This is a genomic window from Cryobacterium sp. TMT2-15-1, from assembly GCF_004402345.1.
In the GTDB taxonomy this organism is placed as follows: Bacteria; Actinomycetota; Actinomycetes; order Actinomycetales; family Microbacteriaceae; genus Cryobacterium; species Cryobacterium sandaracinum.
Genome location: NZ_SOGD01000010.1, coordinates 1 through 56334, shown reverse-complemented (window position 1 = coordinate 56334; position 56334 = coordinate 1). Strand labels below are relative to the sequence as shown.

Sequence of the window (56334 nt, the reverse complement as noted above, 5' to 3'; positions counted from 1 at the left end):
GCGGTCGTGCACGCCCGGCGCGGTCTGCCCGTCCAGCCTAATCCCCTCGGGCCTGGCTGCGGGCATCCGCGCGGAGCGCTAGCGTTATTTCCATGCAGTTCTATGGAGCGGTACCCAGCCACGACCTCACGTATTCCGACGTCTTCCTTGTGCCGAGCCAATCGGATGTGAGCAGCCGCCTCGATGTCTCCCTCGCCCCGGGCGACGGCAGCGGCGCCACCATCCCCATCGTCTCGGCGAACATGAACTCGGTCACCGGGCCGCGCCTGGCGGCCGCGCTCGCTCGCCGCGGCGCGCTCGGCGTGCTGCCGCAGGACATGCACCTGCAGGATCTCGACGCCGCGATCCGCTGGGTCAAGGCCCAATCCACCCGCTTCGACACCCCCTTCAACTTCGCCCCGGCGGACACCGTGGCGCTCGCCCTGCGGCAGGTGCCGGCTGTGGCCGGCCAGGGATTGGTCATCAACGACCACAACGGCGAGTACCTGGGTGCCATCGACGCGTCCCGGCTGGCGACGGCGCTGCCTGACGCGCTCCTCGGAGATCTCCTGCACGGCACGATGACCTCCCTCGACGCCGACGATATCGAAGGCCCGCGCCGCGCGTTCGACGTGATGACCGCGGCCGAGCTCGACTTCGCCACCGTGCAGCACCACGGTCGGGTGATCGGCACCCTCAGCCGCAAGAGCGCGCTTCGCTCCACCCTGTATCAGCCCGCGCTGGACGCGCAGGGCCGACTGCGCGTGGCCGCGGCGGTCGGCATCAACGGCGACATCGCGGCCAAGGCCCGGGCGCTCGTCGCCGCGGGGGTGGACGTCCTCGTGATCGACACCGCGCACGGGCACCAGGGCGGCATGACGCGGGCGATCAGGATCGTCGCCGACCTGGGCCTCGGCATCCCCATCGTGGCCGGCAACGTCGTGACCGCGGATGCCGTGGGTGACCTCGTCGGCGCCGGCGCCACCATCGTGAAGGTCGGCGTCGGCCCCGGCGCCATGTGCACCACGCGCATGATGACGGCGGTCGGCCGCCCCCAGTTCTCGGCCGTGCTCGAGACCGCGGCCGCCGCCCGGGAACTCGGAGCGCACGTCTGGGCCGACGGCGGGGTGCGCTACCCGCGCGACGTGGCGCTCGCGCTCGCCGCCGGCGCGGCATCCGTCATGATCGGATCCTGGTTCGCCGGCACGATCGAGGCACCCGGCCTGCTCGACCGGGACGCCGCCGGCGGTATTTACAAGGAGAGCTGGGGGATGGCCTCCACCAGGGCTGTGCGACAGCGGTTCGACCGCCTCGACGCCTACGAGCTGGCCCGCAAGACTCTTTTTGCCGAGGGGATCTCCAGCTCGAAGATCTACCTGGACCCGCTGCGACCGTCCGTCGAGGACCTGCTGGACATGATCACCTCCGGCGTGCGTAGCTCGTTCACCTATGCGGGCGCGACCTCGGTCGCGGAGTTCCACACCCGTTCGCTGGTCGGGATCCAGTCGGCGGCCGGCTACGAGGAGGGCAAGGCCCTGCCCGTCTCCTGGTAGAGGTGGGGGCCCGACACCCGGGACCGACTCGTGGCCTCGGTGCCGGGCGGTAGACTGGGCGGAATAATGGACGACCCCCCTCCTGCGCATGCACCCGGTTTCTCGCCCGGAAATTCTTCCCGTCACCCGAACGGCGTCTCGGTCATGATCTTCGGTGCCGCCGTTGTCGAGGTCCGCCATGTATGAGTGGATCATGCTCGCCGCGGGCCTTTTCCTCACCGTCGGAACCGGCCTGTTCGTCGCCAGCGAGTTCGCCCTGGTCAATCTGGACCGGTCGGAGCTCGAGGCCCGCCGCGATCGAGGAGAGACCCGACTCGGCCTGACCATCGCCGCACTCAGGATCACCTCGACGCACCTCTCCAGCGCCCAACTGGGCATCACCCTCACCACCCTGCTCACCGGTTACACCATGGAGCCGGCTCTGACCATGCTGCTGTCGCCGTCGCTGATCGGCCTGGGGCTGTCCCCGGCGGTGGTGCCGGTCGTCGCGGTCACGACCGCGGTCATCGTCGCCACACTCGCCTCGATGATCATCGGCGAGCTGGTGCCGAAGAATTTCGCCCTCGCCCTGCCCGTGCAGACCGCGAAGCTGGTCATCCCGTTCCAGACACTGTTCACGACGGTGTTCAAACCAGCCGTCGTCGTGCTCAACGGCAGCGCCAACGGTGTGCTGCGGTCGATCGGGATCGAGCCGAAGGAAGAGCTGTCCGGGGCGCGCACCGCGGAGGAGCTGTCCTCCCTCGTGCGGCGCTCGGCCAGTGCCGGGCTGCTGGAGAAAGACACCGCCACGCTCCTGCACCGTACGCTGCTCTTCTCCGGGCATACCGCCTCGGACGTGATGACGCCCCGCCCGCGGGTGGCCAGCATCGAGCGCACCGCCTCCGCCCAGGCCGTCATCGAGCTCACCCGCCAAACCGGGTATTCCCGCTTTCCCGTCGTCGACGAGGGCGTCGACGACATCGTCGGGATCGTGCACGTGAAGCAGGCCGTGGCCGTTCCCCGACGCCGCCGGGCGGATGTCCCGGTGTCGGCCCTGCAGTCCGAGGCCATCCGGGTGCCCGAGACCATGAAACTCGACGGACTGCTGGTCGAGCTGCGCGGCCGCGGTTACCAGATGGCCATCGTCGTCGACGAATACGGCGGCACGGCCGGAGTGGCCACGCTCGAGGACCTGGTCGAGGAACTCGTCGGAGAGGTTGCCGACGAGCACGACCGCACCCGCGCCGGCGTGGTGTTGTCTACCGACTCTCTGACATTCCCCGGCATGCTCCGTCCGGACGAGCTGCTCGACCGAACCGGCATCGTGATCTCGGAGGACGGCCCCTACGAAACCGTGGGCGGGTTCGTGATGAGCGAATTGGGTCGCCTGCCCGTCGTCGGCGACGTCGTGCAGCTGGCCGGCGGCGTGCTGTCGGTGGAACGCCTCGACGGTCGCCGGATTGACCGGCTGCGCTTCACACCCTTCGTCGAGCCCGTCGAGCCCGAGGAGGGCGGCGAGCCCGTCGAGCCCGAGGAGGGCGGCAAGCCTGCCCGGGGCGACCGCGGTACCAGGACCGACACGAAATCCGAAAAAAAATCGGACAAAAAGGGTGACCGTAAGAAGAACGGCACGGAGCGCAGGGTGAGTGACCATGAGTGACTGGGCAGGGCTGGTCTGGCTGGTCGTGCTGCTCGCGGCCAACGCCTTCTTCGTTGCCGCGGAATTCGCGGTTATCTCCGCGCGCCGGTCCCAGATCGAACCTCTCGCCGAGGCAGGCAAGAAGCGCGCAATCACAGCGCTGTGGGCGATGGAACACGCCACCCTCATGTTGGCGACCACCCAGCTGGGCATCACGGTCTGCTCGCTGCTCATCCTGAACGTCTCGGAGCCGGCGATCCACCACCTGCTCGAGATCCCGCTGGGCCTGACCCCGCTACCGGTGGAGGCCATCGGAGTGATCGCCTTCGTGATCACGCTGCTGCTGGTCTCCTACCTGCACGTCGTGTTCGGTGAGATGGTGCCGAAGAACCTGTCGTTCTCCATCCCCGACCGGGCCGTGCTCGTGCTCGCCCCGCCGCTCGTCTTCTTCGGCCGCCTGGTCAAGCCCGTGATCGTGACGCTCAACGCCACCGCCAACCTGGTGGTGCGGATGTTCGGGGTCCAGCCCAAGGAGGAGGCCACCAGCACTTACACGTTGGACGAGGTGGCGACCATCGTCTCCCAGTCGACCCGGGAGGGCGTGCTGCGGGACGGCACCGGGGCACTCAGCGCCACGTTCGAGTTCACCACCCGCAAGGTGCGGGACGTCGCGGTGAACCTCGACGGCCTGATCAGCCTGCCCGAGGCGGCCACCCCCGCAGACGTGGAGAAGGCCGTCACCAGACACGGTTTCTCGCGCTATGTGCTGGTGAACGAGTCCGGTGAACCGACCGGGTACGTTCACCTGAAGGACGTCATCGACCTCGACGGCGACACGGCCACCTCGGTCGGGCAGGGCAGCTACGCGGAGCCGATCCCGGGCAAGCGCATCCGTTTGCTGGCGTCGATCTTCGAGGACACCGACCTCGAAGATGCCCTGGCCACCATGCGGCGTTCCGGCGCGCACCTGGCGCGCTCGTTCACCGCGACCGGTGAGACCGTGGGGGTGCTGTTCCTGGAGGACATCATCGAAGAGCTGGTCGGCGAAGTGCAGGACGCGACCCGCCGCCTGTAGCCGCTCTCAGGTGTAGCCGTTCTCAGGAGGCCGGCCACCGGGCGCGCAGGTACTGCGGCGGCCAGTAGTCCACGTCGGCGCCGAGCTCGTGGGCGGCCCGCAGCGGGAAGTGCGGGTCGCGCAGGAGTTCGCGGCCCAGCAGGACCGCGTCGGCCCGGCCGGATGCCACGATCTGCTCGGCCTGGTGCGCGGTGGTGATCAGCCCGACGGCACTGACCCGCACATCCGCCGCCGTTTTCACGTGCTCGGCGAGCGGCACCTGGTAACCGGGACCCAGCGGGATGCGCACCCCGGTCACGTTGCCGCCGGAGGAGATGTCGAAGAAGTCGGCGCCGGCGGCCGCGGCCCAGCCGGCGACCTCGGCCGTCTCGTCTTCGGTCCAGCCGCCCGGGGTGTAATCGGTGGCGGAGAACCGCACGAACAGGGCGCGCTCCTCGCCGATGACCGCGCGCACGGCGGCCACGACCTGAAGCAGCAGGCGGGCCCGGTTCGGCAGCCCGCCGCCGAAACCGTCGGAGCGCCGGTTGCTCAGCGGGGACAGGAACTGGTGCAGCAGGTAGCCGTGCGCCGCGTGCAGCTCCACGACGTCGAATCCGGCCTCCACCGCGCGGAGCGCGGCGGACGCGAACCCGTCAACGATTCCCTGGATGCCCGCGGCATCCAGGGCCACGGGCGGTGCGTAGCCGGGGAACGGCACGGCCGAGGCCGACACGGTCGGCCAGCCGCCGTCATCCGTCGCCATGGTGCCGTGCCGGTCTTCGCCCCAGGCCGGCCAGACGGAAGCCTTACGCCCCGCGTGGGAAAGCTGGATGCCGGCCTTCGCGCCCTGCGCATGAAGGAAGGCCACGATCGGTGCCCAGGCGGCGGTCTGTTGCGCGTTCCAGAGGCCGGTGTCGGCGTCGGAGATGCGGCCCTCCGGGCTGATCGCGGTTGCCTCGGCCAGGACCAGCCCGGCGCCGCCCGCGGCCAGCGCGCCCAGGTGAACGAGGTGCCAGTCCCGAGGGACGCCGTCTTTCTCCCGCACCGCGTACTGGCACATCGGCGCCGCCCAGAGGCGGTTGCGCAGGGTGAGGCCGCGTACGGTGAACGGTTCGAACAGGGCGGCAACAGCCACGGATTTCCCCCAAGGGTCGAGTGGGCGGGCGGAGGGGCCGGCCCGACGCTCTCAAAACAACCTATCGTGAGTGCATGAGCGAACTACGGGGATGGCTGGAATGGGACGGCGCACGGGCGCGCGAGCGGATCGCGGTTCCCCGGGCGGACGACGACAAGTACCGCCGCGGCGTGCTGGGCGTGCGCACGGGCTCCGACGAGTACCCCGGGGCCGCGGTGCTCGGAGTCGAGGCGGCCCTCCGCACCGGGGTCGGGATGGTGCGCTACCTCGGCCCGAGACGGGCGTCCGACCTGGTGCTGCAGCGCCGCCCCGAGGCCGTCACCGCCCCCGGGCAGGTGCAGGCCTGGCTGCTCGGCTCGGGTCAGGACGCCGCCGCGCGCGACCGGGTCACCGAGGCCGCGCTGCTCGGCGCCCTGGCCGAGGGGCTGCCCGCGGTGTGCGACGCCGGGGCCCTCGACCTGGTCGGCCGGGCGACCGGGCCCGTCGTGATCACCCCGCACTACCGCGAACTCGCCCGGCTGCTGACCCGACTGCTCTCCCCCCAGGGCGAGTCGGTGGCCGGTTCCGAGGTGGCGGCTGCGCCGGGGGAGTGGGCCGCGCGCGCCGCGTCCGGCCTCGGCGTCACGGTGCTGCTCAAGGGGAGCGTCACCTGGATCGCGGCGCCCGACGGCGCCCGGCTGACGGTGTCGAAGGCGCCCTCCTGGCTGGCGACGGCCGGATCCGGGGACGTGCTCGGCGGCATCCTTGGCGCCCTCCTGGCCACGCATTCACGGGCGATCCAGACGGATGTCGCCGCGCCGGCCCATCTCGCGGCGACGGCCGCCCTGGTGCACGCCCGGGCAGCGGCCCGGGCGTCCAACGGAGGGCCGATCACCGCGCTCGACATCGCCGGCGCGGTGCCGGCCACGATCGCGGATCTGCTCGGCTCGCGCTGACCCTCGCGCTGACTGTCCCGGTGCGGCGGCGGAGCCGTGGGCGTGCGAAGGTGGAGCGTGCCCCAATCCGTCGCAGAACACCGGGCCGCCGGAGCCGGCGTGCCGACATCGCGAACGCTGCTCTGGGCCGGCTTCGCACTGGTGCACGGCGTGCTCTGGTGGCTCTGTTTCGCGTCCCCGGGCTGGCCACTGGGCGATGTGGAGGTCGTCTACCTCGGCTGGGCGACCGACGCGGCATCCGGTGCCGACATCGTGGGCATCACCACCGGCTTCGTCTACCCGCTGCTGGCCCTCCTGCCCATCCTGGCGCCGCTCGCGTTCGGACCCGACCTCTACGCCACCGGCTGGCTCGGGCTGGTGACCCTGCTGAACGCGGGGGCCTTCGCGCTGCTGCTCGGGCGGGGCCGCAACCGGCGTGCCCTGGCGGCGGCGGCCTGGTGGCTGGGTTTCCTGCTGCTGCTCGGGCCCGTCGCCCTCGCCCGGATCGATGCGGTCACCGTGCCGCTGGCGATCGCCGCACTGCTGTTCGTCGGCGCCCGGCCGGTCTGGGGCACAGTGCTGCTGACTCTGGTCACCTGGGTGAAGATCTGGCCGGTGGCCCTGGTGATCGCGCTATTCGTCGTCTCGAAGGACCGCTGGCGGGTGCTCGTCGCCGCGGCCGGGACGAGCCTGGGCATCGTGCTGGTGGCGCTCGGGCTCGGCAGCGGGGCGAACGTGCTCAGCTTCGTCGGCGAGCAGACGAACCGCGGCATCCAGATCGAGTCCCCGGTCGCCGGCCTCTGGATGTGGCCGGCCGCGCTGGGCCTGCCGGGCAGTTACCTCTACTACGACCGGCAGATCCTCACCTTCCAGATCATCGGCACCGGCACGAACGTCGCCATCGTGGCGATTACCCCCCTGCTCGCCCTCTGCGGGCTGGCCGTGGTGCTCCTGGCCTGCCAGCGGATGCGTGCAGGCGCCGAACCGGCCGGCCTGTTCCCGCCGCTGGTGCTGGCCCTGGTGCTGACCCTGATCGTCGTCAACAAGGTCGGCTCGCCGCAGTTCACGACCTGGCTGGCCGCGCCCATCATCCTCGGGCTGCTGGTGCGGGGGCGTGCCTGGTGGCTCCCGGCCGTGCTCGGGCTTGTCATCGCGGCCCTGACCCAACTCGTCTACCCACACTTCTACGACCTCCTGCTCGTGGCAGACTCGACCCTGGTGCTGGTGCTGACCGTGCGCAACGCGCTGGAGGTTGTGCTGCTCGGCTGGGCCGTGTGGCAGATCCTGTTCCCACCCACCCCCGATCAGAAGGAGTAACCCCATGCTGGTTGCATTCTCCGTCGCCCCGTCCGGCTCCCACGATGACGAAGGGTCGGTGCACGACGCGGTCGCCGCGGCCGTGCGCATCGTGCGCGCGTCGGGGCTGCCCAACCACACCGATTCGATGTTCACCACCATTGAGGGCGACTGGGACGAGGTCTTCGCGGTGGTCAAGGCCGCCACTGAAGCCGTCGGCGCCTGGGGGCCGCGGGTGTCCCTGGTGCTCAAGGCCGACATCCGGGGCCGCCGCACCGGGGAGCTGACCGGGAAGGTCGAGCGCCTCGAGGTGGCGCTGGCCGAGACCGCAGCAGCGGCGGCCTCCACACCGGCCGCGTAGCCAGGAGAATCCCCTCTGGATGCAGCGCGCTCCGGGAGTCAGAGCCGACCATACCGCGGGGCGCCGTTCGACCCCGGCGGAACGCCGTGCCGGGCGTCTAACCAATGCGACGGAGATTCTGGGTCAAACCCGTGTTTTTTCGCTTGAACGCGCTGTTGAGAGCGATATCTTCGTCGACTTTGTTCGGGCCGCCGGCCTCGGCGCGGTGTTGCCGGTAGGGCCTCGCCATCGCGGGTGACCTCGGCTACGTCGCCCCGGTCTGGAAAGGCGTGGTGCTCGCGGAGGCACCTAGGCGATCCGCGTGGTCGGCGCGAGGCAGCCGGGCCCTTCGGCAGCCGGGCCCTTCGGCAGCGCCGAAGTCAGTCGCCCTGGAGCAGGATGCCGTCGTGGATGGCGCGCTTGCGCAGGGCGACCTTGGTTCCCACGTCGAAGCCCGCGAGGCGGTACTTCTCCCGGATGCGCTTGAGGTAGCTCTTGGCGGTCTCCTCGGAGATGCCGAGCTGGTGCGCGACGGCCTTGACCGGCTCGCCCGCGCCGTAGAGTGCCATCACCCGGCGCTCCTGCGCGCTGAGGCGGGGAGAACCGCCGTTCGCGCCGTTGTTGAGGGCCTCGTCCAGTTCGGCCGAGATGAAAGAGTCGCCGTCATAGGCTGAGCGGATCGCCTCGACGATCATCGTCGCCTCTTCGCTCTTCACCAGGTAGCCGAGCGCACCGGCAGCCAGCGCCTCGCGCACGAGCCCGGCCTCGGAGTAGGTGCTCATCAACACCGTCTTCACGCCGGCCGTCTTGAGCGTCGAGATCTTCAGTGAAACCGGGATGTTGTCCTTGAGGTCGAGGTCGAGGAGCACGACGTCGACGGGAAATTCGGGGTGGGTGAGCAGCTCGGGCCAGGTGGTGACGGCGGCGACCATGTTGATGTCGTCTGCGGCCCCCCGGATCCACTCGGTGAGGGCTCCCAACAGCATGCGGTGGTCGTCGACGAGGGCCAACCGGATGGGGTTGTCCTTGTTCGGCGCCTCAGTGCTCAACGTGGTTATGTTCGTCACTTCTGTCTCCTTGTGCTTCTGGCCCCGAATGAGAAGCTCAACAGCGTAGTTCCACGGACCCTAAGCATCCGCGGGATTGTCGATACTGCATTCGATTTCCAGATGCAGACTTCCGTCCCGGCTGGAATCGACGTGAGGGCCGACTATTCGGATAGCTTGCCACGTCTCGGGGTCCACTCGACGCCGTGGCACACCCGTCGTGGTCAATTCGATCGGAAATCGTAACTTCTGACGAGCGGAGACGCCGTGCGTGGGTCGAATCGGGCCGAGAGAGAGCGAAACGGATGCCTCGTCGCGGGTTGTGTCGCTGATCAGCAGCCAGATCGTGCGCAGAAGGGCATCGCGCTGGTCGGGGTCGAGCAGGCCGGCCAACCCCGCCGGGTCGTGCAGGCCGACGGACGGTCCCAGGAACTCGGACTCGGTGATCGCGTGGTGCAGCCAGGTCTCCCGGCGGCCCCGGATCAGGTGCAGCCGCAGTTGCGTGGCGAGGTCTGCCGCCGTCGTCGACTTCTCGGAACTCAGCGGCAGCGCCGTGCGACCCTTCGCGACGTCGTCGAGCAGAGTCTCCGCGTCGAGGTCGATGCGGGCGAGTTCCTCGGAGGCGAACATCCCCACCGCGAACTGCGGCTGGGAGATGGTGCTCTGCACCAGCACCAGGTCGAGTTCGCGCTGGGCCATCCGGCGGAAACCCCGAACCGTGGCGACGCCGAGCAGCGGAGGCAGGATGGCGAGGCTGATCGCAAGGAGGTCGGAGGCGAAGGTGAGCGCGTCGGCGCGCTCCTCGGTGAGCGCCCCGAGGAAGAGCAGCAGGCCGAGCGCCGTCGCGGCCGAGACGAGGTCGCGCCCGCGGCGCACGGTGGCCAGGGAGATGAGCAGGGTGCCGACGGCGGCGGCGGCGGTCGGGTAGACGCCGGAGTCGGTTTCGCCCCACGACCCGATTAGGTCGAGCACCACCACGGCGGCGCCGGCGGCGATGGCCGTGGCGAACAACCAGTCCGGCATCCGAGCCGAAAGGCGCTGCACCGTGATCAGTGCCAGGACCGTGGTCGCCATCAGGAGACCCCACGCGATGAGGCTGGGCGTCGGGTCGGGATATTCGGACCACTGAACGACGAACTGCCCGAACAGGAACAGGGTGATGAAGCCGCCACTGAACGTCAGGCCGATGCCGAGGTGACGGCCACCCAGGCCGCTCTGGTTGGCGCGCGTGGTCTGCTCGGTGCGTTCGGGGCGCCGGAAACTGCGCCGGTGTGCCCGGCGCTCCTGGCGGTCCTGGGTGCTCGGCTGGGCGGACCCGCCCGCCGCAGCGCGGCGCGCGTCACGGCGGCGGGCGCCGACGATGCCGGGCACGGTCACTTGGGCACCTCGAGCACGACCGTGGTGCCGGAGCCGGGGGAGGAGAAGAGGCGGGCGTTGCCGCCCACGTCGCGCAGGCGTGCCACGACCGATTCGGCGAAACCGAGGCGTTCGGCGCTGACGCCGCTGAGGTCGAAGCCGACCCCTGCGTCGGTGACCATGGCGCGCACGGTTGTGTCGTCATCAGTGATCGTCACGTCGGCGCGGGCGACGCCGGCGTGACGTCGCACGTTCTCGAGGCACTCGCCGAGGGCGAGGAGGAAGGAGTCGAGCACGTCGCTGGGCAGAAGAACCTGTCCGCTGCCGTGCCAGTCCACATCGAGGCCCATCCGCCCGAACCGCTGCTTGACCGATTCGAGGGTGCTTCCGAGCATTGACTCGGTGGCCGGCTCGAGCGTGTACACCCCGGAGCGGCGCGGGGTGGGGAGGCCGCCGAGCCGCAGCTGCCGCAGCAGCCGGGCGTCGTCGCCGGCCTGCTGGCGCAGTGCGGCCGGGCTGACGCCGACGCCGGAGTGCGCGAGGAGGGTGAGGGTGGCCAGCACGGTGTCGTGCAACAGCCGGGCATCCTGCCGGCGCTGGGCTTCGAGCTCGCTGGCATGGCGCTCGGCGAGGTGGGCCCGGCCGATGAAGGCGATGCGCGCCATGACGCGCGGCACGCTCTGGGCCAGCCACCAGGCCACCAGGGCGATGGCAAGCCAGGCGCTGAGGGTGAGCAGGAGGGGCAAGGTGGCGTCGGACGAGGCGCGGGTGGCGGCGAGCACGCTGGCTACGGTCGCACCGAATGCCAGGAACAGCACCAGCAGGCGGGCGGCGCTGACCACGAGCACGAGGGCGACGCAGCTCAGGGCTCCGGCGGCGATGCCGCCGATGATGGCCTGCTCGACGAGGTTCAGGCCGGTGGCACGCTGGCCCGACCAGCCCACGAGCAGGATCACGGCGATGCCGGAGACCAGGATCAAGGCGACCCAGCGCATCCGGCCGGACCGGCCGAGCAGGTACTGGCCGGCCACCAGCAGCAGCAGCAGTGGCAGGCTCCGGGCCAGGGTACTCACGGTCAAGCCGCCCGGGACGAGCATCGCGAGAAGCGCGGCGGCCGAGCCGGCCAATCCGCACAGGCGAGCCGCTCTGCGGAGCAGACGGTCACGTTCCTTGTAGATTCGTCGCATAGCGGCGCTCTCACCCCATTTGCCCTCTATACAGAACCCTACCGGCCTGGTGTCCGTTCCCTCGCGCGCTCCGTGGCATCCGTCGCCGTCCGCGCGGCCGAAGGCATTCCCGACGGGAGTGACCGGCGACTCAGGGCGTGCTCGACGCCGCTCCGCCGGCAGGGGCGGCGGGTGCGATCGGTGCTGGTGCGACCGCGGTCTCCGGGGTGTCGGCGCCGCCCTGGTCGAGGCGGAACGGTGGGTACTCGTCGCGGAACAGGGCGGTGTAGACGGCCACCCGGAAGATCCAGCGGTCGATGCCGAGGATCAGATCGAACAGGCTGCGCCGGTACCGACCGGTGAAGAGGAGAATGACCGCGGCGATCAGCACCAGCACCCCGATCAGGGACGGGACCGCGTTCGAGACCGAGTCGCCCTCGTCGTTGCGCCAGATCGTCGCACTTCCGGTGAGGGCCGCCACGACCAGCAGGTGCGGAATCGCCAAGAGCCACCATTTGACCAGGACGAGCCCGTGCGAGAGACGCTTAGGATAATCGACCTGCAGATCGGCGGGATAGTCGGCCGACGACGCCAGGCTGAACGGGGGGTACCGGTCAGTGCCGAGCGCCGAGTAGGCGTAGAAGGACACCCGCCAGCTCCAGCGCAGCACCCCGACGTTGAACTGGAAGAGGGCCGTCGGGTATCGACCGGTGAAGAGGATGGCGAACCCGGAGACGATGGTGGTGACGACGAACCCGAACCAGAGGAATAGCAGCACCACCACGTGCGGGAAGATCAGGATCCACTTCACCAACCACAACCAGCGGGACAGCCCCTCGTCGAGGGTTCCGGTCAACCGGGCGGGGAACGCCCGCTCACCGGTATGGGCAGCGGCCGCGGTGGTCCCGGGTGGGCCTGCTCCGACGAAAGTTGCTGCTCCGGGCGGTGTGTCGGGTGTGGCGCCGGGCACGGTTGAGGGCGTTGTGCCACGGCCCAGACCGATTGCTCCGAACACGGTCAGCACCAGGCCGATGAGAAGGATGAGCAGGCCGACCAGAAGCAGCCCCACCGCCAGCGGGGCGAGGAACCCGAGGCGAATGCCGGCTTGCAGGGCGACCGAGACGCCGGGACTGGCATCCTCGTTCATTACGACGACCGCCCAGCTGCCGCTTGTCAGGTCCCAGTCGATCTCCTGAGTGCCGGGACCCTCGGCGGAGGACACCCAGAAGTCCTGGGCGCCGGGGGCCTCCGGAGCGCGGCTGCCCGGAGTGTCGTGGTACACCGCCTGGAAGGGATTGATGTTCAGGTCGCGCAGCTCTGTGGCATTCACCCCGACCAGGTAGCGGTCGACGTCGGCCTGAGGCGCGACGCCGATGAAGACGTCCGCTGTGGAGGTGGAGACCGCGCGGAGCCGGAGACTGCCGATGTTCGCCGGGACGTCCTGGAGCTCGATCGAGCCGATCCGGGGGGAGGTGAGCGCGAACGACTGTACCGAGAACGAGCGGGCGGGGCTGGTGAGGTAGCCGTCCTCGCCCTGCGCGCTGACCACGGCGGTCGTCGCCCCGGCCAGGGCCAGTGAGAAGCCGAGCAGGGAGAGGACCGCGCCAAAGATCAACATGATAACGGAACCGGGTTTCATGGCGCGTGTCCTCTCATCGGGTACGTCTCGATTCAGGGTACGTCGCATTCACGGGCACGACTCGGTTCACGAGGGGTGTCGCGTTCCGTGGCCTTCCGGTCGACGTCGTCTTGATCCGGGACCGTGTCACGCACGATGCGAGGAAGCGGGACGGGTCAGAACGCGCAGAAGTTGCGCGCCGATCGCCTCGTTCTCGATCAAAAAACCGTCGTGGCCGAAGCCGGAGTGGAGCGTGACGGCATCCGTGCCGTCGATGTTGCCCTGCAGGTGGGCGGCGATGACCTGTTGGCCCTCGAGGGGGAAGAGGCGGTCACTGTCGATGCCGACGACGACGCTGAGCGCATCGATGCGGGAGAGGGCGGATGCGACACCGCCGCGGCCGCGGCCGATGTCGTGCGAGTTCATGGCCTCGACCAGCACGATGTAGCTGTTCGCGTCGAACCGCCGGGTGAACTTGTTGCCGTGGAAATCGAGGTAGGACTCGACGGCGAACCGGCCGCCCGCGCCGAGCGGACTGATCTCGCTTTGCCAGCCGCGCTCGAAGCGCAGGTTGAGCTCCTCGGAGCTGCGGTAGTTCAGCAGCGCCATCCGCCGGGCCAGGGCGAGGCCGCGGGTCGGGCCGTCGCCATCCGCGGCGTCGTAGTAGTCGCCGGAGCGGAAGAGCGGGTCGCTGCGGATGGCTTCGATCTGCACCGAATTCAACGCGATCTGGTCGGCGGTCGTCACCGGCGGTGCCGCGAGGATTGCCAGGCGGGCGACCCGGGACGGATGCTCGATGGCCCACTCGAGCGCGTGCATCCCGCCCATCGAGCCGCCGACGACGGCGGCCCAACGGTCGATGCCGAGACGGTCGGAGAAGGCGACCTGCGCTGCTACCTGATCGCGAATGGTGAGGTAGGGAAAGCGGGTGCCCCATTCGGAGCCGTCCGGGGCGAGGGAGGCCGGACCGGTGCTGCCCTGGCAGCCACCGATCATGTTCGGGGCAACCACGAACCAGCGGTCGGTGTCGATGGCCAGGCCGGGGCCGACGACCTTGCTCCACCAGCCCGCGGTCGGGTGGCCGTGGCCGGCCGGGCCGATCAGGTGGCTGTCGCCGGTGAGGGCGTGCAGCACGAGCACGGCGTTGTCGCCGCTCGGGGACAGTTCGCCCCACGTCTCGTAGGCGATCCGCACGGCGCCGAGGCTGCTGCCCGCCTCAAAGTGCAGCGCACCGACGTCGAGGAAACGACGGTTCCCCACGGGGTCGCCGTCGCGCCACGCACCCGTCGCCGGGGGTTTGCCGAGCAGGGACCGCGCCTGGGCTTCGGTCACAAAGCTCGACGGGACGGTGTCTGCCGAATATTGCCAGTCCATAGGCTCCCTATTCTGCCGGGTGAACAGCCTTTCCGGCTCATTGTCACCGCACCGCCTGGTCAGCGCGCCGCACGCCCGGCCGTCGACGCGGAGTCCACTCTGTTCGCACTCGGCGGAACCGAATCAGCCCGCCACCCGAACGCATTCGACGGAGATTTGGCCGATTCTGCCCTGAAACGGGCCGAAACCGGGTGTGGAAGGCAAAATCTCCGTCGAATTGGTTACCCACCCGCTCGGGGTGGTCACCCATCCGGACTGGCAGCGGCTGGACGTGTCAGGCGTTGGCGCGGGATGCCTGCACAACCGCGCGGGCGGCCGCCAGGCCGGTCTCGAGGTCGGCCTTCAGATCGGCGATGTTCTCGATGCCCACGGAGAGGCGCACCAGGCCCGGCGTCACACCGGCCGTGAGCTGCTGCTCCGGGGTGAGCTGCGCGTGCGTGGTCGAGGCCGGGTGGATGACGAGTGACCGCACGTCGCCGATGTTGGCCAGGTGGCTGAACAGGGAAAGGTTGTCGACGAGAGCGCGGCCGGCATCCACTCCGCCCTTCAACTCGAAGGACAGCACGGCGCCGACACCGCGGGGCGCGTAGGTACTCGCGGCGGCGTACCAGGGGCTCGACGGCAGACCGGCGTAGTTGACCGAGGCGATGTCGGGGTGGTTCTCGAGCCACTCCGCGATGTCCTGGGCGTTCTGCACGTGGCGTTCGATGCGCAGGCTGAGAGTCTCGATGCCCTGGATGAGCTGCCAGGCGCTCGCCGGGGCGATCGCGGATCCGAGGTCGCGCAGCAGCTGCACGCGCGCCTTGATGATGTAGGCGATGCCGTCGCCGACCGCGCCCGTGTAACTGACCCCGTGGTAGGACGGGTCCGGCTCGGTGAGGCCGGGAAACTTCTCCACGTTCTTGGACCATGCGAACGTTCCGCCGTCGACGATGACGCCGCCGATGACGGCACCGTGGCCGCCGAGGAACTTGGTCGCCGAGTGGACGACGATGTCCGCGCCGTGCTCGAACGGGCGGATCAGGTAGGGGGTGGCGATGGTGCTGTCGACGATGAGCGGCACCCCGCCGGCGTGCGCCACATCGGCCACGAGACGGATGTCGAGCACATTGATCTTGGGGTTGCCGATGGTCTCGGCGAAGAAGAGCTTGGTGTTGGGGCGCAGCGCCCGGCGCCACTCTTCGGGGTCGTCCTGGTTCTCGACGAAGGTCGTCTCGATGCCCAGCTTGGCCAGCGTGTACTTGAACAGGTTGTAAGTTCCGCCGTAGATCGAACTCGACGAGACGATGTGGTCGCCGGCCTGGGCGATGTTCAGCACCGCGAACGTGGAGGCGGCCTGGCCCGAGGCCAGGAGCAGGGCTGCGGTGCCCCCTTCGAGGGCGGCGACGCGCTCTTCGACGACGGCCTGGGTCGGGTTCATGATCCGGGTGTAGATGTTGCCGAATTCGGCCAATGCGAACAGGTTCTGCGCGTGCTGGGCGTTGTCGAACACGTAGGACGTGGTCTGGTAGATCGGGGTGGCCCTGGCATTGGTGGTCGGGTCGGGCTGGGCACCGGAGTGCACCTGCTTGGTTTCGAACTTCCAGTCTGCAGCGTTGTCGCTCATGAGGTGATCTCCCGGGTGATCCTCGACGAGCGTGGACCTTCCAGCGCTCTGCCAGCGATTCTAGGCAGGGGGTTGTCGAGCTGGCAACGGACACCGCAACACAGCGTCACGAAGCGGTCAGCGCGGCGTTCCGGCGGCAGGGTCTGCGGGCGGCGCGTCTGCGGGAGGCTCGGCGGGCGGCTCCACGGGAGGCTCGGCGGCGAGCGTCCCGGCAGGCGCGTCGAGGTGCGGAAGCACGATCGTGCCGGTGTCGGTGCGCGCCTTCTTGCGGAACAGCCAGCGGGCGCGCGGCTCGATCAGCGGGCGGAACACCCGGCGCACGATCCGCTGCGAGAGGGCGATGGAGATCAGCACGCTGAACCCGATCATCGCGGGCAGCACCCAGCCCGGCTGGGGTCCGCCGAGCACCCCGCGCTCGCGCAGGGGGAACAGCACGAAACTGTGCAGCAGGTAGATGTACATCGTGGCCGCGCCGTAGGGTGTGAACCAGAGCCGTCGCCGGGGCACGAGCACCAGGAATGCCACGATAAGGGCGAACGCGAGCAGCAGCAGACCCAGACGGATGCCGCCGGCCCAGAGCTGGTCGTAGCCGAACGCCGGGTAGGACTCGTCGTAGAGCAGGAACTGGCGCACCTGCGCCTCACGAAGGGCGTCGATGTTCGCCACGATCACGCCCAGCAGTGCCGTGAACAGGGTGACCGCGCCGATCCGCCAGCGCCACACCGCGGCGGCGTGCAGCCCCAGCCAGCGGTCGGTGACCTTCCACTGGCGTAACTGCCAGCCGAAGACGAAGAACGGCAGCAACCCGAGCGTGCGCGACAGCGCGAAGGTGCTGTCGATCGACGCGAAGTACCCGGCGCCGACGGAGATGATCACACTGATCAGCAGCGGATGGCGCAGCAGCACGAGGAAGGGCAGGGCGAGGCGCCAGGCCAGGAGGGCGATCAGGAACCACAGGGTCCAGGAGGGGGACGAGTAGTCCAGGCGGAATTCGCCGCCGAGTAGCCAGTGCACGACTGTCCAGATCGTCTCGAAGATCACGTAGGGGAGCACGATGTCGGTGACCAGGCGATGCAGCTGGCGGGTGCCGAGCGGGCCCGACCGGGCGAAGTACCCGCTGACGGCGACGAACAGCGGAACGTGGAAGGCGTAGACGAACAGATAGAACTCGTAGGCGACATCCGACTCGGCGATGAGTTTCAGGATGGCGTGCCCGAGCACAACCAGGGCGATCGCGATCCAGCGCGCATTGTCCCAGAGCGGCACGCGTCGTTTCTGCACGTGCAGTATTCCGGTGGCGCGTGGGCTCATCATGCTGCTTCTCCGACCAGAATGGAGCCATGGGTACAAAAAGAGTCGTTGTGACCGGTGCGAGTTCGGGGATCGGTGCCGCCACCGTGCGCCTGTTCCGCCAGCGGGGCTGGGATGTGGTGGGGGTGGCTCGTCGCGCCGACCGCCTCGCGACGCTGCAGGCGGAGACCGGGGCGCAGGTCTTCACGGCCGACCTCACCCGGCAGGCCGACGTGGACGCGCTGCGCGACTATCTTGCGGCGTCCGGGCCGGTGCACGCACTGGTCAACAACGCGGGCGGCGCGGTGGGGCTGGACACCGTCGAGGACTCGAAGGTCGAGGACTGGGCCTGGATGTTCGAGATCAACGTGCTCGCGGTCAAGCGGGTCACGAGCGCCGTGCTGCCCTTGCTGCGGGCCGGGATCCGGGCGGAGGGCGGCGGCGCCGACATCGTCACGGTCACGTCCATTGCGGGTCATGTCGCCTACCTCGGAGGTGGAGGGTATAACGCGGCGAAGTTCGCTGCGCACGCCCTGATGGAAGTCTTGCGCCTGGAATTGAATGGCGAGCCGATCCGGGTGATCGAGGTTGCCCCCGGGATGGTGCAGACCGAGGAATTCGGGCTGGTGCGCTTCAACGGTGATGCGGAGAAGGCCGCCGCGGCCTACGCCGGGGTGCCGAATCCGCTCACCGCCGAAGATATTGCCGAGACGATCGTGTCGAGCGTCGAACGCCCGGCCCACGTCAACCTGGACCTGATCGTGATCAAGCCGGTCGCGCAGGCGGCCCCCACACGAGTCGCGCGGGGGCCGCTGGCACCCAAAGACTGACGCACTCAAGCGTTCTGCCTAGGGGTGGACCAAGATCTTCACAGCGGTGTCGTTGTGGTTGATCAGGGTGTCGAAGCCCTCGCTGATGAGGCCGTCGAGCGCGATCCGGCCGGTGATGAACGGCTTGAGGTCGATCTTGCCGCTCGTCACCAGTGAGATGGTCTCCTCGTGGTCGCGCGCGTAGGCGATGGTGCCGCGCAGGTCGATCTCCTTGAGCACGATCTTCTGCATGTCCACCGTGGCCGGGTGTCCCCAGATGGAGACGTTGACCAGCACGCCGGCGGGGCGCAGCGCGTCGAGCAGCGTGTCGAGCACGATGTTGACGCCGGCGCACTCGAACGCGACATCCGCGCCGACGCCGCCGGTGAGCTCGAGCACGCGGGCCTTGACGTTCTCGGTGGTCGGGTCGACGACGTAGTCGGCGGCGCCGCTCGAGAGGGACTTCTCCTTGCGGGCAGTGCTGAGCTCGCTCATGATCGTGGTCACGCCGATCCCCTTGAGGATGGCCGCCGTCAGCAGGCCGATGGGCCCGGCGCCGCCGATGAGAGCGACGTCGCCGGCCTTCGCGCCGCTGCGGACCACGGCGTGGTGCGCGACCGACNTGCGCGACCGACAGTGGCTCGATCAGCGCGGCCTCGTCGAGGGGGAGGTCTCCGATCGGGTGCACCCAGCGCTGGTCGACGACGATTTTCTCGCTCAGGCCGCCGCCGCCGCCGGCGAGTCCGATGAAGCCCATCTTCTCGCAGAGGTGGTAGTTGCCGGCCTCGCAGGGCGGGCACTCGTTGCAGACGAAGTACGGTTCCACGACGACGTTGTCGCCGACCGTGAGGCCCTCCACGCCGTCGCCGACCTCCTCGATGGTGCCGGAGAACTCGTGCCCCATCGTGACCGGGAGGGATTCATGCGAAAGCGGATGCGGGTGGCCGGGCGCCGAGATGAAGATCGGGCCGTCGAGATACTCGTGCAGGTCGGTGCCGCAGATGCCGCACCAGGCGACTGCGATCTTCACTGTGCCGCTGCGGGTCTCCGGCTCTTTGATGTTTTCAATGCGGACATCTTTCTGGCCGTGGAAACGTGCAGCTTTCATTGAGAATCTTCTCCAGTCGTGCGTCAAAGGCTCGGCACAGGCGGATGGTCTGGCCCTCTAGCCCGCGGATGACACTACTCCCCCCGGCTGGGGTGCAGCCGGGGGGAGTAGTGGTCATGCGGGTCGTACGGTTTCGATCAGTGCTCGGAGGCCTTCTCGGCGCCGAAGCCGGTCATGGACCGCACGGACATTTCCGCGGCCAGCAGCGGGTCTTCCTTGCGGGTGCTGGTGACCGAGCCGAGCCAGCCCAGGAAGAACCCGATCGGGATGGAGATGATGCCGGGGTTGCTCAGAGGGAACCAGGCGAAGTCGACGTTTGCACCGAACATCGACGTCTCCGTGCCGGAGAAGACCGGCGAGAAGATGATCAGACCGACGGTGACCGCAAGGCCGCCGTACATGCTCCACACGGCGCCGCGGGTGGTGAAGCCGCGCCAGAAGAGCGAGTACAGGATGGTCGGCAGGTTGGCGCTCGCCGCGACGGCGAAGGCCAGGGCCACCAGGAAGGCGATGTTCTGCCCCTGCACGCCGATGCCGCCGGCGATCGAGAGGATGCCGATGATGACGACGGTACGACGTGCGACCTTGACCTCGGCGTCGGGGTCACCCTTGCCCTTCTTGATCACGCTCATGTAGATGTCGTGAGCGAAGGAGGTCGCGGCGGTGATCGTGATCCCGGCCACCACGGCCAGGATCGTGGCAAACGCAATGGCCGAGATGAAGCCGAGCAGCAGCGGTCCGCCGAGCGCGAGGGACAGCAGCGGCGCGGCCGAGTTCACTCCGCCGGGAGCGGCGAGGATGACATCTGCTCCGACGAGCGCGGCGGCACCGAAGCCGAGCACCAGCGTGAACAGATAGAACGCACCGATCAGCCAGATCGCCCAGACGACCGAGCGACGGGCTTCCTTGGCGCTGGGCACCGTGTAGAAGCGCATCAACACGTGCGGCAGGCCCGCGGTGCCGAGCACCAGGGCGATGGCGAGCGAGACGAAGTCGAGCGGGTTCTCGCCGTATTTCAGGCCGGGCACCAGGATGGCGTCGGCCGGCACACTCGTCGAGGCGGCGATGGCCGAGTCGAGAAGCGCCGAGAAGTTGAAGCCGTTGATGGCCAGCACCCAGACGGTCATCGCGAATGCGCCGATGATGAGCAGGAACGCCTTGATGATCTGCACCCAGGTGGTGCCCTTCATGCCACCGATGAGCACGTACATGATCATCAGGCCGCCGACCACGGTGACCACGACGGACTGCCCGACCTTGTCGTCGATGCCCAGGAGCAGCGACACGAGGCCGCCGGCTCCGGCCATCTGGGCGAGGAGGTAGAAGAAGCAGACGGCAAGGGTGGTCGTCGCCGCGGCCACGCGCACGGGACCCTGACGCAGGCGGAAGGAGAGCACATCCGCCATGGTGTACTTGCCGGTGTTGCGCATGAGCTCGGCCACCAGCAGCAGGGCGACGAGCCAGGCCACGAGGAAACCGATCGAGTACAGGAAGCCGTCGTAACCGCTGACCGCGATCGCCCCGACGATGCCGAGGAACGACGCCGCGGAGAGGTAGTCGCCGGCGATGGCGAACCCGTTCTGCGGGCCGGTGAAGGACCGGCCGCCGGTGTAGTAGTCGGCCGCGGTCTTGTTGTTGCGCCCGGCGCGGATGACGACGATCAGGGTGACCGCCACGAAGGCGAGGAAGATCGAGATGTTCAGCACGGGGTTGTTTTCCGCGGGTTCGACGGCTTGGGCCAGGCGGCCCGGCAGGGACTGCAGAATGCTGGTTGCGATCATTTCTTGTCCATCTCCTCAAGCTCGGCACGCAGCTCGGCCCCGAGGGGGTCGAGACGGCGGTTCGAGTACGACACGTACCACATGGTGATGGCGAAGGTGGTGACGAACTGGCCGAGGCCGAGCACCAGTCCGAGGTTGAACTTGCCGAAGACCGGGATTGCCATCACGTCGGGCAGGTAGGCCGCGACGAGCACGAAGGCGAAGTACCAGATGAAGAAGAAGGCGGCCAGCGGCAGCACGAACCCGCGGCGCTGCTTCTTCAGCTGGATGAACTTCGGCGTCTTCTCATACGCGATGTAGTCGATGGTGGACGGTTTTACTCCGTCCGGGAGTTTGTCTTTCAGTGATTCCGCCATGCGGGCTCCTTTGCTCCGGTGAAGGGATGTGACTGTGTGGGATGGTGCTGGGGTGATCTGTGGGGGTCGACTGGTGCTTCAGGCGTTCGGGCCGACTCCATGCACGGCCTGCTTGAGGGCGTCGAGAACCGTGGGATCCTCGATCGTCGGCGGCACGGTGTAGGCCTCGCCATCGACGATCTGCCGGATGGTCTTGCGCAGGATCTTCCCCGACCGGGTCTTCGGCAGCCTGTCCAGGATGGTCACGTCTCGGAACGCGGCCACCGGCCCGACGTGCTCCCGCACCAGCGCGATGAGCTCTGCGCCGAGAGTGTCGTGGTCGATCGTGGCCCCGGCCTTGAGCGTGACGAAGCCGGCCGCGCGCTGCCCCTTGAGAGGGTCGCGCACGCCGAGCACCGCGCACTCGGCGACCGCGGGGTGCAGGGTGAGCACCTCCTCGAGCGAGCCGGTGGACAGTCGGTGCCCGGCGACGTTGATCACGTCGTCGGTGCGGCCCATCACATAGAGGTAGCCGTCCTCGTCGAAGTGGCCGGAATCTCCGGTGGCGTAGAAGCCGGGGAAAGCCGACAGGTAGGAGCTTTCGAAGCGGTCTTCGCTGCCCCAGATCCCGAGCAGGGTGCCGGGCGGCAGCGGGAGGCGGATGGCGATGTTGCCGTCCTTGCCGGCCTTCGTGACCGGCTTGCCCTGGGAATCGAGGATGGCGATGTCGTAGCCGGGCACCGGGAACGTGGCCGAGCCCGGTCTCGTCGGGATGTCGGCGATGCCCCGCGGGTTCGCGCAGATCGCCCAGCCGGTCTCGGTCTGCCACCAGTGATCGACCACCGGGCAGTGCAGCCCGTCATTGGCCCAGTGGTATGTCTCCGGGTCGAGGCGTTCGCCGGCCAGGAACAGCCCGTGCAGGCTGCGGATGTCATGCCCCGCCAGTTCGACCAGGTCAGGGTCGACGCGGCGGATGGCACGGATGGCCGTGGGCGCCGTGAACAGGACTGACACCTGGTAGTCCTCCACCACGCGCCAGAACGCCCCGGCATCCGGGGTGCCGACCGGTTTGCCCTCATAGATGACCGTGGTGGCGCCGACCAGCAGCGGGGCATAGACGATGTAGGAGTGGCCGACCACCCAGCCGACGTCAGAGGCCGCCCAGAAGACGTCGCCGGGCTTGACGTTGTAGATATTGGCCATCGACCAGGCCAGCGCCACGGCGTGGCCGCCGTTGTCGCGGACGATCCCCTTCGGATTGCCGGTCGTCCCTGAGGTGTACAGGATGTAGAGCGGGTCGTCGGAGCGAAGGCTGATCGGCGCGGCCGGGGAGGCCTCGTTCTCCTCGTGGGCCCAGTCCAGCCAGGCCACGTCGCTGGTGCCGGCGTAGTCGGCGGCGCAGCCGGGGACCATCTCCCGGTCGCGCACGATGACGGTGTGCACCGAGCCCTTGCTGCGAGCGAGGGCGCGTTCGACCAGAGGCAGGTATTCGACTGCCCGGCCCGGTTCGAGGCCGCCGGAGGCGGTCACGATCACGGACGGTCGCGCATCGTCGATCCGCACGGCGAGCTCGCTGGCGGCGAAGCCGCCGAAGACGACGGAGTGGATGGCGCCGATGCGGGCACACGCCAGCATGGCGACGATGGCTTCCGGGATCATCGGCAGGTAGACGATCACCCGGTCGCCCCGGCCGACGCCGCTGGCGCGGAGCACGCCGGCAAAGCGCTCGACGCGTCCCAGAAGTTCGCGATAGCTCAGGCGCACCCGGGTTCCGGACATCGCCGAGTCGTAGATGACGGCCGTCTGTTCGCCGCGTCCGGCAAGCACGTGGCGGTCGAGCGCGTTGTAGCTGGTGTTGAGTTCGCCGTCCGGGAACCAGCGCCAGGCGCCGGGGAAGCGTTCCTCCAGCGCTACCGTCGGCGGCACGGTCCAGTCGATTGCCCGGGCTGCCTGCAGCCAGAACGCCGAACGCGTGTTGTCATCGATGCTTCTCTGCCACAGGTCGTGATACCCCGCCGATGCTTCCCCTGACATTCGAACCTCTCCGTTGAAGTTCCTATGTATACATTGAATTCGTGAAGTCTGGCACAAATCCCGCAATAAGGGAATAACATGTGATTTGTGTATACAGAAACCCCAACGACGGGGACCACGGCTCCGGTTCGCGCAAGTGAACGCGCCTACCGGCAGCTGCGCGGCGAGATTCTCGACGGCATCCTGGCGCCCGGCACGGGGCTGCTCGAGGTGGAGCAGGCCGCCCGGATCGGGGTGTCGCGCACCCCTCTGCGCGCGGCGATCGCCCGGCTGATCGCCGACGGTCTGGTGGCCGGCCGCACCGGCCGTGGGTTCATGGTCACCGAGATGAGCGTGGACAGAATCGGGGAACTCTACGAGGTGCGACGGGCGTTGGAGGAACACGCCGCCCGGATCGCCGCCGAGCGCCGCGACCCGGCGGTCTTCGAGGTTCTCCGCACGCAGTTCCTTGCGGCCCCGGAGCTGCTCCGGCACGGCAAGGCGGGACTACGCCGCTACTACGAGCTGATCGACGAGTTCGACCTGGCCCTTGACGTGGCCGTGGCGAACCCCTTCCTCGTGGGTGCGCTCGCCGGGGTGCGCACGCACCTCGCCCGCATCCGTCGCCTGGCCCGGGACAACCCGGACCGGCTCCGAAGCGCCGCCGCCGAGCACCTGCTCATCGTGGACGCCGTTCTGGCGGGTGACTCGTCGCTGGCCGCCCACGCCACGCACGTGCACCTCCACCAGAGCCTCACCAGCGTTCTCGCGACCCTCCGGGGATCGTCGGCCGTTCCGGCCGACCCATCGCCTCCACCGCGCTGACCGCACTATTCGAACCGATCGAACCAATCGAAGGGATCCACCGTGCAGCTCCACCACGTTCGTGTTCACCGCAGCGACGAGAACCTTGCCCGCACCGACCAGCTGGCCTGGAAGATCGCCCTGTGCGCCGCCGACCCGGTCGCGGTGAGCGACGAGGTGACCGAGATGATCGTCAACCGGGTGATCGACAACGCCGCCGTCGCCGCGGCGTCGCTGACCCGGCGCCCGGTGGTGTCGGCCCGCTCGCAGGCGCTCGCGCATCCGCGTTCATTCAACGGCGTCGGGGCGACCGTGTTCGGTGAGCAGCGCTCCCGCCGGGTGTCACCGGAGTGGGCGGCCTGGGCCAACGGGGTCGCCGTGCGTGAGCTCGACTACCACGACACGTTCCTCGCGGCCGAGTACTCACACCCCGGCGACAACATCCCGCCGGTCGTCGCGGTCGCCCAGCACCTCGCCACCGCCCGCGGATTGACCGGTCGCGACCTCGTGCGCGGCATCGCCACGGGCTACGAGATCCAGATCGACCTGGTCAAGGGCATCAGCCTGCACGCGCACAAGATCGACCACGTGGCCCACCTCGGCCCGTCGGCGGCCGCCGGCATCGGCACCCTGCTCGGGCTCGACCCCGAGACCATCTTCCAGGCGGTGGGGCAGGCGCTGCACACCACGACGGCCACCCGGCAGTCCAGGAAGGGCGAGATCTCCAGCTGGAAGGCACACGCCCCGGCCTTCGCCGGCAAGATGGCGGTGGAGGCGGTCGACCGCGCGATGCGCGGCGAAACCAGCCCCACCCCGATCTACGAGGGGGAAGACGGCGTGATCGCCTGGCTGCTCGACGGCCCGGATGCCGCCTATGAGGTGTCGCTGCCGTCGAATGGTGAAGCCAAGCGCGCCATCCTGGACAGCTACACGAAGGAGCACTCGGCGGAGTACCAGGCGCAGGCGTGGATCGACCTGGCCCGGAAGCTGCACCGGGAGCACCCGACCCTGTCCGATCCGGCCAACGTCGTATCCGTCGTCATCCACACCAGCCACCACACCCACTACGTGATCGGCTCGGGCGCGAACGACCCGCAGAAGTACGACCCCACGGCCAGCCGGGAGACCCTCGACCACTCCATCCCGTACATCTTCACGGTCGCCCTGCAGGACGGCAGCTGGCACCACGTCGACTCCTACCGGCCCGAACGCGCCGGCCGGGCCGACACGATCGCCCTCTGGAACAAGGTGACCACGACGGAGGACAGCGAGTGGACCCGCCGGTACCACTCGCTCGACCCGGCCGAGAAGGCCTTCGGCGGTCGAGTCGAGATCGAGCTCACCGACGGCAGCCGGGTCGTCGACGAGATCGCCGTCGCCGACGCCCATCCGCTCGGCGCGAAGCCGTTCGGGCGGGACGAATACGTGCACAAGTTCCGCACCCTCGCGGCGGACGTGGTCGAGGAGGGCGAGATCGTGCGCTTCCTCGCCGCGGCCGAACGCCTGCCGCGGCTTGGCGCCGGGGAGCTCGGCCAGCTCACCATCGTGGCCCGTAACGGGTTGCTCGCCTCACTTCCCACCCCGAACGGAATCTTCTGATGTTGTACTCGACCGTCACCCCTGCCGCCAAGCGGGCCGCGTTCCGCGAGGACCTGGCGAGCGGCCGGCTGTTGCGCTTCCCCGGTGCGTTCAACCCGCTCTCGGCCCGACTGATCGCGGCAAAGGGCTTCGAAGGGGTGTACATCTCCGGCGCGGTGCTCTCGGCCGACCTGGGTCTGCCCGACATCGGCCTGACCACTCTCACCGAGGTGGCCGGCCGGAGCCAGCAGATCGCCCGGATGAGCGACCTGCCCACGATCGTGGACGCCGACACCGGCTTCGGCGAGCCGATGAACGTGGCACGCACGATCCAGACGCTCGAGGATGCCGGCCTGGCCGGCATGCACATCGAGGACCAGGTCAATCCGAAACGCTGCGGTCACCTCGACGGAAAGCAGGTCGTCGACGACGACACGGCGGCCAAGCGCATCCGGGCGGCCGTCGACGCCCGGCGCGACCCGAACTTCCTGATCATGGCGCGCACGGACATCCGTGCCGTCGACGGCCTGGCTGCCGCGGTCGACCGGGCGAAAAAGCTCGTCGACGCCGGGGCCGACGCGATCTTTCCGGAGGCGATGGCATCGCTGGCCGAGTTCGCGGCCATCCGCGCCGCCGTGGACGTGCCGGTGCTGGCGAACATGACCGAGTTCGGCAAGGGCGAGCTCTACACGGTCAAGCAGCTGGCGGATGTCGGCATGAACATCGTCATCTTCCCGGTGTCCCTGCTGCGCCTCGCGATGGGGGCGGCCGAACGCGGCCTCGACACCATCGAGGCGCAGGGCTCCCTGACCGGCCTGCTGCCGGAGATGCAGCACCGGGCGAGGCTCTACGAGCTGCTCGACTACGAGTCGTACAGTCACTTCGATTCCGGCGTCTTCAACTTCACCCTCAACCCGGATGTTGCCTCGTAGCAGCCCGGCCCCGCACGCAGATCCAGTCTCAACGCAAGGGAGCGACATGAGTCAGAACGAACCGATCATTTACAAGGGCCTCGCCGGCGTCGTGGTCGACCATACGCAGGTGTCCAAGGTCAACCCCGAATCGAACTCGCTGCTGTACCGGGGCTACCCGGTGCAGGAACTCGCGGCACAGAGGAGCTTCGAGGAGGTGGCCTACCTGCTCTGGCACGGCGAGTTGCCGACCGACGTCGAGCTGGGCGAATTCGAGGAGCAGGAACGCTCCCTCCGGCACCTGACTCCTGCGGTGAAGCGCGTCATCGACGAGCTGCCGACGACGGCGCACCCGATGGACGTCGTGCGCACGGCGGTCAGCCTGATCGGCGCGAACGACCCCGATGCGGCCGACGCGTCGCCGGCGGCCAACCGTGCCAAGGGCCTGCGGCTCTGGGCCCAGATGCCGGCGATCGTGGCCTACGACCAGCGCCGCCGCCACGGCCTCGAGCTGATCGAACCGCGCGGCGATCTCGGCTACTCGGCCAACTTCCTGTTCATGACGTTCGGCGAGGTGCCCGAACTCGTGGTCGTGAACGCGTTCGATGTGTCCATGATCATGTATGCGGAGCACTCCTTCAACGCGTCGACGTTCACCGCCCGCGTGATCACCTCGACCCTGTCCGACCTGCACTCCGCGGTCACCGGAGCGATCGGCGCTCTCAAGGGCGCGCTGCACGGCGGGGCGAACGAGGCCGTGATGCACATTTTCGACGAAATCGGGCTCGGTTTGGGCGCCGGGGAGCGCGCCGAGACGTGGCTGAACGAGACCCTCGCCGCAAAGCGGAAGGTGATGGGCTTCGGCCACCGGGTGTACAAGCACGGGGACTCGCGGGTGCCGACCATGCGCACCGCGCTGGTCACCCTGGTCGAGCATTATGACCGGCCGGACCTGCTGGAGCTCTACGAATCCCTCGAGGCGGGGATGACGACGCGCACCGGCATCCTGCCCAACCTGGACTACCCGTCGGGACCGGCGTACAACCTGATGGGATTCGACACCCTCACTTTCACGCCGATCTTCGTCGCGGCGCGACTGACCGGTTGGACCGCGCACATCATCGAGCAGACCGCATCGAATGCCCTGATCCGTCCGCTCTCGCTGTATAACGGCCACGAGGAGCGACACCTGGCCTGAGCTCACCGTCACCGCGCCGTGACCTACCATTGGGAAATGGGATTCGACGCGGACGACGCTGCACGTGATGTGACCGGAATTGAGCGGGAAGTGCTGGGCTGGGACGTGTTCGCGGACGCGTCCCGCCAGCTGTCGAAGGCGGTGCTGTCGAGTGGTTTCCAGCCGGATGTCGTGATCGCCATCGCCCGCGGCGGGCTGCTGCTCGCCGGCGCGATGTCGTATGCGCTGGGCACCAAGAACTGCGGCAGCATCAACGTGCAGTTCTACACCGGCGTCGACGAGCGCCTGCCCGTGCCGGTCCTGTCGGGACCGATGCTCGACGCGCCTTCGCTGACCGGCCTGCGGGTGCTGCTCGTCGACGACGTCTCCGACTCCGGGCACACCCTCGCGATGGTCGTCGCGCTGCTGCGGGAAACCGCCTGCGAGGTGCGCACCGCCACCCTGTACACGAAGCCTCGCACCGTGCTGGTGCCCGATTTCACCTGGTGTGAAACGGACCGCTGGATCGTGTTCCCCTGGTCCTCCCTGCCGCCCGTGGCGGAGAGCCTCACCGGTGCGAGCCTGCCGGGCGGCGCACAGCTCGATGACGCTCTGCCTGTCGCGAGCCTGCTCGCCGCCAGCCTGCCCCTCGTGGCCCGGGGCGCCCTGCTGTGAGCGTGCACCTGGTCGGCGGCGGTTGGAACCCCCGGACAGACGCGGCCGTCTTCGGACCCTTCCTGGCCGAGGCCACGGCGCGCGGAGTCGCTGCAGGCCGCGCGGAGCCAGGCATCGCGATCCTCGTCGTGCGTGCCGAAGACGCCGCCGACCACGCCGCGAACCTGGTCGCCGCCGTCTCTGCGGCCGGCGAGTTCGAGCCGAAGGTCACCGTCGTCGCCCCGGGCGACGTCTTCGCCCTGACCGCGGTGTCCGAGGCCGACGGAATCCTGGTCGGCGGCGGAGTCACCCCCGCCTACCTGGCCGCCGTGGCCCCGATATTCGGTGAGATCCGCCGTCAGGTGGCCGCCGGCATCCCCTATCTCGGATTCTCTGCCGGCGCGATGATCGCGGCCGAGCGTGCGCTGATCGGCGGCTGGCGCATGGGCGGCGTCGAGGTCAGCGGCGAACACGCCGCCGAGGGGCTCGACGAGATCACCGTCGAACCAGGCATCGGGCTGCTCGACGTCACCGTGGAGGTGCACGCCGCCCAGTGGGGCACGCTGTCCCGGCTGGTCGCGGCTACCGAGGCCGGCCTGATCGACGGCGGCCTGGCCGTCGACGAGAACACCGCGCTGGTCGTCGGCGAGGGCGCGCTCAGCGTCGTCGGAGCCGGCAGTGTCTGGCGGGTCAGCGAGGCCGACGGCGGGGTGCTCGTGAGCACCTTCGGGGCCTGAGCCGAGCATCATGCCCGTCACCCTCGCCGCGCTGACCGAGAGCCGGGCCATCGATCTTGGCTGGGCCCAGGCGCTGGCGCCGGTGGCGTCGGAGATCGACCGGATGGGCGAGCACCTGCGCGCCGAGACTCTGGCCGGCCGTATCTGGCTACCGGCCCCGGAGAACGTCTTCCGCGCCTTCGCCGAGCCGTTCGACGCCGTGCGGGTGCTCATCGTCGGGCAGGACCCATACCCGACCCGGGGACATCCGATCGGGCTCGCCTTCGCGACCGAGGCACACGTGCGGCCGCTGCCGCGCAGCCTGGCGAACATCTGCCGGGAGCTACACGACGACGTGGGCGTCACCGCCGCCACCGGAGACCTCTCGCCGTGGTCGCGGCGGGGGGTGCTGCTGCTCAACCGCGTACTCACCGTGCAGGCCGGCCTGGCCGGGTCGCATCGGCGCCGCGGCTGGGAAAGCGTGACCGAGCAGGCCATCCGTGCCCTCGTCGCCCGGGACCGGCCGCTCGTGGCGATCCTGTGGGGGAAGGATGCCGGCACGCTGCGGCCGCTCCTCGGGGACACGCCGGTGATCGAGTCTGCTCATCCGAGCCCGCTGTCGGCCAGGCGCGGATTTTTCGGGTCGAAGCCGTTCAGCCGGGCCAACGAGTACCTCGGCCGCGCCGGGGCGGCCCCGGTTGACTGGTCCCTCGGGTAATCTGGAGCTCTCTGGAGGAGTTAGCTGTGCTTGAAGAGGAATACCAGCCGCGTCGGCAATTGCCCCGGCACCTTCGACCGACGCCCGCGGAAGAGGCGCCGTTCGGATTCACCATGCGTGAGGCCCAAATCACCGATCTGCCGTATATCCGGGAGGTCTACAACTACTACGTCGCCAACAGCACGGTCACCTTCGACGTCGACCCGATGACCCTGGCCGAGTGGCGCAGCAAGTTCTACTATCTGGGCAAGCTCGGGATGCCGTTCATCGTGGCTGTCTCCCCGGCCGGCCAGCTGCTCGGTTACGCCCTGGTCGGCCCGTGGAAGCAGAAACGCGCCTACCGGTTCACGGTCGAGAACTCGATCTACCTCGGAGCGGCCTCCACCGGCAAGGGACTGGGCCGGATGCTGCTCGGCGAACTCATCGAGCGCTCCCAGGCCGCCGGGCTCAAGGAAATCATCGCGGTCGTCGCCGACCAGGGCGCCGACGCATCGATCAAGCTGCACCGCGACTTCGGATTCGCGGAGATCGGTCGGATGGGCAAGGTCGGCTTCAAGTTCGACCGTTGGCTCGGCACCGTGCTCCTGCAGAAGAGCCTCAAATAGGCGAAGCGGCGAGACTGCGGCCGGCGGACGCCTAAAATCGAGGGATGACCGATGCCCTGCCCACCCTGCCCGAGCGCCACACCGTGTTGCGCTCGTTCGCAGGACACCTCGAGGCCGGCCCCGACGCCGTGTTCAACCGGCTCGTGACGGCGATGGCCTCGGGGGCGGCCGGCGGGGGCAACGTGCACACCGACCGGGACCGACGCCGACTCGTGCTGCGGCGCGGCTGGTGGTACCGCGGCGAGTACCAGGTGCTGCCCGAGGAGCAGGCCGGGTCGCTCGTGCAGTACGAGATCATCAACGTCGCGCAGCTGCTGCCATGGGCCGGGTCGTGGGCGGCGGCATCCGTTCTCCGCGCCGCGCCGCGGGCGTTCCAGGCGTTGCTGACCGGGCTGTCCCACTCCTGAGCGTCTCGCCGCTGCCCGGCATCCCGGCTGGCTAGGCTCGGGGGATGGCTGCTCCGCATGAACTGACCGCTCTCGAACAATGGCAGGCGCTGCAGCGCGGTGAGATCAGCCCCACGGAGCTGACCGAGCACTACCTGGGCCGGATCGAGGCGCAGGACTCCGGCCTCGGCGCGTTCGTGAGCGTGACAACGGATGCCGCGCGGGAGCGGGCCCGCTTCGTCGAGCAGCTGATGCCGCGCAGCATGCCGCTCTGGGGTCTGCCCTTCGCCGACAAGGACCTGCAGAGCCGCGCCGGCGTGCCAACCCGGTTCGGATCGCGGCTGATGCAGGATTACGTGCCCGCCGAGTCCGACGATCTCGTGCTCGCCCTGGACGCGGCCGGCGGCGTGAGCCTCGGCAAGACCAGCACGCCCGAGTTCGGGCTGCCGTCGTACACCGAGACACTGGCCGGGCCGCCCGCGCGCAACCCGTGGGACCGCTCCCGGGGCGCGGGCGGCTCCAGCGGCGGGGCGGCGGTGGCCGTCGCCGCCCGGCTGCTTCCCTTCGCTCCGGGCTCCGACGGCGGCGGCTCGGTGCGGATTCCCGCGGCAGCCTGCGGTCTCGTCGGCGTGAAACCGTCGCGCGGCCGGGTGCCCTCGTCGTCCGGGATCAACGCGCTCGGCGGTCTCAGCGTGGCCGGACCGCTGGCACGGACGGTGGCGGATGCCGCCCTGCTGCTGGACGCCATGATCGCGCCGCGAGGCGGGCATCCGCAGCACCTGTACTCGCTCCGGCCCCCCGGCGACGATGCACCTCTGCTGGCCGCCGCCGTGCGCGCCGAGGGTCGGTTCCAGCTCGGAGTGATGACAACCTCCGCCTGGGATGACGCCTACCCGATTGAGATCGCTCCCGAGGCGTTGGCGGCCCTGATGGTGGCCGTCGACGGGTTCGCAAATATGGGCCATGGCCTGGAGGAGACGGCGCTCGAACCCGACGACAGCTATGTGCCGGCGTTCCGAACGATCTGGCAGGCCGGCGCTGCGGGCATCCCCGCCGACACCCCGGAGCAGGAGCAGCTGCTCGAGCCGCTCACCCGCTGGCTGATGCACCGCGGCCGGGAGCTGTCCGCCCGGGATCTGGCTCAGGCGCTCGCGGCCCTGTCGGCTTACGAGCGGTCGTTCATCCGCCAGTTGTCCCGATTCGACGCGGTGCTGACCCCGGCGCTCGCGCTCACGCCGCGCCCGCTGGGCTGGTACGACGCGGTCGACGGGGAGCGCAACTTCGCCCAGCAGGTGCAGTACACCCCGTTCACGTCCATGGTCAACGTGAGCGGACTGCCCGCGATCGTGCTGCCCGTTGCCGAAACCGAGGCTGGACTGCCGATGGGAGTGCAGCTGATCGGCCGGCCGGGTGGGGAGGCCACGCTGCTGGCGCTCGGTGCCCAGCTCGAACGGAGGCTGCGGTGGCAGCACCGCACGCCGCCCGAGGCCGGCGGCCTCGGACTCCCGTGCGCCCGCTGAGTGATTCCGAGCGCGCGGCGTCGAATTCGTTCGGGGTTCGACACGGATTCTCGCCCGCGGTGCGCTAGACCAGCGGGGCCTTCGCGGCCGGACGGGACGGCCACCAGAACCTGTCGCCGGTGAGGAACACCAGCGCCGGCACCACGAGGGTGCGCACCACGAGCGTGTCGAGCAGCACGCCGATGCAGACGATGACGCCGATCTGGGTCAGAGCCACGACCGGCAGCACGCCCAGCACGGCGAAGACCGCCGCGATCAGGATGCCGGCGCTCGTGATGACTGCGCCCGTCGACGACAGGGCGCGCACCATGCCCTCCTTCGTGCCGAACCGGATGCTCTCTTCCCGGGCTCGGGTGGTGAGGAAGATGTTGTAGTCCACCCCGAGGGCCACCAGGAAGAGGAACGCGAAGAGCACCACGTTGGTGTTGAAGGCGGGGAAGCCCATCAGGTTCTGGAAGATCCAGTTGGAGGCACCGAGGCTGGCGAAGTACGTCGCCAGCACGCTGAGGATCAGCAGAACGGGTGCCACCAGGGAGCGCAGGAGCAGGGCGAGGATGGCGAACACGATCGCCAGGATCATCGGGATGATCAGGGCCTGGTCGGCCTGCGCACTCGTCCTGTTGTCGAACGCCGTGGCGTCGCTGCCGCCGACCAGGGCCTCGGACACGTCGCCCGAGGACTCGGCATAGGTGCCGCGCAGTGTGTCGATGACGGAGAAGGTTTCGTCGCTGCCCGGCTCGCTGGACAGGGAGAGGTTCAGCCGGGTCAGGCCGTTCGCGCTCTCGCCGGCCAGCACGGACTCGACGCCGGGCGTGTCGGTGGCACGCGTCGTGGCCTCGGCTGCCGCGGCATCCGGTACCAGCACGATGGTCTGGCTGGTCAAGCCGGCCGAGAAGGATTCCTTCACGATGGCCTGCGCCTGCACCGACTCGGGCTTGCCGAGGAGCTGGTCGGCCTGCGACAGACCCACGGAGGCGCCGATCAGGCCCAGGCTGAGGGCACCGATCGCGGCGACGGATGCCGCGGTGACCACGATCGGACGGCGCTCTACGCCCCGGCCGAGGCGGGTCCAGAAGCCGGGACGCAGCTCGGCGCCGGCGCCCGGCATGAAGCGGGGGATGAACGGCCAGAACAGCCCGCGGCCGCAGACCACAAGGGCAGCCGGCAGCACGACCAGCGCGAAGGTGATGGCGATGACGACACCGATGGCGCAGGCGAAACCGAGCGCGCGGTTGCCAGACAGCTCGGCGAACAGCAGGGTGAGCAGGCTGAGCGCGACCGTGCCGCCACTGGCGGCGATGGCCGGGCCGGCACCGCGCACCGCGGCCAGCATGGCGTCGTTGCGGTTATCGGTGCGGAGTAACTCCTCGCGATAGCGGGCCACGAGCAGCAGGGCGTAATTGGTGCCCGCGCCGAAGACCAGCACGGACTGGATGCCGGCGACGGAGGGATCGAGGGTGATGTCGAACGGCTCGGCCAGGGCTCCCACGACGACCCCGGACAGGCCATCCGCGATGCCGACGACGACGAGCGGAACGATCCAGAGCACGGGACTGCGGTAGGTGACGATCAGAAGCACGGCGACGACGATCACGGTGACGAGCAGCAGCCGGAAGTCGGCACCGGCGAAGGCGTTGGTGATGTCGGACTGAAAGCCGACGGCGCCGGTGACATAGGCGTTCAGGCCGCTCGGCAGTGCGTCGGACGCGGCGTCACGGATGCCGGCGGCCGCCCCGCCGATGTCGGCGTTGGCCTCGTCCGCGTCCAGCGGAACGATGCTGATCGCGGCCTGCCCGTCATCGCTGAACCGCGGCATGGTGGCCTGCGGCACGATCGACTGCTCGGCGAGGGCGGTGCCGCGTTCGGCGATGGCCTCGATGTCGGCCCGGGTCAGGTCGGCACCCTCCCGGGTCCAGACCACGATCGCTGAGGTCTGCTCGGCGGAGGGGAACTCGGCGAGGAGCGCATCGACCTGTGCGGCCTGGCTGGACGTGGGCAGCCCGGAGGTGGGGAACTCCTCGGAATCGTCCGAGGGGAAGAGGGAGAAGAGCAGACCAACGGCGACGATCGTCGCGATCAGGACGATCCAGGCCGTGCGTTGACCGGTGATGAACCGCTGAATCGCGAGCAAAATTCCTCCAAGGAACCTGATTGCTAGGCGTCCTAGCAATATTGGTAATAGTATGGCTCCTATGGAAGAGCGTCGCAAGTTCGCTCCCGGCTCCGAGGTCGGGGTCGTCGGCGCGCCAGGGGGCGGCGAAAGTCGGAAGTCCGGTCTGCCGGTTTCGGACCGGATCGGCTTCCAGCTGCACGACATCGTGCACTTGTCCCGCGCCTTCGAGCGCCAAGTCGGGCAGGCGCTCGAGGTGAACGCCACCGACCTGTCCGCGATGGAGCACCTGATCCAGGAGGGGTCGCTGACCCCGGGCGAGCTCTCCCGCCGCCTGGACATCTCCACGGCGGCAACCACTCTCGTGGTCGACCGGCTCGTGGCCCTGGGGCACGCCCAGCGTCATCCGCACTCGTCGGATCGGCGAAAGGTGGTCGTGGTGCCGGCTCAGGAGTCGGTTTCGCGGGCATTCCAGCAACTGCTTCCGGTGATCGGGGGAGTGGCGGCGCTCACCCAGGATCTCTCTGATGAGGAACGAGAGGTCATCGAGGCTTTCCTGGCCCGGGTCGTCGACGTTTACCAATCGGCACTCGGCTCGCCGTCCTGAGCCGGTGATCCGCGCAGAGCAACCCGCGTGCGCCACGCCCGGTGGTCGCCAATTGTTTTGAGTAATTCAAAACAACTGTTAGCGTGGGGTGCATGACGGAAACAGGGCGGATGCGGGCGGTTGAGGCGTCCGGCCCGCTCGCCGACAGCATCCGGGCGTCTGGGCTCAAGGTCACCGGGCCCCGCTTAGCGGTGCTGCGTGTTCTCGACCAGGCCCCGCACTCGACCGCGGAGCGGCTCTACGCCACGGTTCGAGCCGAGCTGCCGGGCACCTCACTGCAGGCGGTCTACGGTGTGCTCGCGGCCTTCACCGGCGCAGGGATCGCCCGCAAGATCGAGCCGGCCGGCTCCCCGGCTCTCTTCGAACGCCGGGTCGGCGACAACCACCACCACATTGTCTGCACCCGGTGCAGCGCCGTGCACGACGTCGACTGCGCCGTGGGTGCGTCCCCCTGCCTAACGCCCTCGAACACCTCCGGATTCACCGTGCACACCGCTGAGGTCACCTACTGGGGTCTCTGCCCCGCCTGTCAGACCGCCACACTTACCGCGCTTTCCACACCTGCACCGCTGTCCAACGAAGGAGCACGATGACAATCAAGCCCACCACCACGCAGACGGGAACGCCCGTCGCCAGCGACGAGCACTCCCTGACCGTTGGAACCGAGGGAGTCACTGCCCTGCACGACGTCTACCTGGTCGAGAAGCTCGCCCAGTTCAACCGCGAGCGCATTCCGGAGCGCATCGTGCATGCCAAGGGCGGCGGAGCGCACGGCCTCTTCGAGGTGACCGGAGACGTCTCCGCGTATACCCGCGCCGCGCTCTTCCAACCGGGAGCGACCACCGAGACCCTGCAGCGCTTCTCCAGCGTCGCCGGCGAGCAGGGCAGCCCCGACACCTGGCGCGACGTGCGCGGCTTCTCGGTGAAGTTCTACACCTCCGAGGGCAACTACGACATCGTCGGCAACAACACACCGGTGTTCTTCATCCGCGACGGTATCAAGTTCCCCGATTTCATCCACTCGCAGAAGCGCCTGCCGGGCTCCGGCCTGCGCGACGCGACCATGCAGTGGGACTTCTGGACCCTCTCCCCGGAGTCCGCGCACCAGGTCACCTACCTGATGGGCGACCGCGGCCTGCCGCGCTCCTGGCGCGAGATGCCCGGCTTCGGCTCGCACACCTACCAGTGGATCAACGCAGCCGGTGAGCGCTTCTGGGTCAAGTACCACTTCACCTCCAACCAGGGCAACATCGAGATGGAGGGCTCGGAGGCTGAGCTTATCGCCGGGGCCGACGCCGACTACTACCGGCGCGACCTCTTCGACGCCATCGATGCCGGAAACTTCCCGTCCTGGGACGTCTCGGTGCAGATCATGCCGTACGACGACGCCAAGGCCTACCGGTTCAACCCGTTCGACATCACCAAGGTGTGGCCGCACGCAGACTACCCGCTGGTCAAAATCGGCACGCACACCCTGAACCGCAACCCGGAGAACTTCTTTGCTGAGATCGAGCAGGCCGCGTTCTCCCCGGCGAACTTCGTGCCCGGCATCGCGGCGAGCCCCGACAAGATGCTGATGGCGCGCATTTTCTCCTACCCGGACGCGCAGCGCTACCGTGTTGGCACTAACTTCAGCCAGCTGCCGGTCAACGCAGCGAAGTCCCCCGTGAACAACTACTCGCAGGATGGCGCCGCCCGCTATCACTTCAATGCGACGGATGCCCCGAACTACGCTCCGAACTCGCTGGGCGGCCCGGTGGCCGACCCGCAGGCGGCAACCGACGGAAGCTGGGAGAACGACGGTGAGCTCATGCGCGCCGCCGCGCAGCTGCGCAGCGAAGACAGCGACTTCGGCCAGGCCGGGACGCTGTACCGCGAGGTCTACGACGACGCCGCAAAGGCGCGCTTCCTCGACACCATCACCGGCGCGATCAGCGGGGTGGAGCGCCCCGAGGTGACCGAGCGGGCCATCGCATACTGGACCAGCGTCGACGCCGACCTCGGCGTGAAGCTGCGCGCGAACCTCGCGACCTGGGCCGAAGCCGACCTGCTGGCCGAGGCCGCAGCCGGGTACGCCGCCCCGTAGCAGCATCCGCTTGACCGAGAAAGCCCGACCTCGTCGAGGTGGGGCTTTCTCGTGTCCCGCTCCCGTGTCCCGCTTCCTATCCGGTGCGCCGGTGGCCCGGCGTCAGCAGTAGAAGGCGCGCGTCGTGTCCGGCGCGACGATCGCCTTCACGACACCGCCCGGCTGGAGCAGGGCCACTCCGCCGAAGGCGGAGCCGTCCTCACCCCAGGGGGCACCGTCAGCCACCTTGTCGTAGACGAAGGGTCCTGAACCGTCGTTGTATTCATCGTGCGCCTGATCCTCCGGGAGCGCATCGAAGAAGGCCTGGGCATTGTCGCCGACCGCGAATCCACCGCTGCTCCGAAGGGCTATCCCCGCTACGGAGGGGCCGCTGAACCTGACCGTGAACCCGATGGACGACACGGAGAGCATTGCGTCGTCCCAGACATAGTGGGTCGAAGGCGCATCACAGGCTTCGTCCCGAGTCATCTCGGTTTGGATCGGCGACGTTCCGAAGGCGTTCGTGAGCAAGGCGATGGCCGTGTCGGGGCCGTCGTCCAAGACCGCGGTCTGCACGGTCTGCCCGTCGGGGGTCTGGCTGACCAGTCGGGAGCCGCTCATCACGATCGTCGACACGGTGGGCGTGGGGGTGGACCCCGGTGCGGGGGTCGAGGAGCAGGCACTCAGCAGCAGTCCCGCCAGCACTGTCAGGGCGACGCCGCCCCGGATCCTGGACCGGGTCCGATCACCTGTTCGGTGCGTTCGTTCATTGATTCCCCCGCTGGTCAACGTTTTCCCGCCTGATCAAGCCTGGCCCAAGGTTACTGCGCGGCGCCGGCGAGCACGGCGGCGAGGGCCGCGCGCAGCCGGGCATCCGCTTCGATGGAGACCTGCTTGATCTCCGGTTTCGTGCTGAGCTGCGCCATGATGGCCGGGTCGAGGGCTTCCACGGTGGTTTCACCGGCCCCCGCGTGGCGGCGCACGACCACGTTGCAGGGGAGCAGAGCGCCGATGCCAGGGTCGGCTGTCACGGCCCGCTGGGCCAGGGCGGGATTGCAGGCGCCGAGAATCAGGTAGTCGCCGACGGCGTCGGCGGCCTCCTGGCCCAGCTTGGCGGCGAAGGTGGACTGCATGTTGATTTCGGTCAGTATGCCGAATCCTTGGTCGGCCAGTGCTTCCCGGGCCATCCTGACCGCTTCGTCGAACGAGACATTGACCGTGACGGTGTGTGCGTAGCTCATGCTGTTCCTCCACTGGGGTGACATTCACTGGGGATCGCGACGCCCCCAGACCATCATGCGCGCCACCGGCCCGATCTGCCACCGTGAACCGGTGGATTCTCGTAAGGTCAGGCATTTCATACCTGGGACTTGCTTACCTCAACGGATGCGCCCGGCGCCACCCGCCCCCGCGCGAGCTGCCGACCATTCTGCGCCACTCGGCCGCGCACGTGCTCCGGCTGTCGTCCCCATTCATCCGGGCCACGTTTACCGGCCCCGAGCTGCACCGGTTCGGCCACGAGGGAGCTCAGGGTGGGCGCCCGAACCATACGGGTGCCCCGGCACGTCCGGCTCGTCGTGTGGCCAACTCAGGAGATCCGTCCGGGCCTCCCGGACATCCGTGCGGATCCTGCACTGCTCCGCACCGGCGGGTAACTGCAGGTGACGGATGTCCTGAGTTGGCCACACGCGCACGCGGGCCGCCCTGACCCGGGGAGGCAGGACGCAGGGTGGCAGAGCCCATCGTCCGGAGCAGTGGCGAGCCCGGTGCGCAGCCGAAGTCTCTCCCGTTTGGAGTTCCGCACCGCGACCCGAACCCCGCACGAATCCGACACCGGAAGCCTCGTGCCGGAGGCTCCGGCTAGGAGGCCAGAGGCGCCGAGTGCGCGGCGACCAGCGCGGAACTCTGCTCCCAGAGGGCGGCGGCCAGCTGGGAGTCGTAGGCCTGCTTGTTCGCCTTCTGGATGCGGCGTTTCTCGTAGTACTCGCCCGATGCCCAGTCGGTGCCCGGCGTCGCGGTGGCCAGCCAGACCAGGGTGTCGGCTCCCTGTTCAGCGCCGAGCAGCAGGCGTTTGAGCGGAGTCTGGTAAATGAGGCGCATGAGGGTCGTCGACCCGGTGGAGAAGCTCGTTGCCACCACGCCGGGGTGGAAGGCTGCAGTGGTGAGTCCCTCGTCGCTGTAGCGGCGGTGGAGTTCCCTGGTGAAGAGGATGTTCGCGAGCTTGGCGTCGCCGTACGCCTTGTTCGCGGAATACTTCGTCTCGCCCTGCAGAACGTCGAGGTCGATCTTGCCGAAGAGCTGGTTGGCGGCGCTGGACGTGTTGATCACCCGGGCCCGACTGGCGACGAGCCGGTCCATCAACAGCGTGGTGAGCAGAAAGGGAGCCAGGTGGTTGACCTGGAAGGTCTTCTCATAGCCGTCAACGGTGGTTACGCGGTCGCCCATGATGCCGCCGGCGTTGTTGGCGAGCATGTCGATGCGCGGATAGTGCTCCTGCAGCTCGGCGGCAAGGGTGCGCACCTCGTCGAGGCAGGCGAAGTCGGCCACGAGGAAGTCGGCACCCAGTGCCTCGGCGACCGCGGCGGTCTTGGCTGGCGAGCGGCCCACGATCACGACTCGGTCCCCGGACTGGCTGAGGGCGCGGGCGGCGGCGGCGCCGATCCCGTCGCTGGCGCCGGTGATCACGATGGTGCGTGCGGTCATTCTGGGTCCCTCCGGGTTATTTGACATAGCCGCCCTTTTTGAGGCCGGCCTCGATCTCGAAGCGGTTCTGCAGCGGATTGAGGCCGGCCGCCAGGTAGAGCAGCGGAAAAACCATCCCGAAGCGTTGCCACTGGCGTTTGTGCACGGCCTCGTGTTCGAGGATGGCCATCGACACGTTCTGGTTGGTCAGGTAGCAGCCGCCGACACAGGCTCCGCCGCGTCCGAATGCCCAGGCGGGCATCCCGCGAAAAACGATGAGGCCGCCTCGGCGCTCGACCGTACCCGTGCTCCAGATGCAACCCCAGATCACGCCGACCGTGGTGGCGTAGAGGTAGCCGGCCCGGCTGATGGGGGAGTCGAAGAGGATGCGGCGCACTCCTCTAGCGTAGGTGGCCCCCACGATAGAAGCCTGGGTTTCCCATGATCGATTCACGGCGAAGGTGGCGCGGGGCAGGTGGTGGAAGGTGGCGCGGGTTGGAAAGTGCGCCAGCCTCCACCGAGTGCGCCGCGAGGGCGAAAGTGCGGCTACGGACGACCGTACTCCTCGAGCAGCCGCAGCCAGACCTCGCTCAGCGTGGGGTAGCTCGGCACGGCGTGCCACAGCCTGCGGATGGGCACCTCGCCGACCACGGCGATGGTGGCCGCGTGCAGCAGCTCCGCGACATCCGGCCCCACGAAGGTGACCCCGATCAGAACCTCACGGTCGAGGTCCACGATCGCGCGCGCCGACCCGGTGTAGCCGTCGGCGTGCACGGATGCCCCGGCCACCTGGCCCAGGTTGTAGTCCAGCACCCGGGTGCGGAACCCGGCCTTCTCGGCAGCAGCCTGGGTCAGTCCCACAGATGCCACTTCGGGGTCGGTGAAGGTGACCTGCGGCACGGCGGCATGGTCGGCTGTGGCGACGTGCGATCCCCACGGGGCGTCGTCGACGGGCCTGCCGGCGGCCCGGGCCGCGATCACGTCACCGGCCGCGCGGGCCTGGTACTTGCCCTGGTGGGTGAGGAGGGCCCGGTGGTTGATGTCGCCGACGGCATACAGCCAGTCCCGGGTCAGGTCCGGCGCGGTGCCCCGCACCAGCAGGGTGTCGTCGACCTCGAGCCAGTCGCCCGGTGTGAGGCCCACGGTCTCGAGCCCGACATCCGCGCTCCGGGGAACCCGGCCGGTGGCCACGAGTACCTCGGTCGCGGTGACCCCGCTGCCGTTGGAGAGGGTGAGGGTCACGTCGCCGCCGGCGGTGCGGGCCGCCCCGGTGGTCGACACCCCGGTCAGCACGGTGACGCCCGCCCCCCGGAGGGCCGCGAGCACGAGTTCACCGGCGAAGGGCTCCTGACCGCCGAGCAAACCGCTCCGAACGATCATCGTGACCTCGGCGCCGAGCCCGGCGTAGGCGGTGGCCATCTCGGCGGCGACCACGCCGCCGCCGATGATCGCCAGACTGTCCGGGATTCCGGGGGCGCTGGTGGCCTCGCGGCTGGTCCACGGCGACACGGCTGCCAAACCGGGAATATCGGGCAGCAGCGCCGCCGACCCGGTGCTGACGACCACGGCGTGCGCCGCGACCAGCACGGTCGTGGTGCCGTCGTCAGCGGTCACGGTCACCTCCCGCACGCCGGTGAGGCGGGCGTGGCCGCGCATCAGGGTAATGCCGGTCTTCTCCAGCCAGCGCACCTGGCCCTCGTCGGACCAATTGCTCGTGAAGGAGTCGCGGCGGCGCAGAACGGCCGCGATGTCCAGGTCGCCGGTCACGGCCTCGGCCGCACCGGCGACGCGCCGGGCTGCGGCGAGGGCCGCTCCGCTGCGCAGGAGCGCCTTCGACGGCATGCAGGCCCAGTAGGAGCACTCGCCGCCGACCAGCTCGGCCTCGATGATCACGGTGCGGAGGCCTGCCTGCGTCGTGCGGTCGGCGACGTTCTCACCCGCCGCGCCGGCGCCGATCACGATGACGTCGTAACTCTTGGCGGCAGGGTCAGATGGGGTGGTGCTGGCGGCGGCAGACATCCGTCTCTCCTTTGGTCAGTGGTGCAGCTGAGTGGTGCTGTAGTTCCGATGAGGTGGTGCTGCCAGCCTAACGACCCACGAAAGTAGCCGGCCGGCGGCTGACGAATGCCTCCATGCCGATGCGGGAATCTTCGGTTGCGGCCAGGCGGGCCAGGGCCGGCTGTAGCCCCGCCTCGGCGGCCGCGGCACCCTCCCGCGCGGCCGTGCGGGCGTTGGCCAGCGTGGCTTGCACGGCCAGCGGGGCCTGGGCGGCGATCCGCTCGGCCAATTCCAGCGCGCGCTCGAACTGGGTGCCGTCCGGCACGACCTCCTGCACGAGCCCGATGCGGTGGGCCTCGCGGGCGTCGAACATGTCGCCGGTGAGCATCCAGCGCATGGCGTTGCCCCAGCCGGCCGCGCGCGGGAAGCGGATGGTCGCGCCGCCGAACGGCAGGATGCCGCGCGCCACCTCGATCTGGCCGAAGCGGGTGGACTCTGACGCCACGGAGATGTCGCTCGCGAGCATCAGCTCGATGCCGAGGGTGAGGCAGGTGCCCTGCACGGCCATCACCACGGGCTTGGACACGCTTGGCCCGTCGACCTGCCACGGATGGATGCCGCCGGGCGGCACCATGTCGAGGCCGTCGGGGCCAAGCCGGGGGCCGATGTCGGCCAGGTCAAGACCGGCGGTGAAGTGGTCGCCGACCGCGTAGACGAGGCCGACCCGCAGCTCAGGGTCGCGGTCGAGTTCACCGTAGGCGAGGGCCAACTGCATCAGCAGCGCCAGATCGGCGGCGTTGCGCTTCTCCGGGCGGTTGAACCCGATCAGCAGCACGTGCCCGCGCCTCTCGGTGATGATCCTCGACGGATCGGAAACGGAGTGCTGCTCGTTCACGGATGCCTCCCTTGGCCTCGTGACGCTGGCGCGTCGGTCCCATGCTATGGCTGAGCAGGTCGGGTCAGCGCGCCGATGATGCGCAGGATGCTCGGCAGGTCGTCGGTGGCGGCCTCCGGCGAGGCCGGGGCGAAGCCGGCGATGGTGGCGCCGGCCAGTTCGAATTCGGCGCGCAGGGCGGTGATCAGCCGGTTCAGGGTGTCGACGCTCAGCCCGAACGGGTAGAGGTCGGCCAGGCCAGCCAGCGCCGACGGGTCGAGCACGTCCAGGTCGAGGTGTAGGTAGAAGGTGCCCACGCCCGTGGCGCGCAGGGCCGCGACGAGCGCGTCGGGAGGGTCGAGGTCCTCGACCGGGAGGCTCACTATTCCGAGGTCCCGGATCAGGGCGTCCTCGGCCGGGTCGATGGCGCGCGCGCCGCCGATCACGACGCGTTCCAGAGGAACGCGCTCACCCGGGTCGAGGGTCAGGCCGGCGGCACCCTCGCCGGTGATGGCGCGCAGCACCATCCCCGTGAAACCTCCGGACGGTGAGGTGTCGGGGGTGTGCAGGTCGGGGTGGGCGTCGAGCCAGACCACGGCCAGGTCATCAGGATGCTGCCGCGACGCATGCTCGACGGCCGCCAGGGACACCCCGTTGTCGCCGCCGATCGTGACCACCGGGCCAGCGCCGCCGTGCAGTGCAGCCGTGAGGCGTTCGCGCACCATCATCAGGGTGGAGAAGCGGTCGATGCCGGTGTCGAGAGAATCGCCGGCCTCGACCGGCACCGGCACTTCACGGGTGACGGAGTAGGGAAGATCACCTCGGATCGCCTCCGCCCCGTCACTCAGGCGCATCGCGCGCGGAGAAACCGAACCCTGCCACTGTGGCACGACAACGAAGGAGGGAGCCATACTTCAGTATGCTCCCAGAGCTTCCCCGCGCGCGGGATTTTCGTGCTGGATCGGGCCGATCTACGCGCAGCGCCTATTGGTCGCGGTAGCGCGCAGCGGCGTCCGTCGCGTCCCGCAACTCGGCCGCGTTCAAGCGCGGGCCGTAGCCGGGGGTGTCCCGCTGGATGCGCCAGCCCTCGCTGAGCGCGCCGACGTTGACGGTGTCGTAGCCGAAGCGGTCCAGCAGTGCGGTCACGGTAGCGGCGGCGGAGGCGTCGTCGCTGGCGATGACCAGGGCGCGCCGGTTGACGGACCCGGCCGGCTGACCGTGCTCGGTGAGATCGGCAGCATAGATGTGGTTGAACGCCTTCACGATCGTGGACTCCGGCAGGCGATCGCGGAGCAGCTCGGCCGTGGTGGTGCTCTCGTCGTCGAGTGCGGCGATGTCGCCGTCGCGCTGCGGGTAGTAGTTGTTCGTATCGATCACGAGCTTGCCGGCCAGCTCCGTCGTGGGCAGGGTGTGGATCTGGTTCAGCGGGATGGTCACGACCACGAGGTCGCCGGCCGTGGCGGCCTCGGCGGGGGTCGCGGCGCGGGAGTGCGGGCCGAGCTCGCCGATCAGGTCAGTGAGGGTTTCGGGGTCGCGCGAATTGCTCACGACCACGTCGTATCCGTTGGCCACGCCGAGTCGTGCGAGCTGACTGCCGATGTTGCCGGCGCCGATGATTCCAAGAGTTGTCATGCTAGGAACAACGCAGGGCGCCGACGGGATGTTCCCGTCGGCGCCCGGTTGCGCTGGAGGCTACTGCGTGATGGAGCCGGCGCCGCCGGATTTGAGCGCGGCGAGGCGGGCGTCGACCTCGGTGAGCTCGCCGAGGTCCTCGAGGCTCTCGAACTGGGCGTCCAGGCTCGACGCGGCCAGCTCGCTGGCGCCCCGAACGCGGGCCTCCTCGCGGCGGATCTTGTCCTCGAAGCGGCTGACCTCGCTGGTGGGGTCCATCAGGTCGATGCTCTTGACGGCATCCATCACCTTGGTCTGCGCCTCGGCGGTCTTCGACCGGGCGATCAGTTCGCTGCGCTTGGCGGAGAGCTGGTTCAGCTTCTCCTTCATCTTGTTGAGGCCGTCCTTGAGCTGGGCCACGACGGCCGTCTGCGAGGCAATCTGAGGCTCGGCCAGCTTCGCCTCTTTCTCCGACTGCAGCTGACGGCCGAGGGCGACCTTGGCGAGGTTGTCGAAACGGTCGGCGTCGGCCGCGTTTCCGGCGGTGCGCAGCTGGTCGGCCTTGCGGCTCGCGGCCAGGGCTTTGCCGCCCCACTCGGTCGCTGCCTCGACGTCTTCCCGGTAGTCGTCCTCGAGCAGGCGAAGGTTGCCGATCGTCTCGGCGATCGCGCTCTCCGCGTCGGCGATGCTGTTGGTGTAGTCGCGAACCATCTGGTCGAGCATCTTCTGCGGGTCCTCGGCGGAGTCCAGAAGCGCGTTGATGTTCGCTTTCGCCAACTGGGAAATACGGCCAAAGATGGACTGTTTCGTCATTGTGCGGTGTCCTTTCGAGTTCCGGAGCATCGGCTGACCTCCAGTGTGTCGGTTTGTGCTGGTCAAGACGTGTGGGCCGCCGTGCGGGCTGCGACGGCTGCGACGGCTGAAACGGCTGCGACGGCGCCGGTTTCTAGAACCGCCCGCCCCCGCCCCGGCGTGAGCGGGAACCGGCACCGCCGAAGCCGCCGGGCATGCCGAAGCCGCCGCCGCGCCGGCCGCCGCCACCGAACATGCCGCCCCCGCCGCCCCCGCCGCCCCCGCCGCCGGAGAGGAGTGTGTTGATCAGGATTCCTCCGAGCACGGCCCCCATGACCCCGTTCCCGCCGCTGCCGCCTGCTCGGTAGCCGGGACCGTAGCCGCCCGGAACCTGACCGGCGAACCCGTCGACGTCGTTCCGGGCGCCCGCGATGGCGGCCGCGGCCAGGGAGTTGGCCCGTTGCGAGGCGGCGAGAGCGGCACCCGGGTCGGTGGCGGCCAGCGATTCGGCCTCCACGAGAACCCTGCCGGCCTCGGCGACCCGGGTGCGCGCCTCCGCGCCCACCGCCCCGCGCCGAGCGCCGATGAAGTCTTCCGCGGCCGACACCTGAGCGCGCGCGGCGAGCAGGTTTTGGTTGAGGGCGGCCCGGGCGCGCTGGGCCTGCGCCTCGGCGTCCCGCACGCCCTGCAGTGCGGCATCCATCGCGGTGTTGGCGGCGTCGAGCATCGCCATCACCTCGAGTGGGTTGATCCGGCCGGCCGCGGAGCGAGCGCGCACCTCGGCGAGAATGTGTTCGGTCTGGCTGATCACTCCCGGCAACGCGGCGGCGGCCTCGGTCGACGTAGGCAGGCTGCCCGCGGTCACCAGATCGGTCTGCAGCTCGGCGACCGTGGCCGCCAGCTGCCGGGTCGCGCCGGCGAGGTCGGTGCCCAGACGGTCCACGGCGTCCAGGAGCAACCGCGCCTGGTCGACCGATTCCTCGGCCGCACGGATGTCCACGGCCGCGGCCGCCGTATCGCCGGCACCCAGCCGGGTGGTGGCCCGGGCCAGAGCGGTCTCCGTGAAGGCGAGACGCTCGCGGGCCTCGGCCGGGTTGTCGGCAACCGTGCCGAGCGCCACGTCGGTGTACCGGGCGGCCAGGGTCGCCAGGCTCTCCTCGCTGCCGGCGAGCCGGGCCCGCACGGCCTCGGCACCCTGGGACACGGCAGCGGCGACCTCCGGCGCGTTCTTCTCCAGCTGGCGCAGTTCGTCGAAGTCGTCGGCCTGCGCATCGAGGGTGAGGTTGGCCTGGCTGCAGAGGTCGATGATCGCGGCGTACCAGGCGCGCGCCTGCTCTTCGGAGTCGGACTCGGCGTCGTCGAGCTTCTGCTGCAGGGTGAACGCCTGGCTGAGCTGCTTCTGCGCCGTTTCGAGCGCGGCCCGGAAGGCGGCGGTGACCTCCGTGCCGTACTGGGCGACCGCGAAGCCGAGCTCCTGCTCACTGGAACGGATCGCGTCGTCGGTCTGTACGAGGGTGCTCGAGGCGCGCCGCTTGAGCTCGGGCGTCGGCAGGGCCTGCAGCCCGGTCGGCGCCCCGGCGCCGGCTGGCAGGGCACGTCCCCGTCCGCGTCGGGCGAGCAGAATGACCGCTCCGACGACTAGAAGAACCAGCACGGCGATGACCACGAACACGACGATGAGGAACCCGCCCGCACCGCCGCCGGGGCTTTCGTCCCCGGGGGTGATCTCGCCGATCGAGACCGGCTCGCCCCGCAGAGCCGCGGAGAAACCCTCGGCTGCGGCGATCGCGGCGCCAGCCCAGTCGTTCTGGCGCAGAGCCGGCTCGATGGCGACGGTCTCGATCTCCTGGAGCTGGGCATCCGTCAGGGCGGAGTCGGGGGCCACGGAAAGTTGGTACTGGCGGTCATCCGTCGCCACGGCCAGCAGCACGTCGTTGGTGCCGAAGCCGTTGTTGTCAGCCGTCTGGTCGGCCCACTGCTCGCGGTCCTCGACCCCGGTGAAACTGTCGACGTAGGCCACGAAGAGGTCGGCCCCGGTCTCGGAATAGAGCTCGTCGAACGCGGCCGTGACCTCGTCGGCGCGGGCGGTGACGGCGTCGACCGTGTCGACGATGTGGCTGGCGCCGAAGTCGACCGGGTTTTGCGCCCAAGCCGCCGTGGGCGCCGACGCGCTGGACATCGCAAAGCTCAGAACCGCCGCAACCGCGACCGGAATCAACCACCGTGACCGCATGGACCCCATCCTCACACCACCATCGACACTCCGGCGTTCCCAGATCGAGCATAGGACGGCGACGCAGGCCCGTCCACCGCCCAGGCAGGAGTATCACGGTTGCCCACTGTCACGGCCGGCCGGCTGGGCATCTGCCGCGGGCTGCAGATCATCGACGTTGCCCCCGATGGTCAGGTCGAGGTCGCCGAGCACCTCGCCGGCGCCCGCCGGGTCTCGAGCCTGTCGATCGGCCTTGAAGGGGAATTCGCGTCACCGTGCGCCGTTGAGGTCAAGGTGGGGCGCGCAGTCTTCTCCGTGCGCCTCGTCGACAAAAGGAGCTCTACGACATGACCGCAGCACCGACGACATCCGTTCCCCGCATCACCCTCAACAACGGAGAGACGATCCCGCAGCTCGGGTTCGGCGTGTACCAAATTGAGCCGGCCGACACCAGGCGGTCGACGCTCGCCGCCCTCGAGGTGGGCTACCGCCACATCGACACCGCCGAGATGTACGGCAACGAGCAGGGCGTCGGCGAGGCCGTGCGCGAATCCGGCCTGGATCGGGCCGACGTGTTCGTCACGAGCAAGCTCAACAACGGCTTCCACTCCCGATCTGATGCCCTCGCCGCCTTCGAGCAGACGCTCGAGACCCTCGGCTTCGACTACCTCGACCTCTTCCTGATCCACTGGCCGCTGCCGGCCGTCGGCGACTTCGTCGAGACCTGGAAGGCGTTGGAGGAGATGCACGCCTCCGGGCGGGTGAAGACCATCGGCGTCTCCAACTTCCAGCCGCAGCACCTGCGGCGCCTCCTCGACGAGACCGGCACAGTGCCGGCCGTCAACCAGATCGAGGTGCACCCGTACCTGACCCAGGACAACGTGCGCGCGTTCAACACACAGCACGGCATCGTGACCGAGGCGTGGTCGCCCATCGCGCAGGGCAGGGTGCTCGGTGACCCGGTGATCACGGCCATTGCCGGCCGCCTGGGCCGCTCTGCCGCTCAGGTCACCCTGCGCTGGCACCTGCAGCGTGGCGACATCGTGTTCCCGAAGTCCGTCACCCGCAGCCGGGTCGAGGAGAACTTCGCGCTCTTCGACTTCGAATTGACTGCCGACGACCTGGCTGCGATCACGGCGTTGAACCGCAACGAGCGCACCGGCCCCGACCCGGACGAGTTCAACTGGATTCCCTGACCACCCGCGGGGGTCCGGGTCACTAGTCTGGACGGATGCCGCTCGAGACCCGCACCGCCCGCCTCCTGCTGCGCCGCTGGCGGGAGTCAGACCTGGCGCCGTTCGCCGCGATGGGGGAGGACCCGGAGGTGATGCGGTACTTCCCGTCTCGGCTGACCCGGGCCCAGAGCGACGCGCTCGCCGGCCGGGCCGACCGGCTCTTCGAGACGCACGGCTACGGGCTCTGGGCGCTCGAGAAACGGTCGACGGGTGACTTCATCGGCTTCACCGGGCTCGCTCCCGTGCCCGCGTTCATCCCCGGACCCGGCGGGCTCGAGGTCGGCTGGCGGCTGGCCCGCTCCTTCTGGGGCCAGGGCTACGCCACCGAAGCCGCCCGGGCGGCCCTCGATTTCGCTTTTGGGCGGCTCGAGCTCGAACAGGTGCAGGCGATCACGGCGGTCATCAACGAACCGTCGCGGGCCGTGATGGAACGACTCGGGATGACCGCGACCGCCGAATTCCAGCATCCGAAGATTCCCGTCGGTTCACCGCTCCGGGTGCACATCCGCTACGCGGTTTCCCGGGCGGCCGCCGCCCAGGCGTGCGCCGCGGCCGATCTCACCCGGTAGAGTTCAGGCACTTTACAAAAGGACTGGCCGCCACCATGGAATCGACTGTCGCGCACCATCTCCGTCCAGCGTGCGCATGAGCGACCATGAAGCCCTGACCCGCCAGACGGTAGACCTGCTGCGCGACCTCATCCGCAACGCCTGCGTCAACGACGGCACTCCCGATTCGGGCGGCGAGATTCGCAGCGTGCGTACGCTCGAGGGGTTCTTCGCCGGGTCGGGACTCGACCTCGAGGTGGTCGAACCGCATCCGGGCCGCGCCTCACTGATCGCTCGCATCCGGGGCACCGATCCCACGGCTCCCACGCTCGCCCTGGTCGGCCACCTCGACGTGGTGCCGGTCGACGACGGCGGCTGGAGCCGCGACCCCTTCGGCGCCGAGATCATCGACGGCGAGATCTGGGGACGCGGCGCCCTCGACATGCTCTACCTGACCGCCAGTTACGCGGTCGTCACCCGGGCCATTGCGACCGGACCGTTCCGGCCGCGCGGCGACCTCATCTTCGCCGCGGTTGCCGACGAGGAAGACGGCAGCCACTTCGGCGTGGAATGGCTCACCGAGCACCGGCTCGATCTGATCGACGCGGACGCCGTGCTCACCGAATCCGGCGGGGCCATGGTCGGGCCGAGGCCGCTGATCTCGACGGCCGTCGGCGAAAAAGGTATCGCCGGTCGGCGGCTTTCCGTGCGCGGCACCCCCGGCCATGGGTCGGCCCCGTGGGGCGCGCGCAACGCCGCGGTGATCGCGGCGGATGCCGTGGGGCGCCTGGCCCGCTACCGCGCCCCGGTGCAGATCACCGCCGACTGGCGCCGATATGTGCAGGCCCTCGAACTGGAACCCGACCTTGCCGCGCGCCTCCTCGACCCGCACCGGATCGATGGCGCCCTGAACGAGCTCGGCAGCCTGGCCGGGTTCGCGCACGCATCCACCCACACCACCATCTCGCCCAACATCGTGACGGCAGGGGTGAAGGACAACGTCATCCCCGCGCTCGCCACGATCACCCTCGATATCCGGGTGCTGCCCGACCTGTCAGCCGCCGACGTCGACGCCTACCTGCGGGAGGCGCTCGGCGACCTGGCCGACGACGTCACGATCGAGGGCGACGAATTCGCCGCGGCGACCCGGTCCGCGGTCGACACGCCGCTGTTCCACTCGCTCGGCCGGGCCGTGCGCCGGGCCTACCCCGATGCCGACCTGCTCCCGGTGCTCAGCGTCGGCGGCTCCGATGCGCGGTTCTACCGCCGCCGCGGCGTCCCTGCCTACGGTTTCGCCCTGCTCAGCCGGCACTGGGACTACGGCACCTTCCGGCAGCTGTTCCACGGCAACGACGAGCGCATCGACATCGGCTCGATCGCGTTGACGGTCGCGGCCCTCGACACCGTCGTTCGCGACTTCCTCGACTGAGCCGCTGCCGCGAGGAGACACAGATGAGGCAGACCAGGCCCAGGCGGCAGAGCTCACGAACGAGGCAGACCGGCACGCGGCGACGGATGCCCGCCCGCACCGGTTCGGGAGCCGGCGCCTACCTCGCCATCGTCGCCTTCACGTCGATCTATCTCGTCGTCGACGCCTACCGACCGGTCTCGATCTGGGTGGCCGCGTTCTATTTGGCCGTCAGCCTCGTCTGCTTCGTCGCCTACGCCTTGGACAAGTCCGCCGCGGTCGCCGCGCGCTGGCGGGTGCCGGAGAACACCCTGCTGCTGCTCGGATTCGCCGGCGGCTGGCCGGGCTCGATCGTGGCGCAGCAGGTGCTGCGGCACAAAACCAAGAAGGCCGGTTTTCGGCAGGCGTTCTGGGGCACGGTGGCCCTGAATGTGCTGGCTTTCGTCATGATCTTCTCGCCGCTGCTGCCGGACATGCTGGCCCGCTGAACCGAGCCGAGCCGGGCGGTGCGTGCCCGGCCGCGGGTTACTCGTTCGATGTCAAGGACGGCGACGTATCACGCGCACGATTCCGTCGTGGGCGAACTCTGTACCGTCTCCTGCCCTGACATCCTGCCGACCGGACCGCCCGACCTGAAGGCGGGCAAGGGAATGCCGACCCGGACTCCCCGGTGATGCCGGCGTACACGAGACCGTACTGGTTCACCGGCACGATCCGCGAGGTGACCGTGGACGTCAATGACGAATCACCCCAGCTCCGGAGGTCGAGCTCCGAGCTCATAAGGCGCGGCGATAGAACAGCAGCACGCCGGGATCTCTATTGTGTATTTATACTTGTATTGATAAGGTGATACAAAACTTAGAACACAAAGGGGGGATCTGATGCTCGGTGACGTCTGGTCCAACATGATCTTCCACGTCGCCGTGTCCACGTGGACGGCAGCCGGTCTGCTCGTGGGATCGTGCGTGCTGCTGTGGGTCTTGACCCACGTTCCCGCCGTGCAGCGTCGGCTCGTCGCCCACGCGTCAACGGTCGCCGGGCTCGGCCTGCCGCACGCCTCGCATCCGATGGTCTTGGCGGCCCAGGTGCGGAGAGTACGGGGCTTCTCCGGCGGCGGATTCCTCGGCGTGATCGTCTCGATTTTCCTCGTGTACTTCATCGGGGCGGACCGCAGTGGTCCGGCCACCGTGTTCCTGCTTGGCGGTTTCGTGATCGTCGGGGTGCTGGGTGGCGCGATCGCAGCCGTGGCCGGCGAGGTGGCGAGGACCGGTGAGGGTGAGCGGGTTGCCCATGGGCGGCGCACCCGCTTGGCCGATTACGTTCCGCGGTGGGAACGCGTCGGCGTTCGTGGCACCGTATTCCTCAACCTGGCGGTCGTCGGTGTGCTGGTAGTGCTGCCTGTTTTTTGGACGCTGCAGCTCTCCGTCTTCCCGCAGTCCTTCAGCGTGGCGGTCGTCGTGGCCGGGCTGGCCCTTGCGGCGCTCGCGGCCTTCGAAATCGGCGGTCGCATCGTCGTCGCGCGTCCCCAGACCATGGCGTCGGAGCAGGAGCTGGCCTGGGACGATGCGATGCGCTCGGCCGCGATCCGGGATCTGGTCGCCGCCGCGTTCTTCCTCGGTGCTTTTGGTGTCTTCTTCGGCGTTCAGGAGATCGCGATGGCGGTGCGACCGGGAATCGGTGGCGGCGTAGCCTCCGTGGAGGCGTTCAACCTGTTCGGGCTGGCCGTGCTGGGCGCGGGTGCCGCCGCATCCGTTCTCACCTCGTCACGGCGTCACTTTCGGCGAACCCTCCACGCGGATGCCGGTTCGCGCCCGGTCGGCCCGCAGTGATCCTCCGCATCGACCCGCGCTCGGCGACACCGCCGTTCGACCAGCTGCGCGTGCAGGTCATTGCGCACATCCGGAGCGGGGCCATGGTCGCGGGGACACGCCTGCCCACGGTGCGCAGGCTCGCCGCTGACCTGGTGCTCGCGCCGAACACCGTGGCGCGCGCCTACAAGGAACTCGAGGCTGGGGGGTTCATCGAGACCCGCGGCAGGGCCGGTTCCTTCGTCAAGGCCGCACCGGACTCGGTCGAACAGCAGGCGCTCGGCGCGGCAAAGACCTATGTCGAACGGCTGCGGGAGCTGGGGGTCAGCCCGGCCGACACGGTGGCGTACGTCACCACGTTCCTGCAGAACTGAGGCCCGGCCGATGGTGAGAGCGGGTGCCGGTCGCGGCCGGTGGCCGTCGGTTGCCCCGGGTCAGATCAGGTGCCGCAGGTAGCGCTCCGGGGCCGCCAGGAAGGAGCGCCAGTCGCGCACCAGGTCAAGATCTTCCCAGGCGCACGGGCGGTAACCCCAGGGCCCGACCTCGTAGATGGCGGCGCCCGGGAGCGACGCCAGGATCGGGGAGTGCGTCGAGAGGATGACCCGGGCTCCGCCCGCGTTCAGGATGTCCTGCAGGCCGCGGATCAGGGCGAGAGAACCGGTGAAGGAGAGGGCCGACGCCGGCTCGTCGAGGATCCACAAGCCCGGGTAGCGGGACCGTGCCGTGACGAGGTGGAGGAAGGATTCGCCGTGCGAGCGCTCGTGGAACACCGGCTCGCTGCCGCCGCGGCCGGCGCCGAGGCCCCGGGTCAGCCGCAGGTGGTCGGTGAGGGTGGATTCGCTCCGACGGGTGGTGTGCCGGGACCCGGTCGATCCGCCTTCCGGGCCCATCCCGTAGGCGCCCGCGATGGCCTCGACGAGGGTCGACTTGCCGACGCCGTTCTCGCCGACGAAGACGGTCACCGGGCCCAGCTCGAGGCCGCTGTCCAGGAGCTGCGCGATCGGGGCGAGGGTGCCGGGCCAGGCGCCGCGCGGCAGCGCAGGTGCGTCCGGGTCCTGGCTCACAGAGCGCAGCGGTCACTCGTTGTTCGGCATGCGATCATTCTGCCTGACTCGGAGGGCCGCCGAAGTGCGGCCGGGGAATGCCGGTAGCGCCACGGTCGAGGGTCGGGATCGTCTTCGTCGGGGCCGTCGTGACGGTCATCGGTCTCGTCGTGAACGCATCCGTGGCCTGCCCGGCCGGTGATGTCGGCGGCGGTGCGCGCTAGGCCGTGCTGGCCGTTATCTCGGAGATTTTTCGGGAAACACTGGGTCACCCCAGCCAGTCTGTGCGGCGTGGCGCGAAAATCTCCGAGGTTGGTGCCGCGGGCACACCGGATGTCCCGCGGCAGCCCATGCCTCCGCACCGCTCCTGCGAGATCCCGTTCGCGCTGCTCACCGAGTGGATCGCCACCGGGTATCCGTTAGTGGCGGAGCTGGCCCGCCTGCACGACGTCGAGTACGTGGACCTGCCCGCCGGGCACTGGCTCCAGTTCACCAGGCCGGCCGAGCTCGGCGCCGCGATTCTGGCGGGCGTGGGGCGCACCGCCTGATCTGCGGCGCGGGCGCCCACGACGGAAAGTCCAGGGCATCAAACCGCAGGTCCATGCATCCGAGAAATCGCGCTCCCGACCGGGCCGGTGCCGTCAGCCGCCAATCCAGGCGTCCACGCTGATGTCGAACCCGGCAGCGCTGCAGGCCGCGCTGACACGGGCGAGAGCCTGCCCCCACTCTGTCGACAGCGGATCGATTTGCTCGCTGGCCGCCGACGGCAGCAGACCCTTCAGAGCCTCCACCTGGTCCGCCACCGCGGAGCCGGGCACGGTGTCCACGCGGGCGCTCAGCCGCGCAACGAGCCGTGCGGCTCCCTCGAACTCCTGCTGGGTTGAGGGCTCTGCGAGCAGCGAACCGTAGGCATTGTGCATCAGTGTCACAACGTCACTCACCTGTCCGCAGGTGTCCTCCGCGTTCACGGGATCCGCGGAAGGCGATGCGGTGACGAGCGAGGCATTCGTTTGAGTGCCGACGACGAAACCGACACCCAGTGCGACAAGGATGCCGAGAATCAGGAGGGAGTTGCGGTCGCGTCCCCCGGCGGGCAGCGCAGTCTCGTCGAGTACCTCCTCGAAAAACGGTTGGAGCGAACCCTCGTTCGTCCCCTCGTGCATCGTTCGGGGACCCGTCTCCCTCGGTGCCGTCGACTCACCGGGGGAGCGGGGCGGCTGGGTGTCGACCTCGAATTCGGCCGCACGGATCGCGGCGGCGATCGCGGCACGGTCGGCGGCCACCGTGGCCTGCAGCTCCCGCAGTGCGGCGGTGGCCCTCGGATCGCCGACGGAGTCGCCGTTCGCCGCGAAGACGCGCTTCTGGAGGTCGCGCAGCTGGTTTGCCGGGGACGGTGAGCCATCCGGTGCCGCCTCGGAGGGGTGAGTCGCCCACCACAGGGCGTTGAGCACGTTCTTCTCTCCCGAGTAAGCGACCCGAACCGCCGCGAGGTAGGCCGGATCGCGCTGGGCCAGCGAGTACGCGTCCTCGGAGCCGTGGTCACGCACCACTGAGAGCCCCCGATCGTCGATTCGGCCAGCATGGCACAGTGCCCGTTCGTTCCCCTTTCCGCTTCGCGTGCCGATTCCCTGGCCGCGTCGCCGCCAGTCGGCGTCGCGCCGGAACTGCGCCGGAGCTGCGCCGCTGCGCGCCTTGCGTGCCACGCGCGCAACGGCGCACGATGCGCGCGAGACGGTTGCCGCGGCACCGGCCCGCACGGACGCCGCAGACTGGGGTAATGGAAGATTTCGCCCTCGACGGTGACGGCCCGGTGTGTCCGGCGTGCGGGGCCGAAATGACCCCCGACGGTGTGGACACCGCTCAGGGGCTCGAGTCCTGTCACCGATGTCCACGCTGCAAACTGGTCGTCGTCGTTTCGGGCAACTGGGCGGAGTAGGTGTCAGCCGGTAGCCATCCGGCTCGGGGCGTCACCGCATCCGCGTGCCCAGGGATGCGCCGCGAGAACGGGAGAACGCCGCTGCAGACCTAGTGGCCGGGAGCCCGATACGCCGGCGTCTTCTTGGCGGCGTCGTCGAGATCCGTCACTGTCAGGAGCGGCTTCGAACGCACGGTCACGGAACCCGTCGAATTGATAATGAGTGACAGGGCGGCGCCGAAGCGGGGCTGCGACGGATGGTAGGCCCGACTGATCCCGGGAGCAATGGTGCGGCCGCCCAGCCTCAGAGGGCTCCCGACCCGGTGGTCGCGCTGGGCGAGACCCGGTGAGGCACTCCCTGAATTTGTGAACAAAACTTCTAAACTTACAGTGCATTGAGTCGTGAAATACTGCCAAACTCTCGACTCTGTGTTCGCAATGAGGTATCCTCGTAACATGATCAATCTCGCGGATGACCTCAGGCAGGCGGCTGATGCCGTGGCCCGGCTGGGTTCCTCGAGTGCCGACCTTTCGGCCCTTCCTGATGCCGAGGTGTTGGCCGGCCAGAAGCGAATCGCTGCGATCCGTCGTCTCGTCGAGACCTATGCCGCCTGGATGGCGGCGACCATCGCCGAGCGTTCCCGGCCGGAGCTCGGGCACTCGGGTTTGGCGGCGCAACAGGGGTATCTCTCCCCGGAGGCCCTGATCCAGAACTCGACCGGCTCGTCGAAGGGCGACGCGTACAAGCTGGTCGCGGTCGGCACGATGATGGCCGATGCCGAGGCGGCCGACAGGCTCGTCGAGGCGGCGCTCTCCTCGCCCCACACCGATGCCGCCGAGGTCGCCGGGTTCGTCGCGAAGGTGCCGTGGCAGGCGCCGATCGCCCGGGCCGTCACCGCCGGCACGCTCTCGGTTGACGCGGCCGAGGCGATCCGGGCCGGGCTCGGCCAGATCGACGCGGCAGTT

At 69.2% G+C, this 56334-nt stretch carries 55 protein-coding genes and 2 pseudogenes; 31 read left to right on the top strand and 26 right to left on the bottom strand.

What is annotated here, in order from left to right; genetic code table 11:
* The first annotated feature begins 92 nt into the window (after positions 1 to 92).
* From E3O62_RS02320 to E3O62_RS02310, 3 genes are all read left to right on the top strand, one after another.
* A complete protein-coding gene (locus E3O62_RS02320) occupies positions 93 to 1532 on the top strand; it encodes a GuaB1 family IMP dehydrogenase-related protein (protein ID WP_134397393.1) in 1440 nt (479 codons plus the stop codon).
* 178 nt (positions 1533 to 1710) lie between these two features.
* Positions 1711 to 3171, top strand: a complete 1461-nt coding sequence (locus tag E3O62_RS02315; protein WP_134397392.1) for a hemolysin family protein — start codon at positions 1711 to 1713, stop codon at positions 3169 to 3171.
* Entirely contained in the window at positions 3164 to 4225 is a 1062-nt protein-coding gene (locus E3O62_RS02310) for a hemolysin family protein (protein WP_134395991.1), read from the top strand. Before E3O62_RS02315 ends, E3O62_RS02310 begins: the two co-directional genes overlap by 8 nt.
* A gap of 22 nt (positions 4226 to 4247) precedes the next feature.
* Here the strand turns inward: E3O62_RS02310 and E3O62_RS02305 are convergent, their stop codons facing one another.
* Positions 4248 to 5339, bottom strand: coding sequence for an NADH:flavin oxidoreductase/NADH oxidase (locus E3O62_RS02305; RefSeq protein ID WP_134397391.1), 1092 nt, complete (start codon positions 5337 to 5339; stop codon positions 4248 to 4250).
* Between the two features lie 74 nt (positions 5340 to 5413).
* Here E3O62_RS02305 and E3O62_RS02300 point away from each other — a divergent pair, with 74 nt between their 5' ends.
* From E3O62_RS02300 to E3O62_RS02290, 3 genes are read left to right on the top strand one after another with little or no spacing between them, the layout of a single operon-like run.
* Positions 5414 to 6274 carry an ADP/ATP-dependent (S)-NAD(P)H-hydrate dehydratase gene (locus E3O62_RS02300; RefSeq protein WP_134397390.1) on the top strand — a complete coding sequence of 287 codons (861 nt, stop codon included), beginning with the start codon at positions 5414 to 5416 and terminating at the stop codon, positions 6272 to 6274.
* A gap of 57 nt (positions 6275 to 6331) precedes the next feature.
* The gene (locus tag E3O62_RS02295) at positions 6332 to 7570 is read left to right on the top strand and encodes a glycosyltransferase 87 family protein (RefSeq protein ID WP_166784910.1); all 1239 of its coding nucleotides are present in this window, start codon (positions 6332 to 6334) and stop codon (positions 7568 to 7570) included.
* Between the two features lie 4 nt (positions 7571 to 7574).
* Positions 7575 to 7910, top strand: coding sequence for a thiamine-binding protein (locus E3O62_RS02290; RefSeq protein ID WP_134395987.1), 336 nt, complete (start codon positions 7575 to 7577; stop codon positions 7908 to 7910).
* A 359-nt stretch (positions 7911 to 8269) separates the two neighbouring features.
* On the opposite strand, the gene E3O62_RS02285 is transcribed toward E3O62_RS02290, so the two are convergent.
* The 7 genes from E3O62_RS02285 to E3O62_RS02255 all read right to left on the bottom strand — a co-directional run bounded on the left by E3O62_RS02285 (position 8270) and on the right by E3O62_RS02255 (position 17369).
* Positions 8270 to 8947 carry a response regulator transcription factor gene (locus E3O62_RS02285; RefSeq protein ID WP_255570043.1) on the bottom strand — a complete coding sequence of 226 codons (678 nt, stop codon included), beginning with the start codon at positions 8945 to 8947 and terminating at the stop codon, positions 8270 to 8272.
* A gap of 69 nt (positions 8948 to 9016) precedes the next feature.
* On the bottom strand, positions 9017 to 10312 hold the full coding sequence (locus E3O62_RS02280; RefSeq protein WP_134397388.1) for a hypothetical protein: 1296 nt from the start codon (positions 10310 to 10312) through the stop codon (positions 9017 to 9019).
* Positions 10309 to 11478 (bottom strand): sensor histidine kinase, encoded by a 1170-nt coding sequence (locus E3O62_RS02275; RefSeq protein WP_134395985.1) that lies wholly within the window; start codon positions 11476 to 11478, stop codon positions 10309 to 10311. The genes E3O62_RS02280 and E3O62_RS02275 overlap by 4 nt, the downstream gene beginning before the upstream one ends.
* Positions 11479 to 11608: 130 nt before the next feature.
* Positions 11609 to 13096 carry a DUF4389 domain-containing protein gene (locus E3O62_RS02270; protein WP_134397387.1) on the bottom strand — a complete coding sequence of 496 codons (1488 nt, stop codon included), beginning with the start codon at positions 13094 to 13096 and terminating at the stop codon, positions 11609 to 11611.
* A 126-nt stretch (positions 13097 to 13222) separates the two neighbouring features.
* Entirely contained in the window at positions 13223 to 14449 is a 1227-nt protein-coding gene (locus E3O62_RS02265) for a homoserine O-acetyltransferase (RefSeq protein WP_134397386.1), read from the bottom strand.
* Positions 14450 to 14723: 274 nt separating this feature from the next.
* A complete protein-coding gene (locus E3O62_RS02260; RefSeq protein WP_134397385.1) occupies positions 14724 to 16055 on the bottom strand; it encodes a bifunctional o-acetylhomoserine/o-acetylserine sulfhydrylase in 1332 nt (443 codons plus the stop codon).
* A 117-nt stretch (positions 16056 to 16172) separates the two neighbouring features.
* Complete coding sequence (locus tag E3O62_RS02255; RefSeq protein ID WP_134395981.1) at positions 16173 to 17369, bottom strand: acyltransferase family protein; 1197 nt, start codon at positions 17367 to 17369, stop codon at positions 16173 to 16175.
* 26 nt (positions 17370 to 17395) lie between these two features.
* On the opposite strand from E3O62_RS02255, the gene E3O62_RS02250 reads away from it, so the two are divergent.
* Complete coding sequence (locus E3O62_RS02250; RefSeq protein WP_134395980.1) at positions 17396 to 18175, top strand: SDR family oxidoreductase; 780 nt, start codon at positions 17396 to 17398, stop codon at positions 18173 to 18175.
* An 18-nt stretch (positions 18176 to 18193) separates the two neighbouring features.
* Here E3O62_RS02250 and E3O62_RS02245 read toward each other — a convergent pair.
* The 4 genes and pseudogenes from E3O62_RS02245 to E3O62_RS02230 form a co-directional block, all read right to left on the bottom strand.
* Positions 18194 to 19262, bottom strand: a pseudogene (locus E3O62_RS02245) (2,3-butanediol dehydrogenase).
* A 137-nt stretch (positions 19263 to 19399) separates the two neighbouring features.
* Positions 19400 to 21043, bottom strand: coding sequence for a cation acetate symporter (locus E3O62_RS02240; RefSeq protein ID WP_134395978.1), 1644 nt, complete (start codon positions 21041 to 21043; stop codon positions 19400 to 19402).
* A complete protein-coding gene (locus E3O62_RS02235) occupies positions 21040 to 21399 on the bottom strand; it encodes a DUF485 domain-containing protein (RefSeq protein WP_104099874.1) in 360 nt (119 codons plus the stop codon). The genes E3O62_RS02240 and E3O62_RS02235 overlap by 4 nt, the downstream gene beginning before the upstream one ends.
* A 78-nt stretch (positions 21400 to 21477) precedes the next feature.
* The gene (locus E3O62_RS02230) at positions 21478 to 23412 is read right to left on the bottom strand and encodes an AMP-binding protein (protein ID WP_134397384.1); all 1935 of its coding nucleotides are present in this window, start codon (positions 23410 to 23412) and stop codon (positions 21478 to 21480) included.
* A gap of 87 nt (positions 23413 to 23499) precedes the next feature.
* On the opposite strand from E3O62_RS02230, the gene E3O62_RS02225 reads away from it, so the two are divergent.
* Genes E3O62_RS02225 through E3O62_RS02180 form a run of 10 tightly spaced genes read left to right on the top strand, consistent with a single transcriptional unit; the run spans position 23500 to position 32460 of the window.
* A complete protein-coding gene (locus E3O62_RS02225; RefSeq protein ID WP_134397383.1) occupies positions 23500 to 24216 on the top strand; it encodes a GntR family transcriptional regulator in 717 nt (238 codons plus the stop codon).
* A 42-nt stretch (positions 24217 to 24258) separates the two neighbouring features.
* Entirely contained in the window at positions 24259 to 25794 is a 1536-nt protein-coding gene (locus tag E3O62_RS02220; protein ID WP_134397382.1) for an MmgE/PrpD family protein, read from the top strand.
* On the top strand, positions 25794 to 26705 hold the full coding sequence (gene prpB, locus E3O62_RS02215) for a methylisocitrate lyase (RefSeq protein ID WP_134397381.1): 912 nt from the start codon (positions 25794 to 25796) through the stop codon (positions 26703 to 26705). Before E3O62_RS02220 ends, prpB begins: the two co-directional genes overlap by 1 nt.
* Positions 26706 to 26751: 46 nt before the next feature.
* Positions 26752 to 27882, top strand: coding sequence for a bifunctional 2-methylcitrate synthase/citrate synthase (locus tag E3O62_RS02210; protein WP_134395973.1), 1131 nt, complete (start codon positions 26752 to 26754; stop codon positions 27880 to 27882).
* 36 nt (positions 27883 to 27918) lie between these two features.
* On the top strand, positions 27919 to 28536 hold the full coding sequence (locus E3O62_RS02205; RefSeq protein ID WP_104170202.1) for a phosphoribosyltransferase: 618 nt from the start codon (positions 27919 to 27921) through the stop codon (positions 28534 to 28536).
* Entirely contained in the window at positions 28533 to 29252 is a 720-nt protein-coding gene (locus tag E3O62_RS02200) for a Type 1 glutamine amidotransferase-like domain-containing protein (protein WP_134395972.1), read from the top strand. Before E3O62_RS02205 ends, E3O62_RS02200 begins: the two co-directional genes overlap by 4 nt.
* 10 nt (positions 29253 to 29262) lie before the next feature.
* Positions 29263 to 29949: a uracil-DNA glycosylase gene (locus E3O62_RS02195; RefSeq protein WP_134395971.1), complete on the top strand. Its 687-nt coding sequence runs from the start codon at positions 29263 to 29265 to the stop codon at positions 29947 to 29949.
* A gap of 26 nt (positions 29950 to 29975) precedes the next feature.
* Positions 29976 to 30554, top strand: coding sequence for a GNAT family N-acetyltransferase (locus E3O62_RS02190; RefSeq protein ID WP_174720098.1), 579 nt, complete (start codon positions 29976 to 29978; stop codon positions 30552 to 30554).
* A 44-nt stretch (positions 30555 to 30598) separates the two neighbouring features.
* Entirely contained in the window at positions 30599 to 30961 is a 363-nt protein-coding gene (locus tag E3O62_RS02185; protein WP_134395970.1) for a hypothetical protein, read from the top strand.
* A gap of 44 nt (positions 30962 to 31005) precedes the next feature.
* Positions 31006 to 32460, top strand: a complete 1455-nt coding sequence (locus E3O62_RS02180; RefSeq protein WP_134395969.1) for an amidase — start codon at positions 31006 to 31008, stop codon at positions 32458 to 32460.
* Between the two features lie 64 nt (positions 32461 to 32524).
* Here E3O62_RS02180 and E3O62_RS02175 read toward each other — a convergent pair whose 3' ends face one another.
* Positions 32525 to 34591: an MMPL family transporter gene (locus E3O62_RS02175; RefSeq protein ID WP_134397380.1), complete on the bottom strand. Its 2067-nt coding sequence runs from the start codon at positions 34589 to 34591 to the stop codon at positions 32525 to 32527.
* A 61-nt stretch (positions 34592 to 34652) separates the two neighbouring features.
* Here E3O62_RS02175 and E3O62_RS02170 point away from each other — a divergent pair, with 61 nt between their 5' ends.
* The 3 genes from E3O62_RS02170 (at position 34653) to E3O62_RS02160 (ending at position 37263) form a co-directional block, all read left to right on the top strand.
* Positions 34653 to 35177, top strand: a complete 525-nt coding sequence (locus E3O62_RS02170; RefSeq protein WP_241973269.1) for a MarR family winged helix-turn-helix transcriptional regulator — start codon at positions 34653 to 34655, stop codon at positions 35175 to 35177.
* Positions 35178 to 35269: 92 nt separating this feature from the next.
* Positions 35270 to 35770: a Fur family transcriptional regulator gene (locus E3O62_RS02165; protein ID WP_241973268.1), complete on the top strand. Its 501-nt coding sequence runs from the start codon at positions 35270 to 35272 to the stop codon at positions 35768 to 35770.
* The gene (locus tag E3O62_RS02160) at positions 35767 to 37263 is read left to right on the top strand and encodes a catalase (RefSeq protein WP_134397379.1); all 1497 of its coding nucleotides are present in this window, start codon (positions 35767 to 35769) and stop codon (positions 37261 to 37263) included. The genes E3O62_RS02165 and E3O62_RS02160 overlap by 4 nt, the downstream gene beginning before the upstream one ends.
* 102 nt (positions 37264 to 37365) lie before the next feature.
* Here E3O62_RS02160 and E3O62_RS02155 read toward each other — a convergent pair whose 3' ends face one another.
* The 10 genes from E3O62_RS02155 to E3O62_RS02110 form a co-directional block, all read right to left on the bottom strand.
* On the bottom strand, positions 37366 to 37947 hold the full coding sequence (locus E3O62_RS02155; RefSeq protein WP_134395966.1) for a hypothetical protein: 582 nt from the start codon (positions 37945 to 37947) through the stop codon (positions 37366 to 37368).
* Positions 37948 to 38063: 116 nt separating this feature from the next.
* Entirely contained in the window at positions 38064 to 38483 is a 420-nt protein-coding gene (locus E3O62_RS02150) for a DUF302 domain-containing protein (protein WP_134395965.1), read from the bottom strand.
* 619 nt (positions 38484 to 39102) lie between these two features.
* A complete protein-coding gene (locus E3O62_RS02145) occupies positions 39103 to 39945 on the bottom strand; it encodes an SDR family NAD(P)-dependent oxidoreductase (RefSeq protein WP_134395964.1) in 843 nt (280 codons plus the stop codon).
* Positions 39946 to 39961: 16 nt separating this feature from the next.
* On the bottom strand, positions 39962 to 40345 hold the full coding sequence (locus E3O62_RS02140; protein ID WP_134395963.1) for a Fe-S oxidoreductase: 384 nt from the start codon (positions 40343 to 40345) through the stop codon (positions 39962 to 39964).
* A 125-nt stretch (positions 40346 to 40470) separates the two neighbouring features.
* A complete protein-coding gene (locus E3O62_RS02135) occupies positions 40471 to 41943 on the bottom strand; it encodes an NAD(P)/FAD-dependent oxidoreductase (RefSeq protein WP_134397378.1) in 1473 nt (490 codons plus the stop codon).
* A 67-nt stretch (positions 41944 to 42010) separates the two neighbouring features.
* Positions 42011 to 42817 (bottom strand): crotonase/enoyl-CoA hydratase family protein, encoded by an 807-nt coding sequence (locus tag E3O62_RS02130; protein ID WP_241973267.1) that lies wholly within the window; start codon positions 42815 to 42817, stop codon positions 42011 to 42013.
* A gap of 44 nt (positions 42818 to 42861) precedes the next feature.
* Positions 42862 to 43707, bottom strand: a complete 846-nt coding sequence (locus E3O62_RS02125; protein ID WP_134395961.1) for an arginase family protein — start codon at positions 43705 to 43707, stop codon at positions 42862 to 42864.
* 73 nt (positions 43708 to 43780) lie between these two features.
* Positions 43781 to 44428, bottom strand: coding sequence for an NADPH-dependent F420 reductase (locus tag E3O62_RS02120; RefSeq protein WP_134397377.1), 648 nt, complete (start codon positions 44426 to 44428; stop codon positions 43781 to 43783).
* 60 nt (positions 44429 to 44488) lie between these two features.
* Positions 44489 to 45220 (bottom strand): PspA/IM30 family protein, encoded by a 732-nt coding sequence (locus E3O62_RS02115; RefSeq protein WP_134395959.1) that lies wholly within the window; start codon positions 45218 to 45220, stop codon positions 44489 to 44491.
* Positions 45221 to 45353: 133 nt separating this feature from the next.
* Positions 45354 to 47432 carry a TPM domain-containing protein gene (locus tag E3O62_RS02110; protein ID WP_134397376.1) on the bottom strand — a complete coding sequence of 693 codons (2079 nt, stop codon included), beginning with the start codon at positions 47430 to 47432 and terminating at the stop codon, positions 45354 to 45356.
* Positions 47433 to 47531: 99 nt separating this feature from the next.
* Between E3O62_RS02110 and E3O62_RS02105 the strand changes: the two genes are divergently transcribed.
* The 7 genes from E3O62_RS02105 (at position 47532) to E3O62_RS02075 (ending at position 52784) form a co-directional block, all read left to right on the top strand.
* Positions 47532 to 47762, top strand: coding sequence for a hypothetical protein (locus tag E3O62_RS02105; protein ID WP_134397375.1), 231 nt, complete (start codon positions 47532 to 47534; stop codon positions 47760 to 47762).
* Complete coding sequence (locus E3O62_RS02100) at positions 47759 to 48607, top strand: aldo/keto reductase (protein ID WP_134395957.1); 849 nt, start codon at positions 47759 to 47761, stop codon at positions 48605 to 48607. Before E3O62_RS02105 ends, E3O62_RS02100 begins: the two co-directional genes overlap by 4 nt.
* A 35-nt stretch (positions 48608 to 48642) precedes the next feature.
* Positions 48643 to 49215 (top strand): GNAT family N-acetyltransferase, encoded by a 573-nt coding sequence (locus tag E3O62_RS02095; RefSeq protein ID WP_134395956.1) that lies wholly within the window; start codon positions 48643 to 48645, stop codon positions 49213 to 49215.
* Between the two features lie 76 nt (positions 49216 to 49291).
* Positions 49292 to 50623 (top strand): M20/M25/M40 family metallo-hydrolase, encoded by a 1332-nt coding sequence (locus E3O62_RS02090; RefSeq protein WP_134397374.1) that lies wholly within the window; start codon positions 49292 to 49294, stop codon positions 50621 to 50623.
* 23 nt (positions 50624 to 50646) lie between these two features.
* Positions 50647 to 51090: a DUF1294 domain-containing protein gene (locus E3O62_RS02085; RefSeq protein WP_134397373.1), complete on the top strand. Its 444-nt coding sequence runs from the start codon at positions 50647 to 50649 to the stop codon at positions 51088 to 51090.
* A gap of 393 nt (positions 51091 to 51483) precedes the next feature.
* The gene (locus tag E3O62_RS02080) at positions 51484 to 52431 is read left to right on the top strand and encodes a hypothetical protein (protein ID WP_134397372.1); all 948 of its coding nucleotides are present in this window, start codon (positions 51484 to 51486) and stop codon (positions 52429 to 52431) included.
* Positions 52428 to 52784, top strand: coding sequence for a GntR family transcriptional regulator (locus E3O62_RS02075; RefSeq protein ID WP_347232367.1), 357 nt, complete (start codon positions 52428 to 52430; stop codon positions 52782 to 52784). Before E3O62_RS02080 ends, E3O62_RS02075 begins: the two co-directional genes overlap by 4 nt.
* A 60-nt stretch (positions 52785 to 52844) precedes the next feature.
* On the opposite strand, the gene E3O62_RS02070 is transcribed toward E3O62_RS02075, so the two are convergent.
* Entirely contained in the window at positions 52845 to 53474 is a 630-nt protein-coding gene (locus E3O62_RS02070) for an ATP-binding cassette domain-containing protein (protein ID WP_241973266.1), read from the bottom strand.
* Between the two features lie 77 nt (positions 53475 to 53551).
* Here E3O62_RS02070 and E3O62_RS17290 point away from each other — a divergent pair, with 77 nt between their 5' ends.
* Positions 53552 to 53677: a hypothetical protein gene (locus E3O62_RS17290; protein ID WP_255573694.1), complete on the top strand. Its 126-nt coding sequence runs from the start codon at positions 53552 to 53554 to the stop codon at positions 53675 to 53677.
* Positions 53678 to 53803: 126 nt separating this feature from the next.
* On the top strand, positions 53804 to 54001 hold the full coding sequence (locus E3O62_RS02065) for a hypothetical protein (protein ID WP_174720097.1): 198 nt from the start codon (positions 53804 to 53806) through the stop codon (positions 53999 to 54001).
* A 93-nt stretch (positions 54002 to 54094) separates the two neighbouring features.
* On the opposite strand, the gene E3O62_RS02060 is transcribed toward E3O62_RS02065, so the two are convergent.
* Positions 54095 to 55003 (bottom strand): hypothetical protein, encoded by a 909-nt coding sequence (locus E3O62_RS02060; protein WP_134397370.1) that lies wholly within the window; start codon positions 55001 to 55003, stop codon positions 54095 to 54097.
* A gap of 227 nt (positions 55004 to 55230) precedes the next feature.
* Between E3O62_RS02060 and E3O62_RS16470 the strand changes: the two genes are divergently transcribed.
* Positions 55231 to 55389, top strand: coding sequence for a hypothetical protein (locus tag E3O62_RS16470; RefSeq protein ID WP_166786392.1), 159 nt, complete (start codon positions 55231 to 55233; stop codon positions 55387 to 55389).
* A gap of 89 nt (positions 55390 to 55478) precedes the next feature.
* On the opposite strand, the gene E3O62_RS16965 is transcribed toward E3O62_RS16470, so the two are convergent.
* Positions 55479 to 55742, bottom strand: coding sequence for a hypothetical protein (locus tag E3O62_RS16965; RefSeq protein ID WP_241973265.1), 264 nt, complete (start codon positions 55740 to 55742; stop codon positions 55479 to 55481).
* Between the two features lie 82 nt (positions 55743 to 55824).
* Between E3O62_RS16965 and E3O62_RS02050 the strand changes: the two are divergent.
* A pseudogene (locus tag E3O62_RS02050) lies at positions 55825 to 56334 on the top strand (hypothetical protein); the annotation flags it as partial.

Bases quoted from the DNA above. Each gene is read 5' to 3' on its own strand.
- E3O62_RS02320 (WP_134397393.1), top strand. From the start codon at position 93: ATGCAGTTCTATGGAGCGGTACCCAGCCACGACCTCACGTATTCCGAC.
- E3O62_RS02315 (WP_134397392.1), top strand. From the start codon at position 1,711: ATGTATGAGTGGATCATGCTCGCCGCGGGCCTTTTCCTCACCGTCGGA.
- E3O62_RS02310 (WP_134395991.1), top strand. From the start codon at position 3,164: ATGAGTGACTGGGCAGGGCTGGTCTGGCTGGTCGTGCTGCTCGCGGCC.
- E3O62_RS02300 (WP_134397390.1), top strand. From the start codon at position 5,414: ATGAGCGAACTACGGGGATGGCTGGAATGGGACGGCGCACGGGCGCGC.
- E3O62_RS02290 (WP_134395987.1), top strand. From the start codon at position 7,575: ATGCTGGTTGCATTCTCCGTCGCCCCGTCCGGCTCCCACGATGACGAA.
- E3O62_RS02275 (WP_134395985.1), bottom strand. From the start codon at position 11,478: ATGCGACGAATCTACAAGGAACGTGACCGTCTGCTCCGCAGAGCGGCT.
- E3O62_RS02270 (WP_134397387.1), bottom strand. From the start codon at position 13,096: ATGAAACCCGGTTCCGTTATCATGTTGATCTTTGGCGCGGTCCTCTCC.
- E3O62_RS02265 (WP_134397386.1), bottom strand. From the start codon at position 14,449: ATGGACTGGCAATATTCGGCAGACACCGTCCCGTCGAGCTTTGTGACC.
- E3O62_RS02260 (WP_134397385.1), bottom strand. From the start codon at position 16,055: ATGAGCGACAACGCTGCAGACTGGAAGTTCGAAACCAAGCAGGTGCAC.
- E3O62_RS02255 (WP_134395981.1), bottom strand. From the start codon at position 17,369: ATGATGAGCCCACGCGCCACCGGAATACTGCACGTGCAGAAACGACGC.
- E3O62_RS02250 (WP_134395980.1), top strand. From the start codon at position 17,396: ATGGGTACAAAAAGAGTCGTTGTGACCGGTGCGAGTTCGGGGATCGGT.
- E3O62_RS02240 (WP_134395978.1), bottom strand. From the start codon at position 21,043: ATGATCGCAACCAGCATTCTGCAGTCCCTGCCGGGCCGCCTGGCCCAA.
- E3O62_RS02235 (WP_104099874.1), bottom strand. From the start codon at position 21,399: ATGGCGGAATCACTGAAAGACAAACTCCCGGACGGAGTAAAACCGTCC.
- E3O62_RS02230 (WP_134397384.1), bottom strand. From the start codon at position 23,412: ATGTCAGGGGAAGCATCGGCGGGGTATCACGACCTGTGGCAGAGAAGC.
- prpB (WP_134397381.1), top strand. From the start codon at position 25,794: ATGTTGTACTCGACCGTCACCCCTGCCGCCAAGCGGGCCGCGTTCCGC.
- E3O62_RS02210 (WP_134395973.1), top strand. From the start codon at position 26,752: ATGAGTCAGAACGAACCGATCATTTACAAGGGCCTCGCCGGCGTCGTG.
- E3O62_RS02205 (WP_104170202.1), top strand. From the start codon at position 27,919: ATGGGATTCGACGCGGACGACGCTGCACGTGATGTGACCGGAATTGAG.
- E3O62_RS02195 (WP_134395971.1), top strand. From the start codon at position 29,263: ATGCCCGTCACCCTCGCCGCGCTGACCGAGAGCCGGGCCATCGATCTT.
- E3O62_RS02185 (WP_134395970.1), top strand. From the start codon at position 30,599: ATGACCGATGCCCTGCCCACCCTGCCCGAGCGCCACACCGTGTTGCGC.
- E3O62_RS02180 (WP_134395969.1), top strand. From the start codon at position 31,006: ATGGCTGCTCCGCATGAACTGACCGCTCTCGAACAATGGCAGGCGCTG.
- E3O62_RS02170 (WP_241973269.1), top strand. From the start codon at position 34,653: ATGGAAGAGCGTCGCAAGTTCGCTCCCGGCTCCGAGGTCGGGGTCGTC.
- E3O62_RS02165 (WP_241973268.1), top strand. From the start codon at position 35,270: ATGACGGAAACAGGGCGGATGCGGGCGGTTGAGGCGTCCGGCCCGCTC.
- E3O62_RS02160 (WP_134397379.1), top strand. From the start codon at position 35,767: ATGACAATCAAGCCCACCACCACGCAGACGGGAACGCCCGTCGCCAGC.
- E3O62_RS02150 (WP_134395965.1), bottom strand. From the start codon at position 38,483: ATGAGCTACGCACACACCGTCACGGTCAATGTCTCGTTCGACGAAGCG.
- E3O62_RS02145 (WP_134395964.1), bottom strand. From the start codon at position 39,945: ATGACCGCACGCACCATCGTGATCACCGGCGCCAGCGACGGGATCGGC.
- E3O62_RS02135 (WP_134397378.1), bottom strand. From the start codon at position 41,943: ATGTCTGCCGCCGCCAGCACCACCCCATCTGACCCTGCCGCCAAGAGT.
- E3O62_RS02125 (WP_134395961.1), bottom strand. From the start codon at position 43,707: ATGGCTCCCTCCTTCGTTGTCGTGCCACAGTGGCAGGGTTCGGTTTCT.
- E3O62_RS02120 (WP_134397377.1), bottom strand. From the start codon at position 44,428: ATGACAACTCTTGGAATCATCGGCGCCGGCAACATCGGCAGTCAGCTC.
- E3O62_RS02115 (WP_134395959.1), bottom strand. From the start codon at position 45,220: ATGACGAAACAGTCCATCTTTGGCCGTATTTCCCAGTTGGCGAAAGCG.
- E3O62_RS02110 (WP_134397376.1), bottom strand. From the start codon at position 47,432: ATGCGGTCACGGTGGTTGATTCCGGTCGCGGTTGCGGCGGTTCTGAGC.
- E3O62_RS02100 (WP_134395957.1), top strand. From the start codon at position 47,759: ATGACCGCAGCACCGACGACATCCGTTCCCCGCATCACCCTCAACAAC.
- E3O62_RS02095 (WP_134395956.1), top strand. From the start codon at position 48,643: ATGCCGCTCGAGACCCGCACCGCCCGCCTCCTGCTGCGCCGCTGGCGG.
- E3O62_RS02090 (WP_134397374.1), top strand. From the start codon at position 49,292: ATGAGCGACCATGAAGCCCTGACCCGCCAGACGGTAGACCTGCTGCGC.
- E3O62_RS02085 (WP_134397373.1), top strand. From the start codon at position 50,647: ATGAGGCAGACCAGGCCCAGGCGGCAGAGCTCACGAACGAGGCAGACC.
- E3O62_RS02080 (WP_134397372.1), top strand. From the start codon at position 51,484: ATGCTCGGTGACGTCTGGTCCAACATGATCTTCCACGTCGCCGTGTCC.
- E3O62_RS17290 (WP_255573694.1), top strand. From the start codon at position 53,552: ATGCCGGTAGCGCCACGGTCGAGGGTCGGGATCGTCTTCGTCGGGGCC.
- E3O62_RS02065 (WP_174720097.1), top strand. From the start codon at position 53,804: ATGCCTCCGCACCGCTCCTGCGAGATCCCGTTCGCGCTGCTCACCGAG.
- E3O62_RS16470 (WP_166786392.1), top strand. From the start codon at position 55,231: ATGGAAGATTTCGCCCTCGACGGTGACGGCCCGGTGTGTCCGGCGTGC.